This is a genomic window from Streptomyces zingiberis (genome assembly GCF_012034935.1).
GTDB classification, from domain to species: Bacteria; Actinomycetota; Actinomycetes; order Streptomycetales; family Streptomycetaceae; genus Streptomyces; species Streptomyces zingiberis.
In genome coordinates this window covers 286875-343960 of sequence record NZ_JAATEN010000003.1, presented here as the reverse complement: position 1 = coordinate 343960, position 57086 = coordinate 286875, and the positions used below count along the sequence as shown (strand labels likewise).

Here is a 57086-nt window from a genome sequence, read left to right as displayed (position 1 = left end):
AGCAGGTCGACGGCGCGCGTTCCCATGGCGTGTACGGGAGACCGGATGGTCGACAGGCCCACGGGCAGTGAGCCCGCCAGCGGGACGTCGTTGAAACCCATCACGGCGAGGTCCGTTCCGACCTGGAGCCCCGCGTCCCGGGCCGCTCCCATGGCGCCGATCGCGGCGAAGTCGTTGACGGCGAACACCGCGGTGGGCGCCGCTCCTTCGGACAGGATGTGCCGCATCGCCTCCCGCCCGCCGTCGGTGTCGAATCCCGAGTGCACGACGCGGGAGTCCGGGACCTCGACCCCGGCCGCCGCGCAGGCCTCCCGGAAGCCGGCGGTCCGGTCGATGCCGGTACTGGCGTACGGCTCGCCGGCGATGACCGCGAGGCGTGTGTGGCCCAGGCCCAGGAGGTGTTCGGCGGCGAGCCGGCCGCCCTGGTGGTCGTCGCAGGTGACGGAGGGGTGGGCGCCGGCGCGCCGGGAGACCAGTACGAACGGGACGCCGCGCCCCGCCACTTCGTCCAGGAACCGCCCGTCGATGTGGGCGTCGCCGAAGATCATGCCGTCGACGCGGCGGGCGAGGACCATCTCCGTGCGCCGGCGCTGTGTGGCCGGGTCGTCGCCGGTGTTGGCCACGAACGCGGAGAACCCGGAGGCCGCGCAGGCCTCCTCGACCCCTTCGTAGATGGTGGCGAGCACGATGTCGACCAGGCGCGGGACGAGCACCCCGACGAGGTTGCTGCGCTGGGTCCGCAGCCCGGTCGCGTGCGGATTGGGCGTGTAGCCGACCTGCTCCGCCAGGCGGCGGATGCGGTCGGCCGTCTCCCGGCCGGCGGTGCGGACCCCGGGGCCGCTCGGCCGGTTCAGCACGCGCGACACGGTGGAGACGTGGACTCCGGCCAGCTCGGCGACGGTGCGCAGGGTGGCTCGGCCGCCCGCGTCCGTGTGCGGAAGTGGTCCTGCCGGGCTGTCCTCGGCCATGGCCCGCCTTTCATCTCGGTCAGCCGACATTGTGCCTCCGACCCCTTGACGTGTGCCCTCGGTTCAGCATTTCCTATGCGCAATCGTTCGGCGCAAACGTTAGTGCAGGCATAGTGCGCATCACGGGCATAACCTGATCTTCAGGAGGAATCTGTGCGGACCGTTACGGTGCTCGCCACGGGCGGCACGATCGCCAGCCGGACGGCGGCCTCCGGCGAAGCCGTCGCGCGCGCCAGCGGCAGCGAGCTCGTGGCCCGGTCGGCCCCGCGCGGTGACGTCCGGGTCCTCGTGGACGACGTGTTCCGCATCGGCAGCTACCTCATGAGCCTGGAGCGGATGCGGGAGCTCACCCTGCGCGCGCACCACCACCTGCGCGAGGAGAGCATCACGGGCCTTGTGGTCACGCATGGGACCGATACCGCCGAGGAGACGGCGCTCTTCCTGGACCTCTTCCTGGACGACGAGCGCCCGGTGGTGCTGACGGGCGCGCAGCGACCCGCCGACGCCCCGGACAGCGACGGCCCGCGGAACCTCGCCGAGGCCATCGCGGTGGCCGCCGATCCGGCGAGCCGGGGACTGGGCACGCTGATCGTCTTCGACGGCTCGGTGTTCGCCGCAGGTGGCACCCGCAAGAGCCACACGCTCGCCACCAGTGCCTTCGCCTCGCCCGACGGCGGGGTGCTCGGCTGGGTCCGCGACCGCGTGCACATCACCGGCGGGCCCCGGCCCCGGCCGCGTCCACGGCTGGACCTGCCGTCCCTGGACCTCTCCCGCGCCCGGGTCGACATCGTCTCCTGCTACCCCGGCGCGGACGCGACGGCGCTGCGCGCCTTCGCCGCCGCGGGGGCGCGCGGCCTCGTGCTGGAGGCCACCGGCGCGGGCAACGCCAACGCCGCGATCTGTGAGGCAGTGGCCGAGCTGACCGCGTCCGGGGTGGTCGTCGCCACCTCTACGCGGGTGGCGTCCGGCCCCGTCGCCGCGATCTACGGCAACGGGGGCGGGGCGGATCTGCTCGCCGCCGGCGCCGTGCCCACCGGGCTGCTGCGCCCCTCCCAGACCCGGGTGCTCCTGGCTGCGCTGCTGGGAGTGCACGGCGACCCGCGCCTGGTGCGGGAGGAGCTGGCCGCCCACACCGGCGGTTGAGCCGGTCTCAGCCGCCGACGAAAAGGATTCCCGGCCGTGGTGGCCGGGTCGAGGGAAGGAGTTGGCCTTGCCGAAGGAAATTCTCTGCGCGTTCGGAGTCGACGTCGACGCGGTCGCCGGCTGGCTGGGGTCGTACGGAGGGGAGGACTCCCCCGACGACATCTCCCGCGGCATGTTCGCAGGCGAGGTCGGGGTGCCGCGTCTGCTGAACCTCTTCCGCAAGTACGGCCTGCGGACCACGTGGTTCGTCCCGGGGCACTCGATCGAGACCTTCCCGGAGCAGTTCCGCCAGGTGGTCGACGCCGGCCACGAGGTGGGGGTGCACGGCTACAGCCACGAGAACCCGATCGCGATGACCCGCACCCAGGAGGCCGCGGTCCTCGACCGCTGCATCGAGCTGATCGAGGAGGTCACCGGCCGCCGCCCCACCGGCTATGTCGCGCCGTGGTGGGAGTTCTCGACGGTCACCAACGAGCTTCTGCTGGAGCGGGGCATCAAGTACGACCACTCGCTGATGCACAACGACTTCACGCCCTACCGGGTGCGCGTCGGCGACACGTGGACGAAGATCGACTATTCGGGCCGGGCCGAGGACTGGATGAAGCCGCTCGTACGGGGCGAGGAGACGGAACTCATCGAGATCCCGGCGAACTGGTACCTCGACGACCTGCCGCCGATGATGTTCGTCAAGACCAGTCCGAACAGCCACGGCTTCGTCAACCCGCGGGACATCGAGCAGATGTGGCGGGACCAGTTCGACTGGGTCCACCGGGAGATGGATCACGCGGCCGTCACCTTCACCATCCATCCCGACGTCTCCGGGCGCCCGCAGGTGCTGCTCATGCTGGAGCGGCTCATCGAGTACATCAACGGCCACGAGGGTGTCCGGTGGGCCACCTTCGACGAAATCGCCGACGACTACGCCGCCCGCCACCCGTGGAAGGGGCAGGCGACATGAGCAGCGAGACGATGCCGCAGTCGGGGGACAGATCCACGCCGGCCAGGACCCCCGGTCCGGCCCGCCGGTTCCCGCCCTTCACCCGGCGGCAGACCAACACCGCCATCGTCCTGGCGCTGCTCGCCTGGACCGTCGCGGTCTTCGACTACGGGCTCTTCGGCACCCTGCTGCCGGCCATGCAGCAGGACTTCGGCTGGAGCGACGCGACCGCGTACCTGGTCAACACGCTCATCGCGGTGGGCACCGCGGTCGTCGCCTTCGGCGTGGCCCCGCTCATCGACCGGCTCGGACGCCGCCGCGGCATGATGGTGACCATCGGCGGCACCGCCGTCGCCTCCGCCCTGACCGCCCTCATCCCCACGAAGATGGGCGGGGCGAGCGTCGCCGGCATGGTCGGCATCCGGTCGCTCGGCGGCCTCGGCTTCTCCGAGCAGTCGGTGAACGCGACCTACCTCAACGAGGTCTTCGCGATCACCGAGGACGAGAAGAAGCGGGAACGCCGCGGCTTCTGGTACGGCGTCGTGCAGGGCGGGTGGCCGCTCGGCTTCCTGCTCTCCAGCGCCCTGGCGCTCCTGCTGCTGGACTCGGTGGGCTGGCGCGTGATCTATCTGCTCGCGAGCGCGCCCGCGCTGCTGCTGATCATCGTGATCGGCAAGAAGCTCCGCGAGACCCCCCAGTTCGAACTGCACCGGCGTCTTCGCACGCTCAAGGCGGAGGGGAAGACGCGCGAGGCCGGGGAACTGGCCGCCGCCTACGGTGTGGAACACTCCGACGCCACCCCGATGGCCCGGATCCTCCAGCCGGGGCTGCGGCGGAACACGATCGTCCTCTCCCTCGCCTGGGTCGTGAACTTCTTCGGCATCAACATCTTCAGCGTGCTGGGCACCTCCATCCTGGCCAACGCCAAGGGCGTGGAACTCTCCACGGCGTTCTGGATGCTCATCGTCATCAACCTGGGCGCGTACTTCGGTTACGTGTTCCACGGCTGGCTCGGTGACCGCATCGGGCGGAAGCGGACCATCGTCATCGGCTGGGTCACCTCCGGTCTCGCCTTCGCCGTCATGCTCTCCCCGGGGGTCACCAGTACGGCGCTCATCGTGCTCACCTACGCGGTCGGGCTGTTCTTCCTGGTGGGCCCGTACGCGGCGATCATGTTCTACATGGGGGAGTGCTACCCGACCGACTGCCGCGGCACCGGCACGGTGATCATCGGGGCGATGAGCCAGCCCGGCACGATCATCGGCGGCTTCCTCTTCACCGGAGCGGCGGCGGCCTGGGGCACCGGCACCGCGGCGCTCTGGGTCGGCGCGGCCGGAACGCTCCTCTCCGGTCTGCTGATGACGCTGGCCAAGCCGGTGGCCCGGCTCGAGAACTGACCGCTCGCACCTCGCGTATCGCGGCGCGTGGAGCCCTGCCCGTGCCGCTGGGGCGGGTGGACCGCCGAAGAAGGCGGCCCGCCCCCGGCCGGCGCGGACCTCGGACACCGGCCGGAGCCCCGGCGGCCGGGGATCCCGTCGCCGAGGACCCGGTCACCGAAACAGGAAGGTTCATCTCATGACGGAACAGGCACGCAACGGCGGCCCGGAGTCCGCCGTCGCGGTCGTCACCGGAGCGGCCAGCGGAATCGGCCGCGCGACCGCGGTCGGGTACGCCCGCGAGGGCACCCGGGTGGTGATCGGCACCTACCCCGGCGACCCGCACGACCCGGGCGAGACCCTCCGCCTGGTGGAGGCCGCCGGGGGCAGCGGCGTGGTCGCCGAGGTCGACGTACGCGACAGCCGGCAGGTCGACGACCTGGCCCAGGCCGCGCTCGCCGCCTTCGGGCGGATGGACCGCGTGGTGGCGAACGCGGGCGTCCTGCGACGGGCCCCGCTGGCCGAACTGACCGACGAGGCGTGGGACGACATGCTCTCCGTCGACCTGACGGGGGTTCTGCGGACCTTCCGCTCCTGCGCCCCGCATCTGGGTGAGGGCGGCGCGATGGTCGCCGTCTCGTCCATCGCAGGCGGCGTCTACGGCTGGGAGGACCACGCGCACTACGCTGCGGCGAAGGCCGGGGTCCTCGGGCTGTGCCGCAGCCTGGCGGTGGAGCTGGCTCCGCGCGCCATCCGGGTCAACGCCGTGATCCCGGGTCTCGTCGAGACGCCCCAGTCCAGCGACCCGGTGAACTCGCTCGGGCCGGAAGGACTGGCCCGCGCGGGCGGTGACATCCCCCTGGGCCGGGTGGGGCGGGCCGAGGAGGTCGCTGACGTCATCCGGTTCCTCACCTCACCCCAGGCCGGATACGTCACCGGCCAGCAACTCGTCGTGGACGGCGGACTGACCGTGAGGATGCGCGCATGAGCCCGGTGGCGGACCTGAGCGGCCGGACGGCCCTGGTGACGGGTGGGGCCGGGGGCATCGGCCGGGCCATCGCCGAGGCGTACACCGCGGCCGGGGCACGGGTGGTGGTGCTCGACCGGGATCTCGCCGCGGCGGAACGCGCCGCGCGGGAGATCGGTGCCACCGGCGGCGTGGCGGCCGACGTCAGGGACGAGGACCTCGTCCGGGCGGCCGTCGCCGAGACCGAACGGCTGCTGGGCCGGATCGACATCCTGGTCAACTCCGCGGGCATCCTCAGCGAGAAACCGCTGGTGGAGATGGAGCTGCGGGAGTGGCAGCGGACCATCGACGTGGATCTGACCGGGGTGTTCCTCTTGTGCCGGCACGTGGTGCCCGGGATGGTGGCCCGCCGCTGGGGCCGCGTCGTCAACATCGCCTCGCAACTGGCGCTCAAGGGCGGCGCCTCGCTGACCCACTACAGCGCGGCCAAGGCCGGGGTCCTCGGCCTCACCAAGGCGCTGGCGCTGGAGGTGGCCCGGGACGGCGTGCTGGTCAACGCCATCGCCCCGGGGCCCATCGAGACGCCCATGGTCGACGGGATCTCCGAGGAGTGGAAGCGCGCCAAACGCGCGGAACTGCCGCTGGGGCGGTTCGGCAGGCCCGAGGAGGTCGCCCCGGCCGCGGTGCTGCTGGCCGGATCACCCGGGGGTGATCTCTTCGTCGGCCAGACCCTGGGGCCCAACTCCGGGGATGTGATGCCGTGAGGGGTGCTCTGAGCGTGCACGCCGGGGAAATCAGGGGAACCAGGCCGGCCGGGGAGGCCGGGAGGGAGGCGCCATGTGCGGCGCGTGCGGCAGGACGATCGCGACGGACGCCTGGTCGGACGTTCTCTCGACTGGCCGGGCCCGCTGGGAGGCGGCCCGGCTCGTCAACCTGATCCTCGAAGGCAGCGGTCATCCCGCCCGCGTGAACTGTGCCGCACGGTCATGGACGGTCCGTTCCGGGACGGGACGGACGGTGCTCGTGGACACGGTCGAGCGGATGTGGCAGGTCCTCCTGGAGCAGCGGGGGCCGCGGCTCGACGTTGCGGGTGTACTCGGCGGCAGGCCGGTGACCCCGGTGCTCGCCGCCGTCACGGCCGCGGCCCGGGCCGCGGGAGGCCCGGGGCCGTCGTCCGGGTAGCGCGCGTGGAGCGGCATCGCCGGCGTGCGGGGGCGTGGGGGCGTCGACGGGTGGGCCGGCGTGGCCCACCGTCGGTCCACCTGCCGTCTCACTCCCCGCCGGTGGGGCGCCGGTCCGCCCGGTGATGCCTGGGGGACGGGCCGGGCGGGGCCACGGGCGCGGTGTCGCTCGGGTGACAGGAGGGCAGGACGAGTGGGCTGGGACCGCCGTCGCCCGCCCGTCGCCGTCGTCGCCGCAACGGCCCGTCCGTAACGATCGTTCGCAGTGGCTCGTCCGCCGGAGCCCTTGATGGTCCCGGCTGTCGGCTGCGGTGCGTCAGCTCTCGTCCGTCCATGCGGTGATCAGGTCGCAGGCCCGTCTGCGGGCTTCCTCGAAGGGGGCGGGGAACACGTTCAGGCCGTGGGCCACCAGTGCGCCTTCGTGCAGGAGCATGAGGGCGCGGGCCAGGCGCTCGACTGACTCCGCGGGCCGGCCGGGGGCGAGCTCGCGGGCCAGGCCGGTGAAGAGGTCGAGCATCCACCGCTTCTGGCCGGTGATGACCGCGTGGGCGGGGTGGGCCGGATCGCTGATCTCGGCGTGGGCGTTGACCATGCTGCACCCCTTGGCGCCGTGCTCCGCCGACCAGTCGCGTGAGGCGTCGAAGACGGCCGGTACGCGGGCCGCCGGATCCGGCCCCGCCGTGCGGAGGTGGCGGCCGAGGAGGACGCGCCAGCCCTCGTCGCGGTCGGTGAGGTAGTCCACGACGATCCGCTCCTTGGAGCCGAAGCGGTCGTAGAGCGTCTTCTTGGTGACCCCGGCCTCCGCGGCGATGAGGTCCACGCCGACCGCGTGGATGCCGCGCTCGTAGAACAAGCGGCCGGCCGCGTCCAGGACCCGTAGCGCGGCGGGGGTCAGCCCCCTGCGGAGCGGGGTCGGCTCCGCGCCGTCCGCCCCGGGGGCGGTCCCGGCGGCCGTCCCGGTGTCCGGGGCCGCGGACGTGGTCACCGCCGCCCGCCTGCCCGCCCTGCCCGCCGCGCGCCTGTTCCTGCCCGTGTCCGCATTCCCGTGCCTGCTCACGCCTCCCAGTGTAGACCGATCTGTATAGTGCGATGAGTATACCGATCTGTCTACTGGGGAGGGTGGCGTGAAGTTCCTGCTCTCGGGTGCGTTCGTGCTCTGCTGGAGTTCCGGTTTCATCGGGGCGAAGCTCGGCGCGGGCAGCGCGCCGGCGGTCACCGTCCTGATGTGGCGTTTCCTGCCGCTGGCGGTGGTTCTGCTGGCGGTCGCCCTGGCCACCCGGGCCTCGTGGCGCGGTGTCCCGCCGTCCGCGCTGGGGCGGCAGTCCCTGATCGGGCTGCTGTCGCAGAGCGGTTATCTGCTGTCGGTCTACGTCGCGATCCAGCTCGGCGTCTCCAGCGGCACCACGGCGCTGATCGACGGCACCCAGCCCCTGGTCGTCGGCGCCCTGGCCGGGCCGCTGCTGCGCCAGTACGTGTCGGGACGGCAGTGGGTGGGGCTGCTGCTGGGCGTCACCGGGGTCGGCGTGGTCACGGCCGCCGACGCCGCGGCCCGCGCCGGAACGCACTGGTGGGCCTACCTCGTGCCGTTCCTGGGCATGTTGTCGCTGGTCGCGGCCACCTTCCTGGACCGGCGCTCCCGGACGCCGCTCGCTCCGCTGACGACCCTGAGCGTCCACTGCGCCACGAGCGCCCTCGTCTTCACCCTGCTCGCGCTGGGCACCGGGGCCGCGACGCCACCCGCCGACCCCGCGTTCTGGACCGCGGTGGCCTGGCTCGTCGTCCTCTCCACTTTCGGCGGCTACGGCCTGTACTGGCTGATCCTGCGGCGTTCCGGAGTCACGAAGGTCAACACCCTCATGTTCCTGATGGCGCCGGTCACCGCGGTGTGGGGCGCCCTCATGTTCGACGAGCCTTTCGGCCCGCAGACCGCTCTGGGGCTGGCGATCGCCCTCCTGGCCGTCGCCGTCGTCCACCGCGCACCCGGCCGGGACGGCGGGCCGTCGGCTCCACCGCGCCCAGGGGAATCGCGCCGACGGCGGGACGCCGTACCGGACGGCGCGTGAACGACCGGACGGAGGGGCGGGCGCACGGGGGACGGGCGAATGGGCGGGACACGGGAAGAGGCCCGGGGCGGAGGGGAGGTGCGGAAGGCGGACGAACTGGAGCTTCTCGGCGTGGCGGGGTCCGCCGCCCCACCGGGTCCGCCACCCACCGTCCGCCACCCGCCGTCCGCGCCCTGCCGTCCGCGCCCTGCCGACTCGTGGATTCACCGGTCGGGGACCCACCGGGTCCGGGACGTCGCCGGGGGTACCGGCCGGGGTCAGCCGCAGCTGCCGCCGCACTGGCAGGAGCCGCCGCTCTGGCAGCCGCAGGAGCAGCCGGAGCCGCAGCCGCAGGCCCCCGGCACGGAGAGGGGCGTCCGGACGGTGCCCCGCGTGCCGGTGGCCGGTGTCGCGGTGGTCGGAGAAACGGTCATGAGTACCCTCCCTCGACGGCGCCGGGACTTCCCCCGGCGTCCTGTGGACCACTGGACACCTGTCCGAGCGGGCGCATCAACGGCGTGCGAGAGCACATCCGCCGGAGCCCGCGACCCGCGGCGCCGCCCCCGTTGACCCCGCGCGCTCCCGGGCAGCGCCCCGCCCGCCGCGCACGCCCCCGCCCCCGCCCGCCGCCCCCGGACCCCCGGCCACGTGACCGGGCACCACGAACAGCCGGCCCGGGAGCGTCAGCCGTCAGCCGTCAGCCGTCACCGGAACGGATCCGGCCCCGGTCCGGCCCCGGCGCCCTCGTCCGGGGCGGGCGTGCCGCGCCCGGGCACCCGCCCCGCACGCCCAGCGACCCCGTTCGGCCGCGTGACGCGACCGGTCCCGCGCCCCGCTCAGACCCCTTCCGCGGCCCCCGCACCGGTCGCCGTCCCCGTCGCCGTGCCCGAGGCGAGCGCGTCCGCATGCTCGCCCGTGACCAGGTAGACCACCCGCTTCGCCACCGACACCGCGTGGTCGGCGAAGCGCTCGTAGTAGCGGCCGAGCAGCGTCACGTCGACGGCCGTCTCGATGCCGTGCCGCCAGCGGTCGTCCATCAGGTGCTGGAAGAGGCTGCGGTGGTACAGGTCCATCGCGTCGTCGTCCTGCTCCAGCTGGAGCGCCAGGTCCACGTCCTTGGTGATGATCACCTCGGCGGCCTTGGCCATCAGCCGCTGCGCGAGCTGGCCCATCTCCAGCACCGTCGAGTGCAGGTCGCGCGGTACGGCGGTGGCCGGGAAGCGGAGCCTGGCCAGCTTGGCCACGTGCTCCGCCAGATCGCCCGCGCGTTCGAGGTCGGCGCTCATCCGCAGGCTGGTGACGACGATCCGCAGGTCGGTGGCGACGGGCTGCTGACGGGCGAGCAGGGTGATCGCCCGCGCCTCCAGCTCGTGCTGCACGGTGTCCACCTTCTCGTCCGCGGCGATCACGCTCTCCGCGAGCTTGAGGTCGGCGTCGAGGATGGCCGTCGTCGCCCGGCCGATCGCGGAGCCGGCGAGCCGGGCCATCTCCACCAGGTCGTCACCTATCGAGTCCAGCTCCTCGTGGTATGCGTCCCGCATCGCACTGTCCTTTCTGGAGATCCCGCGCCCGGTCCGGCGCCGGCGGGGGCTGTGCCCCCACGGTGCCACGCTGCGGTGCCCGTGCGTCGCCTTCCGGCATCCGGGGTGAACCCGCGCGGACGCCGGGGTGAACTCTCGGCAACGGGACGCGACGGCACGCCCCCGGACAAGGCCGGCCGCACCACCGCCACCCGGGTGGCGCAAGGGAGAAGTGAGGCCACGGTGACGGCGCGCGACGACGTCCGGGCGCCGCCCGGCAGTGCCGTGGCGCCCTTGGCCTGCCCGCGGGAATGAACCACCGCCGACCTGCTGGTGAACTCTCGGCGACGAGTGACGGAGGCCGCCCCCGGACGGCTGTGGAGGTGGCTTTCGACCCGCTTAATCTGGACTCATGGACGTGAACGCGGCAGTCGCCGCCACGGCGGCGATCGCCGGGGTGTGCACCGGTGTGATCGCCATGCTCGCGTTCCGCTGGAGCGAGCGGGAGCAGGCCAGGCCGACCCGGAGTTCCCTGCACACCGAGGCGGTGCTGCCACCGGGCGTGGACACCGTCCTGTCCGTGCTCCGCTCCTCCGCCGTCGTCCTGGACGAGGGGGACAGCGTGGTGAAGGCCAGCTCGGCCGCCTACGCCCTCGGGCTGGTGCGGGGCGGCAAGCTCGCCGTGGAGCCCATGCTCCAGATGGCCCGGGACACCCGCCGGGACGGTGAGATACGCCAGGTGGAGCTGGACCTCCCGCGCCGCGGCACAGGGCGCGGCGAGACGCTCGCCGTCTCCGCCCGGGTGGCGCCGCTCGGCTCCCGCCTGGTGCTGCTGCTGGTGGAGGATCTCACCGAGGCCCGCCGGATCGAGGCCGTCCGCCGGGACTTCGTGGCCAACGTCAGCCATGAGCTCAAGACCCCCGCCGGCGCGCTCTCCCTCCTCTCCGAGGCGGTCATGGACGCCGCGGAGGACCCCGAGGCCGTCACCCGCTTCGCCGGCCGGATGCAGAACGAGGCCACCCGCCTCACCAACCTCGTCCAGGAGCTGATCGACCTCTCCCGGGTGCAGAACGACGACCCGCTGGAGGACGCCGAGCCCGTCCGCGTGGACGAACTGGTCGCCGAGGCCGTCGACCGCTGCCGCCACCAGGCCGGAACCAAGCAGATCACCATCGCCTCCGGCGGCACGGCGCACCTCGCCATCTGGGGCAACCGGGGCCAGCTCGCCGCGGCGCTGGGCAACCTCGTGGAGAACGCCGTCAACTACAGCCCGGCGCACACGCGGGTCGGCATCGCCGCCCGGCGGGTCGCCGCGTCCGGCGGGGACCTGATCGAGATCGCCGTCACCGACCAGGGCATCGGCATCTCCGAGAAGGACCGGGAACGCATCTTCGAACGGTTCTACCGGGTGGACCCGGCGCGTTCCCGCGCCACCGGCGGCACCGGCCTCGGTCTCGCCATCGTCAAGCATGTGGCCGCCTCGCACAGCGGGGAGGTCACCGTCTGGAGCGCCGAGGGGGCGGGGTCCACCTTCACCCTGCGGCTCCCCGAGGCCGGCCGCGGCAGGAGCCGTTCGTCCACCGGCGCTTCCCGTACCTCGCGCGGCCCGCAGTCCCCGCAGTCCCCGCAGTCCCCGCAGCCCCCGCAGTCCACACAGTCCACACAGTCCTCGAAGTCTCCGCAGTCCCCACAGCCCACGCCGGCCACGGGGCCGCCGGAGGACGAGCCCTCGCCCGACGGCAGGGACGGCGGCGCCGGTCGGGGCAGCCAGGGCAGCCAGGACGGTGCGGAGAGGCCGGACCCCGGTGGCACCGGCCCGGTCTCCGGCCCCGGCCCGAACCGCGACCCGGCCGGCACCGGCGCCGACCCGGACCCCGACCCGGACGCCTCGTTCCGCCCCTTCGACCGCACCCCGCTCCCCGCCCCGGGGCGGAGCACATGACCGGCCGGGCCACGGCCGGAACCGGCGGATCGCCGTCGGCCGCCCGCGCAGCCCGCACCACCGCGCTCCCCGGGAGCGCGGCCCACCCACGGACCTCCGCGACCGGCGGAGGTGCCTCCCAGCAGGACCCCGCACGACCCCGCAGGACCCAGCAGCGGAGAGGCGCCGCCGCGCGCCACTCGCAGAACAGACCGGAGGTCCCTTCGTGACCCGAGTGCTCGTCGTCGAGGACGAGGAATCGTTCAGCGACGCACTGTCCTACATGCTCCGCAAGGAGGGCTTCGAGGTCGCCGTGGCGGCCACCGGGCCGGACGGGCTGGACGAGTTCGAACGCAACGGCGCCGATCTGGTGCTGCTCGACCTCATGCTGCCCGGGTTGCCCGGAACCGAGGTCTGCCGCCAGCTCCGCGGCCGCTCCAACGTCCCGGTGATCATGGTGACCGCCAAGGACAGCGAGATCGACAAGGTGGTCGGGCTGGAGATAGGAGCCGACGACTACGTCACCAAGCCCTTCTCCTCCCGGGAGCTCGTCGCCCGCATCCGCGCGGTGCTGCGCCGCCGCGGGGAGCCGGAAGAGGTGGTTCCGGCGGCCCTGGAGGCAGGTCCGGTGCGGATGGACGTCGACCGCCACGTGGTCACCGTCTCCGGCGCCAAGGTCGACCTGCCGCTCAAGGAGTTCGACCTGCTGGAGATGTTGCTGCGGAACGCGGGCCGGGTGCTCACCCGGATGCAGCTCATCGACCGCGTCTGGGGCGCGGACTACGTGGGGGACACCAAGACCCTCGACGTGCACGTCAAGCGCCTGCGCGCCAAGATCGAGCCGGACCCGGGCGCTCCGCGCTACCTGGTGACCGTCCGGGGGCTCGGCTACAAGTTCGAGCCGTGATGCGCGGGCCCCGGGCGGGCGGAGGCCGCCCGGCGCGCCCCGCGCGGCCCGGCTCGCCCGGAGAGCGCTGACAACGCCGTGGGGCCCGTCCCCGATCCGATGCGATCGGGGACGGGCCCCACGGCGTTTCCGTTCACCGTCCGGCGACTCGCGGCCTGTCGGCCGCCCGGCCGTGCCTCGCCCCTTGACGCCGCCCCGGCGGCCCCGGAGCCCGGGAAACGGCAGGCAGCCGGACCGCCCGCCCGCCGGACCGCCGGAAGCGGCAGGACGACGGAAGCGGCGGGCGCGGCCCGGGAGCCCGCTCGGCGGGACCGCTGCGCGCCGCGGTCCCGCGGGGCGGGAGGCCCCCGGCGGCGGCGGTCAGTGGCCCTCGTGCTCGCTGTCCGCGGAGTCCGCGGAGTCCGCAGTGCCCCCGGTGTCCCCGGCGTCACCGTTCGCGGCGCCTTCACCGGCGCCGGCGGACTCGCTCCCACCCGCCGACGCGGAGGGGCTCGCCGACCCGGAGGGCGTGCCGCTCGGCGAGCCGCCCGGAGAGCCCGAGGGGGTCGGCAGCGAGCTGGGCCCGAAGCGCTCGAAGTAGTGCTGCGCCGGCATGACCAGTGCGTCGACCCGTACCTCGCCGACGCTGCTGAGGGTGAAGACGACCGGGGCGACGCCGCCCTCCCCGGCCTTGGGGCTCTCCAGCACCGCGGAGGCGTTGCCCTCGCCGCCGAAGATCACGTAGCCCCCGGCGGGGATCTTCACCGGGCCCGAGCCCTTGGCGGGCGACAGTTCGGCCGTGCCGCCCTCGGCGAGCTCGACCGACTCCAGCGTCTGGGCCTTGCCGCCGTTGTTGAAGATCTTGGCCGAGACGACGGCCGGCCCCTCGGTGCCCTTGGGCTGGGTGATCACATTGACGTTCTGGATCTTGATGTCGCCGACGGACGCGCTCGCGTTGTCGGGCCGCACCATCATCGTGGCGGCGTTGTTCCCCGCCCCGCAGGCGGCGACGGTGAGGAGCGAGAAGGTGACGGCGGTGGCGGCGAGGATGCCGCGTCGAAGGCTGCGGCTCACGGCGGCGGCTTCTCCTAGGACGAGCTCGTGCGGCCGGACGGCGATGCCCGGACGCGAACGGACTTGGGAGGCGGCCGGCGACCGCCCACGAGTGTGTCAGCGCGGCCAGGTTACCGATCCGCTTCTCCGCGCCCGCACCCGACCCGCCTCCCGCCCGGCACGGTGGCGGTGACGGGCCGGCCCTGGTCGTTCGCGCAATGACCGCGCGGTGACGGTCCCGGCGGATTTCGGCGGGGAATCCGCGTGTGACGTGGAATTCTCCGCGGGGCCACCGGGCAGCGGACTTCGCCGCTCTTCCGTTGATCAATTCCGAATCCGCCGGAGGCAAGTGCCGGGAGCTGAACGGAGTAGCGGAATCCTCCTCAGGGATTCCGGCATACCGGGACGTTCCGTCACTCACGCCGGTGCCGGGAAGGGTGCGACGGGAGTCTCCGGCCCCGGCCGGAGAGCCCTCCCGACCTGCGAATACCCGCTTCAGCGGGGTGCGCACAGCACGTCCCGGCCGCTGTTGTCAAGCCCCGAGATATGCCCTGACCTGCGGAAACGCCATTCAGAACGCTCCGTTCCCGTGTTACTCTGGATAGCCACGGAAGGGGTACCTGTCACATGACGTTCAAGGTTGGCGACACCGTGGTCTATCCCCATCACGGGGCCGCGCTGATCGAGGCCATCGAAACTCGCCAGATCAAAGGCGTGGACAAGACCTACTTGGTGCTGAAGGTCGCCCAGGGCGATCTGACGGTCCGCGTTCCGGCGGACAACGCGGAGTTCGTCGGCGTCCGCGACGTGGTCGGCCAGGACGGGCTGGACCGGGTCTTCGAGGTGCTGCGCGCACCCTACGCGGAGGAACCGACCAACTGGTCCCGGCGTTACAAGGCGAATCTGGAGAAGCTTGCTTCCGGCGATGTGATCAAGGTGGCCGAGGTCGTCCGCGACCTGTGGCGCCGTGAGCGCGAGCGCGGACTCTCCGCCGGTGAGAAGCGGATGCTGGCCAAGGCCCGGCAGATCCTGGTCAGCGAGCTGGCCCTGGCGGAGAACACCAACGAGGACAAGGCCGAGGCCCTGCTCGACGAGGTCCTCGCGTCCTGAGCCGGCCCGAGAGCTGATCCGGCCCGCCGGCCGCGGTGTGTCCGCGGCGCCGGGTGCGGGGGAACAGTGCGGAGCGGTAATGCCGTGGTGCCCGGGTGACGTACGTCCGTCGCCGGGCGCCGCGGCATGTTCGTGACGCCGTGGCCGTGCGCGGAAGTTCGCCGGAAGGGGACTCCTGGGCACGGCGGCGGCGCGTTCGGTCACCGTGGTGTGCCGGGCCCGGGCGCCACCTCGTCGACGGTTGTCACGGAAGGGACCGTCCGAGGCGTCGAGCCTGGCACGCTGTGGCCATACCCATGTCGGCCGAGGAAGCAAACCTGAACGCTTATCCGATGTCCTCTTCGTCAAGTTCGTCAAGTTCGTCAAGGCTGCCAAGCCCGTCACACCCGTCAAGTCCCTCAACTCCGTCGGGCCCCGCTCCCACCGGCCCCGCCGCCGGTGGGCCGGCGCCGCAGGCGCGGCGGACGGCCGCCGTCATCCCGGCGGCGGGCCGCGGTGTCCGGCTCGGCCCGGGCGCCCCCAAGGCGCTGCGGACCCTGGGCGGCATCCCGATGCTCGTGCACGCCGTACGGGCGATGGCCCGGGCCCGCGCCGTCTCCCTGGTCGTCGTGGTCGCGCCGCCCGACGGCGCCGCCGAGGTGCGCACGCTCCTCGACGACCACGCGCTGCCCGGCACCACCGAGGTGATCGTGGTGCCCGGCGGCGCCACCCGCCAGGAGTCCGTACGCCTGGGCCTGGCCGCGCTCCCCGTCGACGTCACCGACGTCCTGGTGCACGACGCGGCGCGCCCGCTGGTTCCCGCCGAGACGGTGGACGCCGTGGCGGCGGCCGTGCGGCAGGGCGCCCCGGCCGTCGTTCCCGCGCTGCCGCTCGCCGACACCGTCAAGGAGGTCGAGCCCCGCTCCGACGGCGGCCCGGAGGCCGTCCTCGGTACGCCGGAGCGGGCCCGGCTCCGCGCGGTGCAGACCCCGCAGGGGTTCGACCGCGAGACCCTGACCCGCGCGCACGAGAAGGTCGCGCTGGAAGGGGAGGGGGCCACGGACGACGCCGGCATGGTCGAGCGGCTCGGACTGCCCGTCGTGGCCGTGGCGGGCCACGAACAGGCGTTCAAGGTGACCCGTCCGCTGGACCTCGTCCTCGCCGAGGCCGTACTCGCCCGCAGGAGGGCCACCGATGGCTTCTGACGACACCGCGCCCGGCCCCGCCCCCGCGGCGGAACGCGCCGAACCCGCCGAACCCCCGGCAGCCGTCCCCCCGCCGTCCCCGCTGCCGCTGGTCGGGGTGGGCACCGATGTGCACGCCTTCGAGGAGGGCCGCGAACTGTGGTGCGCCGGCCTGCTCTGGACGGACGCGGGGGCCGGCCTGGCCGGTCACTCCGACGGTGACGTGGCCGCCCACGCCGCCTGCGACGCGCTCTTCTCCGCGGCCGGGATCGGCGACCTCGGCGCGCACTTCGGCACCGGCCGCCCCGAGTGGTCCGGCGCCTCCGGGGTGACGCTGCTGGCCGAGGCCGCCCGGCTGGTCCGCGCCGAGGGGTTCGCCATCGGCAATGTGGCCATCCAGGTCATCGGGGTCCGGCCGAAGATCGGCAAGCGGCGTGAGGAGGCACAGAAGGTGCTCTCCGCCGCCGTCGGCGCCCCCGTCTCGGTCTCCGGGACGACCACGGACGGACTCGGGCTGACCGGCCGCGCCGAAGGGCTGGCGGCGCTCGCGACGGCGCTGGTGGTCCCCACCGGCGCCGGGCGGCCGCCGGCGTGAGCGGCCGGCCGGCGCCGGAGGGCGGCCGGCCGTCGCCGTGAGGTCCGGCGCGCCGCCGGTTCGGGCCGCGCGTCCGCCGGGGTACGCGTCCGTCGGCGGGCCCGCCGTGTCCGCGGTCCCGCTCCCGGGACACCGCCGGACGGACGGCCCGCCGGGCCGACGACGTGTCCCCGGGCCGGGGCCGGGACAGGATCAACGGCGTGGGCGGCCCCGGGGGCGCGTCCGCGACTGCCGTCGCACCGCCCCCGCGCCGCCCGGACGCACGGTCCCCCGAGCTCCCGACGGAAGGAAACCCGGTGCCGGCCACACTCTCCGACGAACTCAAGAAGGTCTTCGACGCCCCGGTCTTCGCGACCGTGGGCACGGTCCAGCCCGACGGCGGCCCCCAGCTCTCCGTGGTCTGGGTGATGCGGGACGGCGACGACATCCTGCTCTCCACCACCGTCGGCCGCCGCAAGGAGAAGAACCTCACCCGCGACCCGCGGATCTCCGTGGTCGTCGTCCACCCCGAGGACCCGTACCTCTACGCCGAGGTGCGGGGGGAGGCCTCCCTCACCCGGGAGGGCGGCCAGGAACTGCTCGACGAGCTCTCGCTCAAGTACACCGGCAAGCGGTACGCCGAGTTCAACCCGAGGTCGGTCGAGGACGCGCCCCGCGTGGTCGTCCGCATCACCCCGCGCAAGGTCGTCGGCCGGATCTGAGCCGGCGCCCGCCACCCGCGCGCGCCGCCACCGGCCACCGCGCGCCGGCCGCCCGGTCCCTCCCGGGCGGCCGGAGGCGCCGCGGTGGGCCGCGGGGGCTCCGGGGCCCCGAGGGGTCCGCACGGCGGCCGGCGCCGGTGCGGGCGGGCTCTCGCGGCCCGCCGGATCCGGCCGGGGCGCCGGAAAAAGTCAGTACCCTTGGCGGGTGACTATTCGGCTGTACGACACCGGCGCCCGGCAGATCCGTGACTTCCTCCCGCTCCAGCCGGGGCGGGTCTCGATCTACCTGTGCGGCGCGACCGTACAGGCGCCCCCGCACATCGGGCACATCCGGTCGGGGCTCAACTTCGACATCATGCGCCGCTGGCTGGAGTACCGCGGCTTCCAGGTGACGTTCGTCCGCAACGTCACCGACATCGACGACAAGATCATCGCCAAGGCGGCGGACACCGGCGAGCCGTGGTGGGCCATCGGCTACCGCAACGAGTGCGCCTTCAACGCCGCGTACGACGCCCTGGGCTGCCTCCGTCCCACCTACGAGCCGCGGGCCACCGGCCACATCCCCGAGATGATCGAGATGATGCGCGGCCTGATCGAGCGGGGCCACGCCTACGCGGCGGACGGCAACGTCTATTTCGACGTCCGCAGCTTCGAGGGCTATCTCGCGCTCTCCAACCAGCGGCTGGACAACCTCCTCCAGCCCGCCGGCGAGGGGGAGACCGGCAAGCGCGACCCGCGGGACTTCGCCATGTGGAAGGCGGCCAAGCCGGGCGAGCCGAGCTGGGAGACGCCGTGGGGCCGCGGCCGGCCCGGCTGGCACCTGGAGTGCTCGGCCATGGCCCACAAGTACCTGGGTTCCGCCTTCGACATCCACGGCGGTGGCGTGGACCTCGTCTTCCCGCACCACGAGAACGAGATCGCGCAGGCCCGCGCCTACGGTGACGACTTCGCCGCGTTCTGGGCGCACAACGCCTGGGTGACGATGAGCGGCGAGAAGATGTCCAAGTCGCTGGGGAACTCGGTGCTCGTCTCCGAGATGGTCAAGCGGTGGCGGCCCGTCGTCCTCCGCTACTACCTCGCCACCCCGCACTACCGCTCGACCATCGAGTACGCCGAGGAGTCGCTGCGGGAGGCGGAGGCCGCCTTCGGCCGGATCGAGGGGTTCGTGCAGCGCGCCGTGGAGCTGGCCGGGCCGGTCGGGCCGGCCCCGGAGGTCCCCGCCGCGTTCGCCGAGGCGATGGACGACGACCTGGGCGTGCCGCAGGCCCTGGCGATCGTCCACACCACCGTCCGGCACGGCAACACCGCGCTGACGGACGGGGACAAGGACACGGTGGCCGCCCGGCTCGCCGAACTCCGGGCGATGCTGGGCGTCCTCGGCCTGGACCCGCTGGACGAGCAGTGGTCCCAGGCGGGCACCGGGGGCGCGGCCGAGTCGGCCGCCGATCTGCACGGCGTGGTGGACTCCCTGGTCCACCTGGTGCTGGAGCAGCGGCAGGCGGCCCGGGCGCGCAAGGACTACGCCACGGCGGACGCCATCCGGGACCGGCTCCAGGAGTCGGGCCTCACCATCGAGGACACCCCGTCCGGCCCGCGCTGGAACCTCGGCACCCGCTGACCCGGCCCGGGGCGCGCGCCGGGCACGGCTCCGGCGCGCGCCCCGGGGGTGCCGGCCCGCCGGTCCCGTTCCGGGACGGGCGGCCCGCCCGGCGGCGGGCACCGCGCGGGCTCTTGGCATCCTTGTCAGGGGGTCCCGCGTCCGTACACCCGTGCGGAACGGGCCGCCGTAGGCCGGCGGGCCGGTCCGCGGCCCCGCGCCCATCCGGCACGGACCAGGTCCGTGCCCGCAGACAGATCCGTATCCGAGCAGGCAGTTCGCCAGGACGGCCGAGGAAAGAAGCAGGGGAACCATGGCCGGCAACAGCCAGCGCAGGAACCGTCGTACCAGCAACAAGAAGGGCATGCAGGTCGGCAGCGGCGGCCAGCGGCGCAAGGGGCTGGAGGGCAAGGGCCCCACCCCGCCCGCGTCCGCCCGCAAGGGACACGCGAAGAACCGCCTCGCCAACGCCAAGGCCAAGCAGGCGGCACGCCGTCCCGCGCCCCGGCGCGGCGGGCCGAAGGGCCCCGCCGAGCTGGTCGTCGGCCGTAACTCGGTCACCGAGGCGCTGCGCGAGGGCGTGCCCGCCACCACCCTCTACGTCCAGCAGTACATCGACAGCGACGAGCGGGTCCGCGAGGCGATCCAGCTCGCCACCGAAAGCGGGATGCACCTCATGGAGGCCCCGCGCCCGGAGCTGGACAAGATGACCAACGGGCTCAACCACCAGGGGGTCGTCCTCCGGGTGCCGCCCTACGACTACGCGCACCCGGACGACCTGCTCGCCGCCGCCCAGGACGCGGGCGAGGACCCGCTCGTCGTCGTGCTCGACGGCATCACCGACCCGCGCAACCTCGGGGCCATCGTCCGTTCCGTGAACGCCTTCGGCGGGCACGGCGTCGTCGTCCCCGAGCGCCGCGCCGCCGGGATGAGCGCCGGGGCGTGGAAGACCTCGGCGGGTACCGCTGCGCGCACGCCGGTGGCGCGCGCCGCCAACATCACGCGGGTACTGGAGTCCTACCAGAAGGCCGGCCTGATGGTCGTCGGCCTGGCGGGGGACGGTGACACCGACCTCTCCGGCACCGACGTGCTCGACGGCCCGGTGGCCATCGTGATCGGCAGCGAGGGCAAGGGCCTCTCCCGGCTGGTCGGCGAGACCTGTGACCTGCGGGTCCGCATCCCGATGCCGGGCGGCGCCGAGTCCCTCAACGCGGGGGTCGCGGCCGGGGTCGTGCTCTACGAGGCGGCCCGCCTGCGCGCTGACCGTGGCTGACCACGGCTGACCACGGGCCCGGGCGGCCGGGGGACGCCGCCGGGCCAGCCCGGGCGTTCCGGCGCCCGGCGCCGCGGCAGTGTCTTTACCGGCCGTCACTCGGTTAGAGGAGTGTGGAGACCAGAACACACCGTCCTCCCGGGGGACAGCGCTCGCAGGGCTTCGACGACGAGCCCCCGTGGAGCACGGTGAAGGTGCCGTCCGACCCTGCCCAGATCTCCCTCAACCAGGCCAGTTTCCGGGTGCAGCTCGCCGCCGTGCCGGCCCGGCTGCGGATGCCGGCGCCGGCGCGCTTCACGCGCGTCGGCGCCGTCCCCGTCGCGGGCCGACGGGCGCCGGCGGGGTGGGCCGGCCGGCCGGCCGCCCCGGCCGCGGCCGCTCCGGGCCTGGCCCGAACCGCCGCGCTCCCTGTCCTCCCCGACGCCGGGCTCCCCGACCCGCCTCCCGCCGGCCTTCGCCTCCCGGGCCCGGGCGGGCCATTCCCCACCGGGCCGGGGGTACCTCCCAGCGCCCCGGGGGCACCCGCCGCCCGGCGCGCCCCGGGCGAACCCGCGCTCCCCGGCGCGGGCACGGGCCCGGCCGCCGCCGAAGGGAGCGGTGCGGGGAGCGGTGGCACCGCCCCGGACGACCTCACGTCGACCCAGCTCCTGCCCCGCGTCGGCCCCGACGGGGACGCCCGCCACCGATCCGCCGCCCCCGGCGCCGGGGGCCAGGGCCCCGGTGGTCCGGCGAGCCCGCTGCTGGGCGGTATCCGCCCGGTGCGCGGCGCCTACGACGATCACGACCCCGGCGACGACAGCTCCGCTTCCGCCTCCACCTCCGCCGGCAGCTACCCCTCCGACGGCACCTACAGCTCCCACAGCTCCCACTACGACGCGGACGGCACCCACGGCGGCGAGGCCCAGCCGCCGGGGCCGTACGGCCGTGGCCCCGCGGACGCCACCGCCCTGCTCCCGGCGGCCGTCGCCCACCCCGGCCGGGCCGGATACGCGCCGGACCCGCCGCACGGAGCCGGCGACCCGTACCGGGCGGACGACCCGTACGGCTCCCCGTTCCCGTACGCGGAGCCGGCCGGGACGACCGGGCCAGACGGTCCCGACGAGGACGAGGGTGAGGACGACGGCGCCGACGCGCGCCGGAGCGGGAAGCCGCGTGGGGCGCGCGCCGGTGCGGAGGGCGTCCGCCACGCCTACTACCCCGACCGCCGGATGAACCTGGGCGTCGTGCTGCTCCCGCTCCGCATCCTGCTGGGCTTCGCCGCCGTCTACGCGGGGATGGGCAAGCTCTGCGACCCGGTGTACTTCGACGGCACGGAGCGCGGCTCCCTGGTGCACTGGCTGCGTTCCCTCGAGCCCTCGGGCCTCGCGGCACCACTGCACGACTTCGCGCTGGCGCACCCGGTCGGCTCCGGGCTGACGGTGGCGTTCCTCCAGATCGTGGTGGGGGTGCTCACGGTCTGCGGCCTCTGGCAGCGGCTCGCCGCCGCCCTCGGGGTCCTGCTGTCGGCCGCGCTGCTGCTGACCGTGAGCTGGCGTGGCGCCGCCGGTTACGCCGTGCCGGACCTGCTGTACCTCGCCGCCTGGAGCCCGCTGGTCATCGCGGGCGCCCCGGTCTACTCGCTGGACGCGAGGCTGGTCGGCGAGGCGTGGCGGCGGCTGGGGCCGCGGGTGGAGGTCCGTGAGCTGCGGCGCCGGGTGCTGCGGCGCGGTTCGGTGATGGCCGCCGTGGTGGTGGGCGGCTCGCTGGTCACGGGCGCCGTGCTCGGCGGAGCCGTCCGCTCCACCGATCTGACGACCGTGCCCAGCCGCCCCGGGGAGACCCCGCGCAACCACCTGCCCGGCTCCCCGCTGCCCCGCGAGTCCACGGCGGACGACCCCTCCGTGGCGGACGGGGAGACGGATCCGGGACCGCGCGACGAGGAGGGCCCCGTCGATCCGTCGGCCGCGCCGTCCACCGGGGAGGCTCCGGACGCGGCACGGCGGAACGAGCCGGGCGGCACGGAGCCCTCGCGGGGGACGGCCCCGGGAAGCGGAACGGGCGGGCCCCGCCCGACGGCCGCCCCGGTGCCCCCGCCCAGCGGGTCGGGGCCCGCGGACGACGGCGACGGCGGAAGCGGCTGGGACGACGGCGCGGACGACGGCGGCTCCCCGGGCGGCGGCTCCGGCGGATCCGACGGCGGCTCGGGGGGCTCGGACGGTTCGTCGGGCGGCCGCGGGGCACTGGGCGGCCTGCTGGGCTGAGGCCGCCGGCCGCCGTGGCCGGCCCGCCGGGTGCGCGGGGCCGGCCACGGCGGCCGGGCGGCGCGGGAGGAGTGACCGGGGGTGCGAAGCCCGCGGCCGGATCCCCGGCGGGGCGGGCACCGGGGCCGGGACCGCGGCCGGAGCCCCGGTGGGGCGGTGCCCCGGATCCCCGGTGGGCCGGTGTCGCGGCGGCGTGGTCACATCACCGGAGACGTCACGGCGGGGACATGGCGCGCGGTGCGTGTCCGCGCGTCGTGCCGGGCACCCACGGGCGGACGGCGCCCGCCGGTGGGTGCCCGGCCGCGTCAGCCCTCCGGCGTGCTCGGGTCGGAACCGCGCAGACCGGCCAGCTCCTCGGCCGCCTTCGCCAGATCCTTCGCCGTGTCGATGGCACGCCAGTACGCCCCGAGCGGCAGCGGGTAACCGGCCAGCCGCCGGTCCCGCGCCAGCCGCGGAAAGGTGGTGCGTTCGTGATCGCCGCGGTCCGGCAGCAGCCCGGCGAACGAGGGGGAGAAGACGTACACCCCGGCGTTGACCGGGTAGGGCGACGGCGGGGCCTCGATGAAGTCCAGGACGTGGCCGAAGGCGTTGGTCTCCACCACGCCCCAGGGGATCCGGGGGCGGGCCAGCGCCAGGGTGGCCACGGCGTCCCGCTCCTGGTGGAAGGCGGCCATCTCGCGGAGGGAGAAGCGGGTCCAGACGTCCGAGTTGGTGGCGTACCACGGCCGGCCGGGGTGGGGGAGCGAGGCTGCCGCGAGTTTGAGCCCGCCGCCACGGCCGAGGGGCTCGTCCTCGACGACGGTCGTGATCCGCAGCGGCAGCCACTCACCGGCCTCCGCCAGCCAGCTCTGCAGGACCTCGGCGAGATGGCCGCAGGAGACGACCACGTCGGTGACGCCCTCGTCGGCGAGCCAGGCCAGTTGGTGGCCGATGATGGGTGTCCCGGTCCCCGGGATCTCCACCATCGGCTTGGGCCGGTCATCCGTGTACGGACGGAGCCGTGATCCCTGGCCACCGGCCAGGATCACGGCTTGGGTCGGGAAGGTCATGCGCCGCACCCTAACGGCGGGTTCAGGCGCGGGGACGGAAACCGGGGGAGTGCGGAGGGGCCGGACGGGCCGGAGGGTCAGCGCGCCTGTTCGGACACACCGGCCGCGAACGACGTGTCACAGACCGGCCGCGCGAACTTCTGCGCCTCCCGGGGGCCGTACTTGGCGACGGCGGCCCGGCCCAGGCTCCGGGCGAGGGACACGCAGTGCGCGGCCAGCGAGGGGCGGCGGTTGACCTCCTGCTGGAGGTGGGTGAGGGCCACCCCCGGATCCTCCTCGCGGAGTTCGGCGACGAGCCGCTCCCGCAGCACCTCGTGAGCGGCGCGTGGCACGGCCGCGGCGGAGGAATGGGCCGAGGAGGCGGCGAGCACGGGGTCCGTGTCGGGGTTCGACCAGGCGACGCGGCTGACCGCGAGGGTCCCGGAGAGGACCAGCACGACGGGGATGACGAGGGCGAGACTACGGCCGATACGGCGGGCTGCGGTGTTCACGCGGCGATGGTAGCGCTGGGTGAGGCGAATTGAGCAATCTGTCACCCTGCTGAGTGACGGCCCGCGCGCCGCGGGTTCGGTGGTTGACCGGCGCCCCGTGGCACGCGATCCGCCGTCCGGCGCCACGGGGACGGATGCGGGCGGGCGGCGGCGGCCGGGTGACGCGCGCCGGAGGCCGGCCGGCGCACCGGCGAACAGGCGCGAGCCGCCGTGAGACGGCGGCGCCGCGCCCCGGTTCGGGACGCGGCGCCGCGTCGGGTCGTGCGATGCCCGGTGTCCGAGGTCCCTGCCGGGCCTCCCGGGCCCGGCAGGCCGGTCGGGCCCGGCGGGTCAGTCGGAGAGACGCTCGCCGGTGGAGGTCGAGAACACGTGGGTCTCGCCCGGGCGCGGGACGACGTGCAGCTCGGTGCCCTTCTCCGGCACCTCGCGGCTGTTGACCCGGACGACCAGGTCCCGGGTCTCGCCGCCGACCTCGACGGTGCCGTAGACGTAGCCGTCGGCGCCCGTCTCCTCGACGACGTTGACCTGGACGGCCAGGCCGGCCGGGGCGTCCGCGGACTCCTTGGCGAGGGTGCGGGCGGCGGCGCCGTTCTGCTCGACGACGTCGAAGTGCTCCGGGCGGACGCCGACGGTGACCGTGCGGTCGCCGCGCTCGGAGGCGGCGCTCAGCGCCTCACGGGAGACGGGCACGACGCTGTTGCCGAACTTGACGCCACCGTCGGTGATCGGCACCTCGACGAGGTTCATGGCCGGGGAGCCGATGAAGCCGGCGACGAAGAGGTTCGCCGGGCGGTCGTACATGTTCCGCGGCGAGTCGACCTGCTGCAGCAGGCCGTCCTTGAGCACCGCGACCCGGTCACCCATGGTCATGGCCTCGACCTGGTCGTGGGTGACGTAGACCGTGGTGATGCCGAGGCGGCGCTGGAGCCCCGCGATCTGGGTGCGGGTGGAGACGCGGAGCTTGGCGTCGAGGTTCGACAGCGGCTCGTCCATGAGGAACACCTGCGGCTCACGCACGATCGCGCGGCCCATCGCCACCCGCTGCCGCTGGCCGCCGGAGAGCGCCTTCGGCTTGCGGCTCAGGTACTCGGTGAGGTCGAGGATCTTCGCCGCGTCCTCGACCTTCTTCCGGATCTCCGTCTTGGGCACACCGGCGATCTTGAGCGCGAAGCCCATGTTGTCGGCGACGGTCATGTGCGGGTAGAGCGCGTAGTTCTGGAACACCATGGCGATGTCCCGGTCCTTCGGCGGGAGGTGCGTGACGTCGCGCTCACCGATGCGTATCGCGCCGCCGTTGACGTCCTCCAGGCCGGCCAGCATCCGCAGGGAGGTGGACTTCCCACAGCCGGAGGGGCCGACGAGCACCAGGAACTCGCCGTCCTGGATCTCGATGTTGAGCTTGTCGACCGCGGGCTTCTCCGAGCCGGGGTAGACGCGCGTGGCGTTGTCGAACGTGACCGTAGCCATGGTGATGTGTCCCCTCACCGGCAGGAACGTGCCGGACGATCCGAGTAAAGGTGGTTGTCCGGCCCGCGGGACGCGGACCGATGGCCTGACGCTAGCCGCACGGAACCGCTTTGTCAGTACCGATCCGGTTGCGATCTCGCCCTCCGGGCGGCGCGGCCCGCGGGCCGGGGACGCCCCTGGGGTCGGGCTGGGCGGAGGTGGGGGAATTGCCCCGCTCCGGAGGGGGCGGGCCCCGCTCTGGGCGAGGGCCGTGCGCCCGCCCTGGACGAGGGCCGTGCGCCCGCCCCGGACGGGGACCGTGTACCCCCGTCGGGCGGCCCACCGGTACCCCGAACCCTGCCCCGGCGCGCCCCCGTCCGGCCGTGGCCGGTGACCCCGCGCCCTGTGTACAGTGGAGCCGCTTCCACGCGCAGCGCGCGTCGCCGACTTAGCTCAGCTGGTAGAGCACCGCTCTTGTAAAGCGAAGGTCGTCGGTTCGAACCCGACAGTCGGCTCTCCCTCTCACCAGCCACAACGCCCCGGGCTCATGATCGCCCGGGGCGTTTGACATCCATTTTTGACGGCAACCCGGGCGGCGAGGCCCTGGTCGGCCCTCCGCCGAGGGGCGGGGGCCATCGCCCCCATCGCCCCCATCGCCCCGTCGATCCGGCCGACCAGCTCGCCCCGGTTCTCGTCGAGTGGCCCGGGGCCGTGGCCTCGCGCGCCGGTGGATGGCGGGAACCGGTGGCAGGAAAGGTGGGGATCTCGGCATTGCTGCCGTCCTCGCCGGTGGCCAGCATGGACGCCATGGAACGGCGCACCGTGCTCATCGTCCTTTTCGACGGCGTACTGAGCCTGGACTTCACCGGACCGCTGGAGGTCTTCGCCGGTGCGGCCGGTGTGGTCCCCGGCGCGTACGACATCCGGACCGGCAGCCTGGACGGCTCACCGGTGCGCACCTCCAGCGGGTTGTCGGTCACGCCGGATCTCGCGCTGACGGGCGCGCCCGTCCCGCACACCCTGATCGTGCCGGGCGGTGAGGGGACCCGGGCGGTGGATCCGGGGCTGGTGGCGTGGCTGCGGGGGCACGCCCCGGCGGCGCGGCGTCTGGTGTCGGTGTGCACCGGGGCCTATGCGCTGGCCGCGGCAGGGCTGCTGGACGGGCGCCGGGTGACGACCCACTGGGCACTGTGGGAAGGGCTGGCCGAGCGGTACCCCGGCGTGGAGGTGGATCCGGACCCCATCTACATCCGCGACGGACCGGTGTCCACGTCCGCCGGCGTGACCAGCGGCATCGACCTCGCGCTCGCCCTCGTGGAGGAGGACCTCGGCCGCGACGTGGCGCTCACGGTCGCCCGCTACCTGGTCGTCTTCCTCCGCCGCCCCGGCGGCCAGCGGCAGTTCAGCGTCCAGCTCGCCGCGCAGAGCGCACAGCGCCGTCCGCTCCGTGACGTCCAGCAGTACATCGCCGAGCACCCGGACGCGGACCTGTCCGTCGGCGCCCTGGCCGCGCGGGCGAACCTCTCGCCCCGCCATTTCGCCCGGGCGTTCCGGGAGGAGATCGGCACCCCGCCCGGGCGGTACGTGGACCAGGTGCGGCTCGAGGCGGCGCGGCGGCTGCTGGAGGACACGGGGGACGGGATCGAGGAGATCTCCCGCGCCTGCGGTTACGGCACACCGGAGGCCATGCGCCGGGCCTTCGTCCGGGACCTGGGGACGGCGCCCGCCGAGTATCGGCGCCGGTTCCGTCCCTGATCACACGTCAGGTACGTCAACGAGAAGGAAACTCATGCAGATCGCGATCCTGCTCTACGAACAGTTCACCGCCCTCGACGCCGTCGGCCCGTACGACACCCTCGCCGGACTGCCGGGTGCCGAGCCGGTGTTCGTGGCCGAGCGGCGCGGCCCGGTGCGCAACGACAGCGGCCGCCTCCGCCTGGTGGCCGAGGCCACGCTGGAGGAGGTGACGCGGCCGGACATCGTGCTGGTGCCCGGCGGCCCCTTCCCGCACGAGCAGCAGAAGAAGCCGGAGGTGCTCGACTGGCTGCGGGCCGTGGACGCCACCACCACCTGGACGGCCTCGGTGTGCACAGGTTCGCTGATCCTCGGCTCGGCCGGACTGCTCACCGGCCGCCGTGCGACCACCCACTGGACCGCCATGGACGGCCTCCGGGCCCTGGGGGTGGAGGTCGTGGACGAGCGGTACGTGTTCGACGGCAAGTACGTCACCGCGGCGGGCGTGTCGGCCGGGATCGACATGGGCCTGGCCCTGGCCGGGCGGATCGCCGGGGACGCCACCGCACAGACCGTGCAGCTGATGCTCCAGTACGACCCCCGGCCGCCCTACGACGCCGGCTCACCGCACAAGGCCCCCGCCGAGCTGACCGCCCGGATGCTCCGGCAGAGTGCCTGAACCGGTCGCGGAAGGCCGTGTCCCACCGCGTCGGGACGGGTTGCCGCCCGTCCCGGCGGTGGCGCGTTCCGGGTGCCGACGGGCCGGGGCTCAGAAGAGGATCAGCAGGATGAAGATCAGGCAGGCGAGGATGTTCACCAGCCAGCTGTGGGTGTTCATCCACGTCCGCAGGGCCGGCGTGGCGGCTTCCGCGTGCCGGTGGAAGAGGAGCCGCCCGAGCAGCGGCAGCGCGGCGATCAGCGTGGTGAGCAGGATGAACGGCACCACGTCGGTGACGTTCCCGTGCCCGTGCCGGATGTGGATGCCGACGGTGAGCATGACCACGAGGTCCGACGGCATCAGCAGGATGACGAGCAGGCCGATCGCGAGCGCTCTGGACGGACCGGCCGACATCAGCGTGCCCAGCCACTTCGGCGGCTCGGCCGTCTTCCGGCCCAGCCAGTTCCGCAGGGCGAGGAGCGCCAGCAGGCCCACGAGGACGTACTCCACGATGTGGCCGGTCGAACCCCGGTCGGACGGTGAACCGAGGTCCACCGCGTTCCCGACGAGCCCGGCGACGCCCAGCATCACCATCACCCCGGCGGTCGTCGCGGCCAGCACACCCGCGAGGAAGGCGAGGGAGACCCGGACCGCCCGGGGCGAGGTCACGAGGATGATCGCCGACATGATCTGTGGCCCCATCATCATCGTGACGGCCAGCGGCAGGATGCGAAGACCGTCCGTGGACATCCGTCATCACCGCGACTTCCCGGCTGCTGGGAGGACTGCGCGGCCCGGCGCGGGCCGGGCGCCCCGCCGCGCACCGGCGGCGCAGACTCCAGCCTGCGCTACGCCCCGGTCGTGGGCACCCTGGTGGGGGCCGGGCGGGTGGCCGCCCCGGCGCGCGGACGGCGGCGCGGGGGTGTCCGCCGGGTGGGCGGTGCCGTGCCGCGGCCCCTGCCGGAGGCGTCCGTCGGCAGGGGCCGCGGGGTCCGCGCGGGCCCGGTGGTCCCGGGCGCCGGCCGGTGGTCCCGGTGGTGTGGTCGGGCCGGGCGTGGGCGTGCCCCGTGGCGGCGGCGCGTGGCGCCCGGTCAGCAGGGGCCCACGCCCCGGATGACGTCCCGGCTGGTGGTGCCGGGCTTGCACCCGCGGGTCAGCGGACCTGGAAGTTCCGCATCATCTCGTGGTCCTCGTGTTCGAGCATGTGGCAGTGCCAGACGTAGGTGCCGCATCTGTCGAAGAAGGCCTTGACCCGGGTGACCCGGCCCGGTGGCGCCTGCACGGTGTCCTTCGGGCCCGTCTCCGTCCCGTCCGGGGGTTCGGGCGGTTCGGTGCGGATGTTCGAGAGCGCGCCACCGGCCGGGTCCTGGTCCGCGGTGAAGGCGGCCCGGCCGAGCACCTGGAAGCTCACCAGGTGGAGGTGGATGGGGTGGGTGTCGGACGTGGTGTTGAAGAACTCCCAGATCTCGGCCGTGTGCGGGCGCGGGGTCTCGGTGACCGGCGCGTCCCACGCCGACGTGCCCCGCTCGACCGTCCCGAGCAGCGGCTTGGGCCGGCCGTACGCGTCCTGGCCCTCGAAGAGCAGGAGCCGGCGGGTCCGGGTCACCGGCCGCGGGACGCGGAACGGCCCGGGGCGCAGGGCGGCCGGCAGCCGCGGTTCGGGCACCCGTGCGTCGTAGGGCCGGGTGACCTGGAACCGGAGCACCTTGTCGGCCGGCGGCAGCACGGGCGTCCCGTCCGGGAATGGGGTCGGGGCGTCGTTGCCGAGGTCGAACGTGGCTCCGGCGCACCCCCGGAAGTCGGCGACGAGGTCGGCCCGTTCACCCGGCGCGAGCACCAGGGGCTCCGTGAGCGGGAGAGGCCGGTGGAGGAACCCGTCGTCCGTGCCGATGAGTGTGACCGGGACCGGCCGGCCGCCGTCCAGGGAGAGACGGTAGAAGCGCGAGTTGGAGCCGTTGAGCAGGCGCAGCCGGTACTGGCGGGGCTCCACCGCGGCGCAGGGCCACGCCCGGCCGTTGACGAGGAGGACCTGGCCGAAGAACTCGGGCCGGATCGACGGCCCGCCCGGCCAGGCAGGGGAGGCCGCGGGCGCGTCCGGGTAGGCGAGCCGGCCGTCGGGGTGGAACATGCGGTCCTGGATGACGAGTTCCCGCTCGTAGCGGGGATCGGGCAGCCGGTGGCAGGTGATGAGCTCGCGTTCCCGCCGGTCGCGGAGGAGGTAGAAGCCCGCCAGGCCCGCGTAGACATTGAGGCGGGTGAGGCCGAGGGTGTGGTCGTGGTACCAGAGGGTGGCGGCCTCCTGGCTGTTGGCGTAGGAGTACCGCGAACCGGAGAAGCGGGGTCCGGTCACGCCGCGTGCCGTGTACCAGGCGTCCGGGTGACCGTCGCTGTCCGCGTCGGTGTGGCCGCCGTGCAGATGCACCACGGCGGGAACGCCGTCCCGCGCGATGGTGTGGGTGGAGTGGGAGAAGGCCTGGTGGAGCGTCGGGTCCACGGGCAGCAGGTGGTGGCGGGGCAGGTGGTTGAGCCAGTTCACCGTGGTGGGCCGGCCGCTGCGGGCGATCAGGGTGGGCCCGGGGAAGGCCACCGCCCCGCCGGGTGGGCCGAAGCCCCAGACGGGTGTCCGCAGGCCCAGTCCGCCCCCGAGGAGATCCCGCACGGCCGGGGCCAGGCGGAGGGCGTGTCTCCCGCCGCGCCGCAGGTCCAGACGGGAGGGGCGGGGCAGCGGGTTGACGAAGCGGGGGACGGCGGCCGGGTCGCCGACCGGCGAGAGGTACTGCGGGTCGTCGACCGGCGGCAGTCCCGTGGGAGGACCGGCCGCCGGCTCCGCGCGGGCGGTGCCGGCGGGTGGCCGGGAAAGGAACAGCGCGCCGCCCGCGAGCGTGCCCGACTGGAGGAATCGCCGTCGGTCCATGGCCGTGCCGCCTCCCTTGGTCCTGGTTCCGCCGCGGGGTTCCCGCGCTACGGAGACGGTCCCGGGGCCCGCCGGACGGACGGAAGACCCGGACGGGTGAGCGAGGGGTACGCCCCCGGCGCGCGGGGCAGATGGGCCGGGCCGGCGGCGTCATCGGACCGACGTGCACCTTGCCCCGGAGCGGACGTGCACCACGAGCCGGGCGCCCGGCAGTTCCTCCACGCGGCAGACACGGAAGTGCGACTTCAGCGTCTCCCGTTTGACGGCCTCCCCGGCGTCCGGGTCGCGGGGCTGCCCCACCGGGTCGGTCAGGGCGATGATCCGGTCGGTGGCGAGCATCCGGCGGCGGATCTCCGCCGGTGGGAGCTCCGTGCCCTGGAGCGTGGCGGAGGCGGCGGGTTCCCGTTCCAGGGCCAGGTCGTCGAGGCGGGCGCGGAGCCGGGGGAAGGACAGCAGCCATTCCCGGCGCCGGGACGGCAGGAACAGCACCGCGTCCCCGGGCGCAGCCGAGGCCCGTACGGCCTCCGCCACGGCCACGGCGTCGTCCTTGCGGCTCTCCGGGGAGCGCAGGGCCAGTGACCACGGGAGCAGGACGGAGATCAGCGCGGCCACGCCGGCGCACACCAGCGCGATCCGGGCGGGACGACGGCCGCTGCCCGGGAGCGGCCGCCCCGGCCCCGCCGGGCCGAGGGCGCGGTCGAGGGAGGCGCCGCACAGCAGGGCGAGACCGGCCGTGGAGTACAGGACGTAGCGGTCGACGTACCAGGGCCGGAGCAGGGAGACCGTCATCAGCAGCACGGGCGGGAGGAGCAGCAGGGGGAGCGCGAGGGCGGCGACCGTCACCGGCCGGCCGGCGCCGGTACGGGGGGCGGTACGGGACGCGGCCGGCGGCCCGGGCTCCGGTGGGGACGAGGTCGAGGGGGCGCGGGGTTCGGGCGGGGCGGCCGGGGCGCCCGGGGCGGAGGGGAGCGCCGGTCCGGGCCGCCCGGCGGGTCCGGGCGGAGCGTCTCCCGGCGCGGGGAGGGGCCGTGCGGGTGCGGTGGTGTCCGGCGCGGGGAGGGGCCGTGCGGGTGCGGTGGCGTTCGGCGAGCGGAGGGCTCGCGCGCAGGCCCAGCCCACGGCGGCCAGCGCGGCGAGGAGCAGCCAGTCGCCGGCCCCCGGCGGCCCCAGCCAGCCGAGTTGCCGTTCCGCCTGCGCGGCGCCCAGCACCACCAGCGGAAGCGTTCCCGCGACGACGGCCGCCGCGGCCGCCGTCCAGCCGCGCCGGGCGGCGGCCGGGGGACGGACGCGCAGCAGCGTCACGCCGTGGGCGAGCAGGGCCAGCGCCGCGAACTGGTGCAGCCAGCAGGCGACGAGCAGGGTGGCCGCGTAACCGGCCCAGGGGGCGGCCCCTCCGCGGTCCAGCGCGTGGAGCAGCAGCCGGGAGCCCCACACCACGGCGGCGCAGACCAGCGCGTAGGAGCGGCCCTCCTGCGCGTAGTGCTGCACCATCGGCAGGACGGCGAACGCCACGCCGGAGAGCGCGGCGGCCCGCGGGCCCGCGAGCCGGAGGGCGATCGACGCGACCCCGGCCGCGGCGAGGGCGGTGGCCAGGACGGACGGCAGCCGCAGGGCGAGCAGGCCGCCCTCCCACGCGCCGAAGACGGCGTGCAGGAGCAGGTAGTACAGGCCGTGGACGGCGTCGATCCCGCCCAGCAGGCGCCACAGGTCCGCGAGTTCGCGGTGGGCCACCTGGTAGGTCACCGACTCGTCCCGCCACATGCTGGTTCCCCGGCGGACGCCCCAGAGGCCGAGGGACAGGGACACGGTGGCGGGGGCGAGGACGGCCGCGGCCCGCAGGCGCCCGGCGGCGGAGCGCACGCCCCCCGGGCCTCGCGCGCCCCCGGGCGCGCGGACCGGGGCCGGGGGCGGCCTCCGCGCCTGCCGGGGCGCCGGGGGCTTCCCCGCGGGAGGCGCCGCGCCGGGGGTGCCGGGGGCCGTGTCGCCGGGGGCGGGGCCCGCGGTGCCGGCCGTTCCGCTGGGAACGGCGGCGGGAACGGCGGCGGGAACGGAGGGCTCCGTGGTGTCCGGTCCGTGGCTGATGGCGGGCTCCCGCGGGGAGGACGTGGGGCTGGACATGAGGCGGTACATGGGACGAGAGGCAGGGCGAGACGTGGGGCGAAGGGCTGCCGACGGGGTAGGACGCCCCGGAGGGCCGCGGGGGTTTCGCGCGGCGCCCCGGCGGTGGTCCGTGACATGGTGCCCGGCCCTGGGCGCGGGGTGTCCGACCCCCGGCGTAGCTTGTCCCCCATGATTCGTACCGCCACGCCGGACGACGTCCCGGCCGTCGTCGCCATGATCCGTGAGCTGGCCGTCTACGAGAAGGCCGGGCACGAGGTCCTCGCCACCGAGGACGACCTCCACCGTGCCCTCTTCGGGGAGCGCCCGGCGGTGTTCGCGCACATCGCGGAGTCAGGTGGCGCGGTGGAGGGGTTCGCGCTGTGGTTCCTCAACTTCTCCACCTGGCAGGGGGTGCACGGCATATACCTGGAGGATCTCTACGTACGCCCCGAGGCGCGCGGCCGGGGGCACGGCCGGGCCCTGCTGGCCGAGCTCGCGCGGATCTGCGTCGAGCGCGGCTACGGCCGCCTGGAGTGGTCCGTGCTCAACTGGAACGCGCCCGCCATCGGCTTCTACGAGTCGCTGGGCGCGCGTCCGCAGGACGAGTGGACGGGCTACCGGCTCACGGGCGCGCCCCTGACCGGGCTGGGGACCGAGCGGTAGGCGAGCCGCGGGCCGGGTGCCGGGGAGCCGCCGTGGTCCACAACCGGGGGAGCGGTGTGCGCGCCTTCGGAGGCGTGTTCTAGATTGCGTGGGCATGGCAGACAACCCCCAACCCCCGTTCCCCCGGCGGGCGGACGCGGGCCGGCACCGGCGTTCCCCGTCGATCAGCCGGCGCCGCATCCTCCTCGGCGGCTCCGCGGCGGCGGCCGCCGCCGGGCTCGGCCTGGCCGGCCTGGCCTCGGCCCGTGGCACCTCCTCCACCGGAAGCGGCAGCGCGACCGGTGAAGGTCTCGGTGTCTGCGCGCTGACCAAGGAGTTCGACCCGGCCCCGTACGCCCTGCCCGGCGCCCCGGTCCGGGGGCGGATCAGCGAGGACCGGCCCGGGTTCCCGGTGCACTACCTGCTCACCGTCGTCGACCAGGCCGTCGGCTGCGCCCCGCTCACCGGCGCGATGGTGGAGCTGTGGCACGCGGACCACCTGGGCGAGTACTCCGGTTTCGTCGGCCGCAACGGCCACCCGGGTGAGGACAACGGCACCTTCTGCCGCGGCGCCGCGACGACCGACGAGAACGGCCAGGTGGAGCTGGTCTCCGTCTGGCCCGGCCACCACCGCTCCCGCGCCGTCCACGCCGGGCTGCGGGTGCACACGGACGTCCGGCGTACCGGCGGCTCGTACACCGGGGGCAGGGTCGCCCACGCGGGGCAGCTCTTCTTCGACCCCGACACCAACGCGCGGGTGCAGGCGGAGGCCCCGTACCGGGAGAACACCACTCCGGAGACGCATCTGTACGACGACCGCGTCTACGACGGCGGCGGCAGCACCTCGGGTCTGCTCACCCTCACCTCGCTGGGCGGCTCCGTCACCGACGGCTTCGCCGCCACGCTCACGCTCGGCGTCAACGGCTGAGCGGGGCCCCGGGCGGGGACGCGTGCGGCCGCGCGCCGGCCCCGGGAGGGCACGATGGCGCCCCGGGTGCCGGCGCGCCGCCGTGCGCCGCTCAGACGCGCGGGTAGCGGGCGAGAAGAGTCCAGATCACCGGGTTCTCGCCGAGGGAGTGGTGCAGGTCCGTGAGGTCGGCGACGAGGTCCTGGAGGAAGTCCCGGGCCTCGCGGCGCAGTTCGCGGTGGCCGAAGGTGAGCGGGGGGTCGCCGGCGTCCTGCCAGTCGGCGCGGACGTCCACCCAGCCGAAGCGCCGCTCGAAGCGCAGCCGCTCCGTGGACTCGGTGAAGTCCAGCTCCGCGTGGTGGCGGTGGTGCGAGCGGCTGCCGCGCGGGTCGCGGTCGAGCTGCTCGACGATGTCGCACAGGGCCCAGGCGAAGTCGAGCACCGGCACCCATCCCCAGGCTGTGGACAACTCCCGGTCCCGCGCCGGGTCGGCGAGGTAGACGTCACCGCAGAACAGATCGTGCCGCAGCTCCCGCGTTCCTGCGGAGCGGTAGTCCGTCTGCGGTGGGTCGGGGAAGCGACGGGAGAGGGAGTAGCCGAGGTCGATCACATGACCGATGCTCCCACGGCGGGCGGGGCCCTCACGGCGAGTGGTCCCCGTGGCGGGCGGTCCCCCGTGGACCGTCCCGCCGGGGGCCGGGGGCCGGGGGCCGGGGGCCGGGGGCCGGGGGCCGGGGGCCGGGGGCCGGGGGCCGGGGGCCGGGAGCCGGGAGCCGGGCGGTCGAGGGCTTCGTGCCCCGGCCCTTGTCCGTCCGGCCCCCGGCCGTCCCGGCCGTCCCGACTATCTCGTCGGTCTCGTCGGTTTCGTCCGTTTCACCCGTCCCGGCGGCTCAGTGGCCACGGGCGATCCACTCCTCCAGGTGCGGCGCCTCCGCGCCGATCGTCGTCATGTCGCCGTGCCCGGTACGGACCACCGTCTCCGGCGGCAGGGTCAGCAGCCGGTCCCGGATCGAGTCGATGATCAGGGGAAACGAGGAGTAGGAGCGTCCGGTGGCGCCCGGCCCGCCCTGGAAGAGGGTGTCGCCGGAGAACACGGTGGCCAGCGAGGGCGCGTACAGGCAGATCGCGCCGGGACTGTGCCCGGGGGTGTGCAGCACGCCCAGGTCCGTGGAGCCCACGGTCAGGGTGTCACCGTCGGCGAGCGGGCCGTCGGGGGCCCGCTCCGGGTGGCGCATGTCCCACAGCACCCGGTCCTCGGGGTGGAGCAGCACCGGCGCTCCGGCGCGCTCCGCCACCTCGGGCGCCGCGTCGATGTGGTCGTCGTGCCCGTGGGTGCTGATCACGCCGAGCAGGCGGCGGTCGCCGACCGCGGCGAGGATCGCCTCGGCGTCGTGCGCCGCGTCGATGACGTACACCTCGCGGTCGTCGCCGACCAGCCAGACGTTGTTGTCCACCTCGAAGGTGGAGCCGTCGAGGGAGAAGGTGCCGGAGGTGACGAGGTGCTCGATCCGGACCTCGCCCGACGGCGCCGCGGCGTCGCCGGACTCCGGTTCCCGCGGGGTGGTGCGGTGATCCGTCACGGGAACACCACCACCGAGCGGAGCACGTCACCGCGGTGCATCTTCTCGAACGCCTCCTCGACGCCGTCCACGCCGATCGTCTCGCTGACGAAGGCGTCGAGATCGAGCCGCCCCTGGAGATAGAGGTCGATCAGCACGGGGAAGTCCCGCTCCGGCAGGCAGTCGCCGTACCAGGAGGACTTGAGGGAGCCGCCGCGCCCGAAGACGTCGAGCAGCGGCAGCTCCAGCCGCATCTCCGGGGTGGGGACCCCGACCAGGACGACCGTGCCGGCCAGGTCCCGGGCGTAGAACGCCTGCCGGTAGGTCTCCGGGCGCCCGACCGCGTCGATGACGACGTCGGCGCCGAAGCCCCCGGTGAGTTCCTGGACGGACTGGACCACGTCGGCGCTGCCGGCCTGGACGGTGTGGGTGGCGCCGAGGCCCCGGGCCTGCTCCAGCTTCCGTTCGTCCAGATCCACGGCGATGATCGTGGTGGCGCCCGCCAGCCGGGCACCGGCGACGGCGGCGTTGCCCACCCCGCCGCAGCCGATGACGGCGACCGAGTCACCGCGCTGCACCTTGCCGGTGTTGAGGGCGGCGCCGAGACCGGCCATCACCCCACAGCCCAGCAGCCCGGCCGCGGCGGCGGAGGCGGCAGGATCCACCTTGGTGCACTGCCCGGCCGCGACCAGCGTCTTCTCGGCGAAGGAGCCGATGCCGAGAGCCGGGGTCAGCGGGGTGCCGTCGGCCAGCGTCATCGGTTGGCTCGCGTTGTGCGTGGCGAAGCAGTACCAGGGGCGGCCCCGTTTGCAGGAGCGGCAGGTGCCGCACACCGCGCGCCAGTTGAGCACCACGAAATCGCCCGGTGCCACATCCGTCACGTCCGGCCCGACGGACTCGACCGTTCCGGCCGCCTCGTGGCCGAGGAGGAACGGGAACTCGTCGTTGATGCCGCCGTCGCGGTAGTGCAGATCGGTGTGGCAGACGCCGCACGCCTGGATCCGCACCACGGCCTCGCCGGGGCCCGGGTCCGGCACGATGATCGTCTCGACCTGTACCGGTTCGCCTTTCGCGCGCGCCACCACGCCGCGTACTTCCTGAGCCATGTGCCCGCCTCTTTCCGGCCTGTCCCGGCCTGTTCCGGCCGTCCGGCCGGGTGTGTCCACCACTCGTACCCGGTGGACGGGGAATCCAAAGTCCGCAGGCCGGACGGGCCGCGCCCGGCGCGGCGCGCGGGAGGCGCGCGCCGCGCCGGGCAGGGGCTCCCGGGCCGGAGGGGGCCGGAATCAGACGTTGACGCCGAAGTCCTGCGCGATCCCGGTGAGGCCGGAGGCGTAGCCCTGGCCGACGGCGCGGAACTTCCACTCCGCGCCGTTCCGGTACAGCTCGCCGAAGACCATGGCGGTCTCCGTCGCGGCGTCCTCGCTCAGGTCGTAACGGGCGATCTCGCTGCCCCCGTCCTGGTTGACCACCCGGATGTAGGCGTTGCGCACCTGGCCGAAGTTCTGGCTGCGCGCCTCGGCGTCGTAGACGGAGACCGGGAAGACGATCTTCTCCACCTCGGCGGGCAGGCCCGCGAGGTTGACCTGGATCTGCTCGTCGTCACCCTCGCCCTCACCGGTGCGGTTGTCACCGGTGTGGACGATCGTCTGGTCCGGCGTGGCCTTGTTGTTGAAGAACACGAAGTGGCCCTCCGACACGACCCGGCCGGAGGCGTTGACGGCGATGGCGCTGGCGTCGAGGTCGAAGTCGGTGCCGGTGGTGGTACGGACGTCCCAGCCGAGGCCCACGGTCACGGCGGTCAGGCCCGGTGCCTCCTTGGTGAGCGAGATGTTGCCGCCCTTGGACAGGCTCACAGCCATGGGAAGTCCCTTCGGTTTGCGTCTGATGCGCGTCTGATCTGCATGGATGTGCGGATGTGCGTCGGAGCTCGGTGACGGTCCGGGCCCAGGGTGCGGGCCGGTGTCATCCTCCACAACGCCGGTGGCCGCCCGTGGGGTTCCTGCCATCCCGGGTTCGTTGTCGTTCCGTGCCGTTTCCCGCCGGGGCGCCGGAGGCCGAAACCGGGATGACGCGGCCCCCGCGACGCGGGATCATGGCACATATGTCCGGTCCCCATGTCATCCGCGGCTCGGTCGCCCTCCCGGAGTCCGAGCTGAAGTGGCGTTTCTCCCGTTCTTCCGGGCCCGGCGGCCAGCATGTGAACACCAGCGACAGCCAGGTGGAGGTCCTGTTCGACCTGGCGGCGACGGACGCTCTGCCACCGGTGTGGAAGGAACGGGCCCTGGACCGGCTCGCCGGCCGGCTGACCGACGGCGTGCTCACCGTGCGCGCCTCGGAGCACCGCTCGCAGTGGCGCAACCGGGAGGCCGCCGCCGTCCGGCTGGCGGCGCTGCTCGCCGAGGCCACGGCGCCGCCGCCCCGGCCGCGGCGGAAGACGAAGGTGCCGCGTGGCGTGAACGAACGGCGGCTGCGTGAGAAGAAACGGCGCGGCGACACCAAACGTGGCCGGGGCGGCGGGGGCTGGGACTGAACCGCCGCGCGCCGTGCTTCCGCGTCCGGCCCGCCGGTCCTGATCTCCTCTGCCCGTCTGCCCGTCTGCCCGTCTGCCCGTCTGCCCGTCTGCCCGTCTGCCCGTCTGCCCGTCCGCCGTGCGGCCGGCTTCTGGAATCCCGGAATAACGAGCCCGAATCCCGAATGCGCCGTTCCGCGTTGAGGCCTTGCCGATATGCGTTCCGCTCCGTTCCGCGAGGCGCTTGGACAAGAGCCGTCGGCGCCTTTACCGCCATCCGTATGAAGTCCCCCTTCGATGTGGATTCTCCTGCGTTGGCTGAGCCGGAGAGTTGCTGTGACAGTGATACAACTCGATCGGCCCTTCCACCGGGGAAGGCGGAAAGTGGAGAACAATATGCGTACAACAGCCAAGCTGTCGTTCCTGTCGCTGGCCGCGGCCGCCATGATCGCGGGCTCGGCGACGTCCGCCGCCGCGTCGAACGGCGACTACGGCGACGAGACCACCACCGTGGGTATCGAGGTCTACAACGACTGCGGCAACACCCCCCAGATCGTCGCCGCCGACCCGCTGAGCAGTGTCGAGGGTGTCGCGCAGGACAGCGTGACCAACACCATCTGCCAGATCGGCGAGGACAACGAGGCCATCAACTACGCCCCGCACTACGAGTTCCTCGGGGACGTCAACGTCTCCATCCTGGAGGAGCTGCTGGACGGGCTCACCCCCTGACGGTCCCCGGGACTCACAACGCCGTTCCGGCGCGGAGACCATCCCCCCGGTCTCCGCGCCGGAATGCTGTACGGAAACCGCCGGACCGGTGGGCGAGGCCCTCCGTGAATTCCCGGAGGCCGTTCCGCGGGACGCCGGCGGGGTGAATTCATGCGGTCGGCCGCGGGCCGGCCGGGGGGAATAGGGGAGAATTCCCGCAGATGGCGGAGAGTTCTTTCGCCGATTTCCGCGTCCCGCCGGATGTGCTCAGGGGTCGAGCCGGCGGTAGCGCCCCTTGAAATACATCAGCGGTCCGCCGTCGGAGCCCAGGTGCGTGGTGAGCACTCGCCCGATGACCAGGGTGTGGTCCCCGGCCGTGACGCGCTGTTCGGTGCGGCACTCCACGGCCGCCAGCGCGCCCCGGAGGATCGGAGCGCCCGTGTGGTCGCCGTGCTCGTGCGGGGTCTCCCGGAAGAGGAGTTTGTCGCTGATGCGGCCTTTCATCGCGAATCGCCCAGCTGTCTGGCGCTGATCCTCGGAGAGCAGTGACACGGCCCACAGCGGTTGCCGCCCCAGCAGCTCCTCCATGCGTGAGTCGTTGCGAACGCTCACCATCAGGAGATGGGGGTCGAGGGAGACCGACATGACCGCGGTGGCTGTCATGCCCACGTCCTCGCCGGCCGGGCCCTCGTCCGGGTCGCGGGCCGTCACCAGCACCACGCCGGCCGCCAGCCGCGCCATGGCGGCGCGGAACTCGTCGTCACTCACCCCACCAGCATGGGGGAAGATCTCTTCACGGAGCGAAGGGGTTCGGTGCACGTCCAGCACGCTATCCGGACGCCCGTGCGGTTCGTATCGGGCGGGGGGACCGGCCGGGACCTAGGTCTGCGGGCGGAGTCCGGCGGATCCGATTTGCGTTCAGGAAGGAATGCGCGGGGCAGGCGGCAGGCGTTCGCGCAACCGTCAACACGCGCAACTCTGGTGTGACTTGAGACACAGTGGCTGGTAATCGCTGACCCTGTGTACCGGGTGGGAAGCTCGCTGTGATTCAGTGACCGTGGATACCGGGGGTACCGGAGAAGCGGTGGATGCGGGCGATCAAGAATCCTGGAGTTGCTGTCGAGGTCTCGGGGGGTGCGAGCGTTGGAGGGCGAGCCGGAACCGTACGTCCGTCTGTCGACGCTGCGGCAGCTCCACCGCGTGATCGCCGATCTGAACACCGCGCGCAGCCTGGCCGACACCTTGCAGACCGTCGCCGACGGCGTCACCGGCGGCCTCGGCTACGAGCTGGCCGCCGTCAACCTGGTCCGCCCCGACGGTGACCTGGTCGTCGCCGCCGTCGCCGGCAGCGCCGGCGCCGAGGCCCTGATGGCCGGCCGGGTCGGCTCGCGCGACGCCTGGGAGCGCCGCCTGGACATGGGCACCCGCTGGGGTGAGCTGCGGTTCATACCGCACACCGAGGGCTGGGTCCTGGACGGCGACGACGTACCGAAGTGGCCCGGCGGCGGCCCCCAGCCGCGCTTCGCCGACGAGTGGCATCCGAACGACCGGCTGCTGGCCCCGATGTACACCTCGGGTGAGGACCTGCTCGGCGTCATCGCCGTGGACCGCCCCCGCAGCGGGCGCCGGCCCGGCCCCTGGGGCCGGGAGGCGTTGCAGATGTACGCCTTCCAGGCGGCCATCGCCATCAGCAACGCCCGGCTCCGCGCCAACATGCAGCGGGCGCTGGTCCGGCTGGAGCGCGAGCAGCAGGCGCTGCGCTCCAGCGAGGAGAGCTTCCGTCAGGCGTTCGAGTACGCGCCCAGCGGCATGGCCATCGCGGAGATGGGCGGGGACCGGCACGGCCGGCTGATCCGCGCCAACGACGCCCTCTGCCGTCTGCTGGGCCGGCCCGCCGCGGCCATGCGCCGGTACTCGTTCACCGACCTCGTCCATCCCGAGGACACCGGCCTGCTGCTGCGTACCTCCGCCGAGGGCGGCCGGGCCGAGCTGCGGCTGGCCCGGCGCGACGGCAGCCATGTCTGGGTTTCCCTGCGCAACTCCGTGGTGGCCGACGCGGCGGCCGGGCCGCGCTATCTGCTCAGCCACGTCGAGGACATCGAGGAGCGGAAGCGGCACGAGCTCCAGCTCGCCCACCGCGCCAGCCACGACTCCCTCACCGGCCTCCCCAACAGCGCCGAGCTGCGGGCCCGGCTCGCGTCCCGGCTCTGCGACCGGCTGCCCGCCGGGCAGGGTGAGGCCGGCGTGGTGGACGCGGTCACCGGCAGCGCGTACGGCCCGGCGGCCGGGTTCGAGACGGACGAGAACGGCTTCCGCACCGACGGCTTCGACGCGCTCTTCGGGCCGCCCGGGCCCAGCCCCTTCGACGGCCACGTCCACATCGCCGCGCCGTCCGAGGCCACCCCGGACGACGGCACCAAGGGCCTGGCCGTGCTCTTCTGCGACCTCGACGGCTTCAAGTCGATCAACGACCGCTTCGGGCACCACACCGGGGACGCCGTCCTCGTCGAGGTCGCGCGCCGGCTGACCAACGGGGTGCGGGACGGCGACACGGTCGCCCGGCTCGGCGGTGACGAGTTCGTCGTCCTCGCCGACGGCCTCGGCCTCGCCGACGCCCAGGACCTGGCCGCCCGGCTGCGTAACGCGATCATCCCGCCGATCCGGGTCGACGGCCGCGCCGTCCGGGTGGGCGCGAGCTTCGGCGTCGGCTGGGCGGCCTGCGGGATGTCCGCCGAGGAGGTGCTCCACTCCGCGGACCAGCGGATGTACCGGGAGAAGCGCTCCCGCGCGGCCGGTCGAGCGCACCGCCGGGCGGGCTGAGCCGGGGGCACGCCCCGGCCCGGGAACCGGCCGGGCTCCCGGAGCGATGCCACGGCACGGCGGCGGACCGGAGGAGCGGCGCGCGGGGTGGTCCGCGACACATCGCGCCCGCGCGCACGCCTCCCGAGCGGGGATTTTGCGATTCCGGCCGGCCGAGGTCCCCCGGAGCCCCCACGCGCGGGGACCAGGGGCCGCGGTGAGCGGGTAGGCTCGATCGACCGGCCGTGTGCCGAGGCGCAGTGATCCGAACAATGTGAACGACCCGCACGATCCGAGCGATCCGCGGGATCTGCACGATCTGAACAACGAGAGACCATCCATCCATCCGGACGGCGCGGGCCGTGCCGGGGCCGCCCCGCCGGTGACGGAACCGTCCGGGGAACCCGGGCGGGCGCCGCCGGTGGTCCGGAGACCAGTTGGGGAGTGACAGGGGATGACGGCCGGCAACAACGGCCCGGGCACGCCCGAGAACGACGACCCGTTCGCCTACCTCTACCGCTCGGACGGCGGGGAGGGCGGCGCGGACGGCGCGGCGGGCGCGGGCAGAACCGCGCAGTACGGCCGGTCCGGCACGCAGCCCGGGGTGCCCCGCACCTCGTACAACCAGGTGCGGCGGGTCGGGGAGCGCCGCTACGGCGACGCCCAGCGGCCCGGGCAGGCGCCCGGCGCCGCCCAGGCGGACGCGCCGACCGCCGCCTACGGCGCCGCCCAGCCCGGCTACGGCTCGGCGCCGGCCGGTCAGGGCGCCGGCCGCTCCACCGGTTACGGCCCCGACGCGTCCTCCTACGGCGGCCCGAACCCCTCCTACGCGGCCCCCGAGACCCTGCCCGGTGGGGCACCGCGCCGCGCCGCCCACTCCACGGGCGGTTCCGGCCGGGGCGGTCACGGCGGTGGCCGGGGCCCCAACAACCAGGCCCTGCTGATCGGCGCGCTCGCCGTGGTGGGCGTGGTCGTGCTGGGCATCGTCATCGCCATGGCGACCAACAGCGGCGGCGAGGAGGACGACCCCGGGTCCGGCGCGTCCGTGTCCCAGCCCGCGGACCAGGGCGGCGACCAGCAGGACGGGGGCGCCGACCAGGACGAGGACGGCGGGAAGGACGACGCCAAGCCGTTCACCTCCGAGCGGTTCGACGCCGTCGGCCTGCGCACCGCGGGCGGGGCGACCGTCGCCAAGGAGGTGCCGGGCGCCCGCTCCGAGAGCGGCGCCTACGTCGCCGGCATGAACCAGCCCGGCGCCACGGCGACCTGGCGGGTCGACGTGCCCGAGGCCGGCAAGTACACGCTCTACATCGGTTACGGCGTGCCGGGCAAGGACACCGAGGCCACGCTGCTCGTCAACGGCAAGGACCGCGAGCAGAAGCTCAAGAACTGGTCCGGCGCCAAGGAGGGCGAGTGGGACAAGGGGTGGACCACCACCTACGCCTACATCGACCTCTCCAAGGGCACCAACACCGTGGATCTCACCTGCGGCGAGGGCCAGGGGTGCGAGTTCAACCTGGACTGGGTGCAGCTCAAGGAGGGGCACGTCAAGCAGTGAGGTGAGCCCGGCCGGCGCGCGGTACGCGCCGGCCGCCGCCCGGCGGTGTGGGACGGGGCGCGACCGGATCCGGTCGCGCCCCGTCGGCGTCGGTACGCCGGCGCCCCGGGGGCGGCGAGGCCCCGGGGGCGGCAGCACGGGCTCCGGGCACCGGCCGGGGCGGGCCGGGGGCCGGACCGGGCTCGTCCACGCGGGGTCCCATCGGGTCTGCGTAACGTCCTGGCGCCGCGTCCCGCCGGTTCCGCCGCGTCCCGCCTCGCTCCCGTCTGCTCCCGCCGCGTCCCGCCGGGTTCCTGACGGGTCCCGCCGGGAGCCGTCCCCAACGGCGGGCGGCCGGGAGCCGCCGTCCCGCCGGATCGCCCGCGGCCGCCGTGGTGGTCAGCCCGTCGGCGGCTCGATCACCCAGCGCCCGGCGCGCATGACCCCCGCCACGGTGAACTCCTCGTCCAGCACGACCAGATCGGCCCGCTTGCCGGATTCCAGGGAGCCGACCCGGTCGGCCAGGCCCAGCAGCCGGGCCGGGGTCAGCGTCAGCGCCCGTACGGCCTCCTCCACGGGGAGCCCGCCGACGGTGACGGCCCGGCGGAGCGCGGTGTCCAGGGTGAGCGTGGAGCCGGCGATGGCGCCGCCCTCGGCGAGCCGGGCCACGCCGTCGCGCACCTCGACCTCCAGCCCGCCCAGGGGGTAGCGGCCGTCCCCCTTGCCGGCGGCGGCCATGGCGTCGGTGATGAAGGCGACCCGGTCGGCGCCGGCCCGGCGGAAGGCCAGGTCGACGACGGCGGGGTGGAGGTGCACCCCGTCGTTGACCAGTTCGACGGTGACGCGCTCGTCCTCCAGGAGGGCGGCGACCGGCCCGGGGTCCCGGTGGTGCAGGCCGGGCATGGCGTTGAAGAGGTGGGTGGCCACGGTGGCGCCCGCGGCCACCGCCTCCGCCGTCCGCCCGTGGTCGGCGTCGGTGTGGCCGACGGCGGCGATCACGCCCTGGTCGGCGAGGAGCCGTACGGCGTCCAGCCCGCCGGGGAGCTCGGGGGCGAGCGTCATCATCCGGGCGGTGGAGCGGGCGGCGTCGAGCAGCTTGCGGACGTCCCCCGGCTCGGGGTCGCGGAGCAGCGCCGGGTCGTGGGCGCCGCAGCGGCCGGGCGCGATGAACGGCCCCTCGAAGTGGATCCCGGCCAGCTCGCCCTGTTCGACCAGTTCGGAGAGGACGGCGGCCTGCCGGCACAGCTCGTCGAGTTCGCCGGTGACGGTGGAGGCGGCCAGCGTGGTCGTGCCGTGGCGCCGGTGGGCCGCGGCCACGGCCAGCGCCTCCTCGGCGGTGCCGGAGGAGAAGGAGGCCCCGCCGCCGCCGTGGATGTGCAGGTCGACGAAGCCGGGGACGACCCAGTGCCCGGTGAGGTCCCGCGCGCCCGGCCCGGTGGGGGGCGCGGTCCGGTCCGGCGGCCCGGCGCCGGGCTCCGGGGGATCCGCCGGGGTCACGGGGCCCGCGATCACGGAACCCTCCACCACCAGCCGGCCGTTCTCCACGGTGTGGGAGGGCAGCACCACGCGGGCGCCGGTGAGCACGTGCTGAGTCGCCATCAGGCGGATACCTCCGCGGAGAGGGTGGGCCCCGGGCAGGGGGGAGGGGCGGGCCGGGGCAGGGCGGATCCCACGGGGGACAGTCTCGCCCCCGGAAGCCCGACAGGTCTAGTCCACTCACCTGCCCGTGGAGTAGGGTCACCGTCCGGAAGCCGGACCTCCGGTCGGTTCCCGGGCGTCGTGGGCGTGTCCCCGGCCGGTTCCGGGGGGTTCGCCGGGGTTCGCGGGATTCCTCCGTCGCGCCCCGCGCGATCCGGGAGCCGCTGGGGCCGGGGGGCCGCGTCCGGCACCGGATCCTCACCTCGTGGAGGAACCGGGCAGACCTTGCGCAGGGCGGGGCCCGGCGGCGTGGCGCGGCCCCCTCTCCCCGTAGGAAGCAGTTCTGCGCGCGCCGGCGTGCGCCCCGGCGGCGGAACGGCGCACCGCGGCGACGGCGGCGTGCCGGGAGGCCGCTCGGCAGCCGCACGGCCGCCGGCCGGTTACCACCCGGCGGCGCGCCCGGCGCGGTGACAGGGGAGCGCCACCCGGTGTGGTGCGCCGCGGCGAACGGGGAGCCGCGGGGCGGGGGAACGGCAGGAACGGGCAGGGAGGCGGCCGTCACAAGGCAGGCAGCGATGGACAGCGGCGGCGACGGAGAGTGCGCGGTGCGCACGGACCATGCGGGAAACGGGCGCACGGCGCGACCGGCGCGGACGGGCCGCAGGCGCGCGGCACGGCGGGAACGGCGCGCGGTGTACGGAGAACAGGAGCGGGGCGCGGTGCACGGAGAACACGGAGAATCGGCGGACGGGGAACGGCGCGCGATACGCGGGACGGGCCCGGCGGCGCGCCGGAGGTACCGGGGGGCCGTCGCGGCGGCCGTCGCCACGGCCCTGGCGCTCGCCCTCTCCGGATGCGGCGGCTCCCCCCAGGACGTCACCCTCCGCCTGGTGGCGGCCGACTACGGCGGCAGCGACGCCACGTCCTCCCGGCGCTACTGGGACCGGGTGGTGGCCGGCTACGAGTCGGAGCACCCGGGGGTCACCATCGACGTCACCGTCCACCACTGGAAGGTGGTGGACGGTGAGATCGCCGCGATGGTGAAGCGCGGTGAGGCCCCGGACATCGCGCAGACCGCCTCCTACGCCGGCCACGCCGACCGGAAACGGCTCTACCGGGCCGACGAACTCCTCTCCATCCCGACCCAGGCCGACTTCCTGCCCGGGCTCGCCGAGGGCGGGAAGTTCCAGCGGGTGCAGTACGGGCTGCCGTTCGCGGCGGACACCCGGCTGCTCTTCTGGAACAAGACCCTCTTCGCCGAGGCCGGTCTCGACGGCCCGCCCGGGAGCTGGCCCGAACTCCGCGAGGCCGCCGAGGCGTTGCGCGACGCCGGTGTGACGATTCCCTACGCCCTGCCGCTGGGCCCGGAGGAGGCGCAGGCCGAGACCGCGCAGTGGTCCCTGGGAGCGGGCGGCGGCCTGACCGACGGCGTGGGTGCGTACACCCTGGACGCCCCCGAGAACGTCCGGGCCTTCCAGTGGCTCCGGGACGAACTGGTCCGCCCCGGCCTCACCGGGCCGGGCGCCCCCGCCGCCCTCGACCGGCAGGCGGCGTTCGACGCCTTCTCCCGCGGCGAGGTCGGGATGGTCAACGGCCACCCGGCGCTGATCCGCCAGGCGGCCCGGAACGGCGTCCAGTTCGGCACGGCGCCGCCGCCCGGCCGCGAGGGCCCGGCCGAGACGTCGGTGGGGGTCAACGACTGGCTGGTGGCCTTCCGGCAGAACGGTCACCGTGAGGAGATCGGCGACTTCCTCGACCACGTCTACAGCGAGCCGAACATGCTGGAGTTCGCGGACCGCCACGACATGCTGCCGGTGACCCGCTCCGCCTCCGGCACCATGCGGGCGGCGGACCGGTACCAGCCGCTGTGGGACTTCCTGGACCGGCTGCCGGACTCCGTCCACTACCCGGCCAACAAGATCACCTGGAACCGGGTGAGCGGGCAGCTCAAGGAGGGGATCGGCCAGGCGGTGGAGCGCGGCGGCGACCCGGCGGGGATCCTCTCCCGGATCCAGCGGGACGCCGAGGCCACGGAGAACGCGATCCACTGACGGGCGGGCGGCGGCTGCCCCGGCCGCCGGGGCACCGGCGGCCCCGACGGCCGGGTCGCCTCCGGGGTGTCGCCGGCCCACCGCCGTTCTGTTCACGTGCGGCGAGCGACGGCGAGTGACGGCGCGGAACCGGCGCCGTCCCGCACGGTCCGATGCCCTCGGCGGCGTCCCGTGCGGTGGCCGTTTCCCCCGGGGACGGCCGAAGGGTTCCCGAGGACCGGCGGACGGGGCCGGGCACTCGGTGCGTCGGTGCGTCGGTGCGTCGCGGCCCCGGCCGTCGCCTCGACGAGCGCCTCTCCGGCCGTCGCCCCTGCCTTCGCCCCGGCGAGCGCCTCCCCGGCGGGGTCGGCACGTGCGGGTGCGCCCCCGGAGCGGGCTTGCCCGGTTGGCCGGGCTGTCGGAGGCGGTCGTTATGTTGGACGGCGTGAACGAGAGCGTGGACCGGGCGGCCGGGCGGGCCGGGGGGAGCGAGGCGGAGGGCGCGGGCGGAACGCCGGAGCCGGCCGCCGCCCCGCGCCCCGCCGATCGCCGGCCGGCCGACGGCGGTCCGGCCGTCGCCGGCGGGGCCGGCCGGGAGGTGCCCGGCCGGGGCGTCGCCGATCGCGCTGCGCCCCTCACCGTCCCGTCCGCCGCCGCGCCGCAGGACCCTGACCCGGCCGGGGCGGCCCGGGCCGGCGGCGGTCCGGCCGAGGGGGCTGCGTCCTCCGCCGTCCCGTCCGTCGCCGTCCCGGCCGAGGTGGACCGGTCCGGTGTCTCGCCCGCCGTCTCGCCCGCCGACTCGCCCGCTGAATCGTCCGACCGCCGGCTGACCGACCGCGACCGCGCGGTTCTCGCCGTCGAGCGGCGGTCCTGGTCCGGCCCCGGTGCCAAGGAGCGGGCGATACGGGAGCGGCTCGGCCTCTCCCCGACGCGCTACTACCAGCTCCTCAACGCCCTTCTCGACGATCCCCGGGCGCTGGCGCACGACCCCGTCACGGTCAACCGCCTCCGCAGGGTGCGGGAGGCCCGGCGTTCCCGGCGCTGAGCATCACTGCCGTCACCGGCGCCGAGCATCACTGCCGTCACCGGTGGACGGTCACCGCTGCTGCTACCGGCGGACCCTCAGCCGCCAGCGGCGGCCCGCCAGCGGTGGACGGCCACCGTTGCCCCCAACGGACTACGGGCAGCCGTCCATGGTGGCCTGCCACCGGCGGACGGGCAGCCGCCCCGGGAGAGAGACGGGCCGATCGCCCCGGCCGCGTCCGGAAGCGGCGCCCCCGTGACGGCCGGAGACCGGCGGGTCCGGTGCGGGCGGCGCGGGTAGGCTCGGCGGCATGGGCAGCCAATCGAACCCCTTGCCGGAGCCGTCCACCGAGGCCGGGCGCGAGGGCCTCGCCGCGCTCCTCCGGCAGCCGGGACGCGCCGTCGTGGCCCTCGACTTCGACGGCACCCTCGCGCCGATCGTGGCCGACCCCGAGCAGGCCCGTGCCCACCCGGGCGCCCTGTCGGCGCTGACCCGGCTGGCGCCGCTCGTCCGCTCGATCGCCGTGATCACCGGGCGCCCGGCCGCGGTGGCGGTCCGCAACGGCGGATTCTCCGGCGCCCCCGGGCTGGAGCATCTGGTCGTCCTCGGCCACTACGGCGCGGAGCGCTGGGACGCGGCCGACGACACGGTGAGCGCCCCGGAGCCGCCCCCGGGGGTGGCCGCCGTCCGCGGGGAACTCCCCGCCCTGCTCACCGGGGAGGGCCCGCTGCGCGGTGCCTCGATCGAGGACAAGGGGCGCGCCGTCGCCGTCCACACCCGCCGGGCCGCCGAGCCGCAGGCCGCCTTCGACCAGCTCCGCGCGCCGCTCACGGCCCTGGCGGAGCGGCACGGGCTCATCGTGGAGCCGGGGCGGATGGTGCTGGAGCTGCGCCCGCCGGGGATCGACAAGGGCGCGGCCCTCGAACGTCACCTGGCGGAGACCGGGGCCGGCGCGGTGCTCTACGCGGGCGACGACCTCGGTGACCTGGCCGCCTACGCGGCCGTGGAGAAGCTGCGGTCGGAGGGCGTGCCGGGGCTGCTGGTGTGCAGCGCGGCCGCGGCCGGCGAGGGCGCCGAGGAACTCGCGGACCGCGCGGACCTGGTCGTGGACGGCCCCGAGGGGGTCGTCGGGCTGCTCGATGCGCTCGCCGCGGCGGTGCGCGGGGCGGGCTGACACGGGCTGACATGGGCGGCGGGGGTGACGGGCGGTGGATCTTCTGGCCCGGCGCCGCCCTTGCCCGGCCCGGGCGTGACGTCGCGCGGTTCCGCCCGCTCGCCTGCCTCGCGGATCGGCCGTGTCCTGCCTGCGGTGTTCCGCCCGCGGTGTCCCACGTGCCGTGTCCTGCGGTGTCCCGCCCGCCGTGTCCGGGCCGGGCCCGGCCGTCGCGGGCCCCTGAGGCAGCCGGGACCCCCCGGGCAGGGCTCCGGGGCCTTCGGGAGGACGGTTCGCGGGGCCCGCATCCCGAAGGCGCGGCCCATACGGCCGGACGGGTGACCTGGATCGTGGCCGGGGACCCCCGGGGTGGAACTCCCCGTGCCCGCCGGGAGCCGTCCGCGCCCGCCGGCGTCCGGCCGTCACCCCCGTATCGGCGCCGCATCGGAGCAGGGCCGGCACCGTCGGCGCCGACTGTGCCCACCGGCGCCGCCGGGCGGCACCGACAGCGCCCGCCGGCCCCGACAGCGCCCGTCAGAGCCCGTCGAGCTGGTCCAGGAACCACTGCTGCGGCGGCAGCGCGGCGGCCGACGCGGCCAGCCGCTTGCAGCGCTCGGCGCGCTCCTCGGTGCCCATCGACAGCGCGGTGTGCAGCGCTTCGGCGGTGCCCGTCACGTCGTACGGGTTGACCGTGACGGCGTCCTCGCCCAGCTCCTCGTGCGCCCCCGCCTCCCGGGAGAGGACCAGCGCGCAGCCGTCGTCGGAGACGAGCGGGATCTCCTTGGCGACCAGGTTCATGCCGTCCCGGATCGGGTTGACCAGGGCCACGTCCGCGAGCCGGTAGGCGGCGAGGGAGCGCGCGAAGTCGTCCTCGACGTGGAGGATCACCGGGCGCCAGCCGTCCGTGCCGAAGGTCTCGTTGATCTCCTCCGCGACGCGGCTCACCTCGGCCGTGTAGTCGCGGTAGACGGACAGGTCCTGCCGGGAGGGGTAGGCGAAGGCGACGTGCACCACGCGCTCGCGCCACTCGGGGCGTTCCGTCAGCAGTTCCCGGTAGGCGAGCAGGCCGCGGACGATGTTCTTGGACAGTTCGGTCCGGTCGACGCGGACGATCACCTTCCGGTCGGGGCCGATCTGGTCCCGCAGCGTGGCCAGCCGCTCGTCCACGTCCGGGCGCCGGGAGCGCTCGCGCAGGAAGTCGGCGTCCGCGCCCAGGCCGTGCACGCCGATCCGGGTGGCGGGCACCTCCCCGAGCAGGTCCGTGCAGCAGGCGCGGAAGGCGTCCGCCCAGCGGTGGGTGAGGAACGCGGCCCGGTCGGCGCCGAGGAGGCCGTGGAGCAACTGCCGGGCGATGTCGTCGGGCAGCAGCCGGAAGTACTCCGGCGGCGCCCAGGGGGTGTGCGAGAAGTGGCCGATCCGCAGGTCGGGACGGCGTTCCCGGAGCATGCCGGGCACCAGGCAGAGGTGGTAGTCCTGCACCAGCACGGCGGCGCCCTCGGCCGCGTCCTCGGCGAGCGCGTCGGCGAAGGCCGCGTTGTACGCCTCGTAGGCGGCCCACTCGCGGCGGAAACCGGCGTCGAAGACCGGATCCAGAGGCGTCTGGTAGAGCATGTGGTGGACGAACCACAGCACGGAGTTGGCGACGCCGTTGTACGCGGTGGCGAAGGTCTCCGGGTCGATGTCGAGCATCCGGACGGTCTGGCCGCCGGTGTCCGCCGGGTCCAGCCGGCCGCCCGTGCGGCGCGCGGCCTCCCGGTCGCCCTCACCGAGGGCGGCGCAGACCCAGACGGCCTCGCCGCCGACCGCCGACAGGCCCGAGACCAGGCCACCACCGCCACGTTTGGCGACCAGCCCGGCGGCGGAGCCGGCGCTGCCGCTCTCACCGCCGGCGCCCTCCGCGCCGGGCGCGGCGAAGGCGTACGAGACGGGGCCGCGGTTGGACGCGACGAGTATCCGGGCTGACTGCTCAGCGACCATGACGCGAGCCTAGCCCGCTCGTGATCCGCTCAAACGTGCGTTTCCGCACGGTGGCCGACTCCGGCCGGATGACGCCCCTCCCCGGGCGGGGCCCGTGCCTTCCACCCGGTCCTTCACCGCGCCCTTCACCGCGCCCCTCGCCGGGTCCTCCCTCGCGCCTCTCCCCGGTGGCCGCCGAGGTGGTTCCCCGGGCGGCCCCACCGCCCGGGTGCCCGGTGGCCGGGGGCACCGGACCGCTCCCTGCGCTCCCGGGGGCCCGTCACATCCGTCGAACCGGTCCCACCCGTCCCACCCGTCCCACCCGTTCTCCCGGGCGGGGCGGTGTGCGGGGCGTACCGGGGCGGGCGGCGCCGGGGGCACCGGCGGCACCGGGACCGGCCGCACCGGGGGTGGCGGGGGCACGGGCACCGGGACGGGCACGGGTACGGGCACCGGCGCCCGGCGGCGTCCCAGCGGCGGGGCGCCCGGCCGCCCGGTCCCCGCCCCGGTGCCGTGCCGGGGTTCGGGCGCGCCGCCGTGCCCGGGTGTGCCGCGCGGTCCGGCCGCCCCCCGCCGCACGGTGCCGCGCCCCGCCGGGTCCCTCCGCCCGGCCGCGGCTCCTGGCGCCGCCACGGCGGTCAGGCCGCCTTCCGGCGCCGGGCCAGATACTCGGGCACGGTGATCATCGGAGGTCGCTCCTCCGTGGTGACGGTGTGCGCGGTGGGGGCGAAGAGCCGGTCCGCCCCGCGGTCGAACTGGGTCAGCACCGGGCGGACCAGGTGCCCCCGCTCCAGCCGCCGCTGGGCGGTCGCGTAGATGGTGGCGGCCATCCGGCCGAGCGCCTGGCCGTCCTGGTTGCGGTGGCGCCGGACGCCCACGTCGACCTGGCCCAGCGCGTTCAGCCCGGCCAGGTCCAGGGAGTCCACGAGCATCCCCAGTTCGACGCCGTAGCCGACGGGGAAGGGCAGCCGCTCCAGCAGGGACCGGCGGGCCGCGTACTCGCCGCCCAGCGGCTGGACGAAGCCGGCGAGCTGGGGCCAGTGCAGGTTGAGCAGGGGGCGCGCCACGAGTTCCGTGACCCGGCCGCCGCGCTCGCCGCCGCCGCTCATCGGACGGTCGTACATGGCCTTGACGAGTTGCAGCTCGGGATCGGTGAGCAGCGGGCCGATGATGCCGGAGACGAACTGGGAGTCGAAGTCCCGCAGATCCGCGTCGATGAAGCAGACGATCTCGCCCTCGGTCGCGAGCAGTGACCGCCACATCACCTCGCCCTTGCCCGCCGCGATCGGCATCCGGGGCAGCACGGAGTCCCGGTGCACCACCTGGGCCCCGGCCGCCGAGGAGACCCGCGAGGTCCCGTCCGAGGAGCCGGAGTCCATCACCACCACTTCGTCGACGAGGGGTATCTCCCCGGTCATCAGATCCTCACGGATCGCCTCCACGATGTCGCCCACCGTGTCCTGCTCGTTGAGAGCCGGGAGAACGACGCTGACCGTGCCCTGGACCCCCGCCGCCGCCTTCGCGGCGCGGAGCAGGTCGAGCGGGCGATCGGTGGCGGACCAGGAGTGCCGGTCCAGCCAGAGTTGCACCTCTTCCAGCACGTCATCGTCTCCCTGTGTGATCGGGGATGCGGGGTCGCCGGGGGCCGCATCTCGCGGTTCGGACGGTCTCTGCCGACGTCCGACCCTTCGGTTACAGTCTTGAACAACACGCGTGACCACCGCATCTCGGGGCGGTCGCGCCGACAAACGCCCGGGTCACGCGCCCGGTGCCATACCGCTCATCCAGAGGGGCAGAGGGAACGGCCCGTTGAAGCCCCGGCAACCCTCCCGCCGGTCTCGGACCCACGGCGCGCACAGCGCCCGGGGCGAGGCTCCCGGTGGGGAAGGTGCCAATTCCGGCTCACGGCGAGAGACGCCGTGGGGAAGATGAGGAGAAAGGGCCTCGCCTCCATGGCTGCGCACACCGCCACGACCGAACCCACGGACGCCACCGGCGCCACCGGCGCCACTGAGTCCGGCGACAACCCCGTGAACCCCGCGAACCCCGCGCCCGCGGTGAACGCCGGAGCCGCCACCACCGGACCCGGCGCTTCCGGGCCGGCCGCCGCGATCGACCTCGGCCCCGCCGCCGCCCTCTCCTGCCGCGAGTGCGGCCACCGCGTCCCGCTGGGCCCCGTCTTCGCCTGCGAGGAGTGTTTCGGGCCGCTGGAGGTCGCGTACGACCTGCCCACCGGTGACCCGGAGGCGCTCCGCGCCCGCATCGAGGCCGGCCCGGAGAACATCTGGCGTTACGCTCCGCTGCTCCCCGTGCCCGCGGACGTCGCGGGGAAGCCGAGCCTCAACCCCGGCCGCACCAAGCTGATCAAGGCCGACCGCCTCGCCCGGGAGCTGGGCGTCACGGGCGGGCTGCACGTCAAGGACGACTCCGGCAACCCGACGCACTCCTTCAAGGACCGGGTCGTGGCGATCGCCGTCGAGGCGGCCCGCGCCTTCGGTTTCACCACCCTCTCCTGCTCCTCCACCGGCAACCTCGCCGGCGCGGTGGGCGCCGCGGCGGCCCGCGCGGGCTTCCGCTCCTGCGTCTTCATCCCGCACGACCTGGAGGCGGGCAAGGTCGTGATGGCCGCCGTCTACGGCGGCGAGCTGGTCGGCATCGAGGGCACCTACGACGACGTCAACCGCTTCTGCTCGGAACTGATCGGGGACGAGATCGGGGAGGGCTGGGGCTTCGTCAACGTCAACCTCCGCCCGTACTACGCGGAGGGGTCCAAGACCCTGGCCTACGAGATCTGCGAACAGCTCGGCTGGCGGCTGCCGGACAACCTCGTGGTGCCCATCGCCTCCGGCTCCCAGCTCACCAAGATCGACAAGGGGCTGAAGGAGCTGATCGCGCTCGGGCTGGTCGAGGAGAAGCCCTACAAGATCTTCGGCGCCCAGGCCGAGGGCTGCTCCCCGGTCTCCCGCGCCTTCAAGGACGGCCACGACGTGGTGCGCCCGGTGCGGCCGGACACCATCGCCAAGTCCCTGGCGATCGGCAACCCGGCGGACGGCCCGTACGTCCTGGACATCGCGCGGCGCACCGGCGGCACCGTCGAGGACGTCACCGACGAGCAGATCGTCGACGCCATCAAGCTGCTGGCCCGTACCGAGGGCGTGTTCGCGGAGACCGCCGGCGGGGTCACCGTCGGGGTGCTGCGCAAGCTGATCGAGACGGGGCAGCTCGACCCCGCCGCCGAGACCGTCGTGCTCAACACCGGCGACGGTCTCAAGACCCTGGACGCCGTCGCCCCCAGCACCGGTCCGTCCGCCGTCATCCGTCCCACCCTGGCATCGTTCCGAGAGGCAGGTCTCGCATGAGCGTCACCGTCCGTATCCCGACCATCCTCCGCACCTACACCGGCGGCCGGGCCGAGGTGGAGGCCGAGGGCGCGACGCTGGCGGAGGTCCTCGCCGACCTGGAGAAGAACCACCAGGGCATCGGCCCCCGGGTGCTGGACGACGCGGGCAAGCTGCGCCGCTTCGTCAACGTCTACGTGGGCGACGAGGACGTGCGCTTCGCCGAGGGCCTGGAGACGGCCACGCCGGACGGCGCCGGCGTCTCCATCATCCCGGCGGTCGCCGGCGGCTGAGCCGCCCCGCCCCCGCCCCCGGCCGTCCCGCCGCCCTCTCCCAGGAGGGGGCGGCGGGGCCCCGGACCCCTCCCGGCCTGCCGGAACGTCGACACAGCGTCATCATGGCCGCCCCCTCCGTCATAGAAGCGGAGGGGGCAATTCAATGTCGTTGAGCGCGGTACAGTTGAGCTGATCCGGTCGGATCACCGTTCCGGCATCCGCCGACCGCCTACGAGAACGCGACAACCTGTACCCGAAGGCCAGGGGCGATTTGTCGCGATGGTCCGTCATGCCCGGCCCGAGATGCCCCTGATTGTTGGTGAATCCGCAGGAAACTCCTTTCCGGCCGCGGCTGAATTCTCGTCCGATTGACCTGTTGCAGAGGGCAGTTGGGCAGATACATTCGGCCGCGGTCGACGCGTTCCGGCGCACACTTCCCGGTGGTCCCCCCATGCCGACGGCCAGGGACTGCCGGGTCGTGAGGTCTGACCCGGGTCCGCGGAGTGCGGTCCTGCGCAAGGGCCAGCAATAGGGGAGTTTGGAATGGCTCAGGGCACCGTCAAGTGGTTCAACGCGGAGAAGGGATACGGCTTCATCGCGGTCGACGGTGGTGCGGACGTCTTCGTGCACTACAGCGCGATCCAGATGGACGGCTACCGCACCCTCGAAGAAGGCCAGCGGGTGGAGTTCGAGATCTCGCAGGGTCAGAAGGGGCCGCAGGCGGACATGGTCCGCGTCGCCGGCTGAGCGCCGACCGGCCGAACTCGAGAAGGGCCCGCGTCCCCACCCGGGGGCGCGGGCCCTTCGCATGCCCCCTGCCGCCGCCCGCGCCGTTCGGTGCCTCTTCACCACCCCGCCGTCCCCGGGGCTCACCGCCCGGGGCTTGATTCGCCCCCCGGCCTCCCCCGCGCCCCCGGCGCGGCGTCTCCGTCCCTCCGTGGCCCCCGTCCCGTTCTCTCCGGGCCTCAGGGCTGCCGGGCCCCGGGGGCCGCCGACCGGGAATCTTCGCCGCGCCGTGCTCCGTCCCGCGCCTCCTCGCGCCACTTCTCTCCCTGGCGCCCCACGCGTACCGCCGCGAGCCTGCCGCGCCCGGCCGGAGGGGGCCGTCCGCACCGATGGGCGCTTGCACTCGAAGGGGCAGAGTGCTAATCATTGGCGTTAGCACTCTCCCAGGGAGAGTGACAGACGAGGACCGGGTCGGTGAGGCCCGCGGGCCGGGCGGGGCAAGGAACCGCGCGGTCGGCAGGCCGTCCGTCGCGGGCGCCAGCGCGGTCCGGAGCAATCCTCCCCCAGCCGCAGGCCGGGGGGACCCCGAAGTCCTGGGAGGACCACTTCACATGGCCAAGACCATCGCGTTCGACGAGGAGGCGCGGCGCGGCCTCGAGCGCGGGATGAACCAGCTCGCCGACGCCGTCAAGGTCACCCTCGGCCCCAAGGGCCGGAACGTCGTCCTCGAGAAGAAGTGGGGCGCGCCCACGATCACCAACGACGGCGTGTCCATCGCCAAGGAGATCGAGCTCGAGGACCCGTACGAGAAGATCGGCGCCGAGCTGGTCAAGGAGGTCGCGAAGAAGACGGACGACGTCGCCGGTGACGGCACGACGACCGCGACCGTCCTGGCCCAGGCGCTGGTCCGCGAGGGGCTGCGCAACGTCGCCGCGGGTGCCAACCCGATGGCGCTGAAGCGCGGTATCGAGAAGGCCGTCGAGGCCGTCTCCGCCGCCCTGCTGGAGCAGGCGAAGGACGTCGAGACCAAGGAGCAGATCGCCTCCACGGCCTCCATCTCCGCCGGCGACCCCCAGATCGGCGAGCTGATCGCCGAGGCCATGGACAAGGTCGGCAAGGAAGGCGTCATCACCGTCGAGGAGTCGCAGACCTTCGGGCTGGAGCTGGAGCTCACCGAGGGCATGCGCTTCGACAAGGGCTACATCTCGGCCTACTTC

50 protein-coding genes, 1 tRNA gene and 1 riboswitch (2 of these 52 cut by a window edge) are annotated in these 57086 nt (G+C 74.5%); of the genes, 32 read left to right on the top strand and 19 right to left on the bottom strand.

What is annotated here, in order from left to right:
* Positions 1–968: the 5' portion of a LacI family DNA-binding transcriptional regulator gene (locus HCK00_RS05670; protein ID WP_168100618.1), read on the bottom strand. Its footprint begins 82 nt before the window's first position; 968 of the gene's 1050 nt are visible here — the first part of the coding sequence; its start codon is at positions 966–968; the stop codon falls past the left edge of the window.
* Positions 969–1121: 153 nt separating this feature from the next.
* Here HCK00_RS05670 and HCK00_RS28380 point away from each other — a divergent pair, with 153 nt between their 5' ends.
* From HCK00_RS28380 to HCK00_RS05640, 6 genes are all read left to right on the top strand, one after another.
* Entirely contained in the window at positions 1122–2111 is a 990-nt protein-coding gene (locus HCK00_RS28380) for an asparaginase (RefSeq protein ID WP_168100617.1), read from the top strand.
* Positions 2112–2178: 67 nt separating this feature from the next.
* Positions 2179–3069 (top strand): polysaccharide deacetylase family protein, encoded by an 891-nt coding sequence (locus HCK00_RS05660; RefSeq protein WP_168100616.1) that lies wholly within the window; start codon positions 2179–2181, stop codon positions 3067–3069.
* Positions 3066–4445 (top strand): MFS transporter, encoded by a 1380-nt coding sequence (locus HCK00_RS05655; protein ID WP_206319955.1) that lies wholly within the window; start codon positions 3066–3068, stop codon positions 4443–4445. The genes HCK00_RS05660 and HCK00_RS05655 overlap by 4 nt, the downstream gene beginning before the upstream one ends.
* A gap of 178 nt (positions 4446–4623) precedes the next feature.
* Positions 4624–5412, top strand: a complete 789-nt coding sequence (locus tag HCK00_RS05650; RefSeq protein WP_168100615.1) for an SDR family NAD(P)-dependent oxidoreductase — start codon at positions 4624–4626, stop codon at positions 5410–5412.
* Positions 5409–6155: an SDR family NAD(P)-dependent oxidoreductase gene (locus HCK00_RS05645; protein WP_168100614.1), complete on the top strand. Its 747-nt coding sequence runs from the start codon at positions 5409–5411 to the stop codon at positions 6153–6155. Before HCK00_RS05650 ends, HCK00_RS05645 begins: the two co-directional genes overlap by 4 nt.
* 73 nt (positions 6156–6228) lie before the next feature.
* Positions 6229–6573, top strand: coding sequence for a hypothetical protein (locus HCK00_RS05640; RefSeq protein ID WP_168100613.1), 345 nt, complete (start codon positions 6229–6231; stop codon positions 6571–6573).
* Between the two features lie 315 nt (positions 6574–6888).
* Here HCK00_RS05640 and HCK00_RS05635 read toward each other — a convergent pair whose 3' ends face one another.
* Complete coding sequence (locus HCK00_RS05635) at positions 6889–7467, bottom strand: TetR/AcrR family transcriptional regulator (RefSeq protein WP_240965301.1); 579 nt, start codon at positions 7465–7467, stop codon at positions 6889–6891.
* Positions 7468–7696: 229 nt separating this feature from the next.
* Between HCK00_RS05635 and HCK00_RS05630 the strand changes: the two genes are divergently transcribed.
* Complete coding sequence (locus HCK00_RS05630; RefSeq protein ID WP_168100611.1) at positions 7697–8635, top strand: DMT family transporter; 939 nt, start codon at positions 7697–7699, stop codon at positions 8633–8635.
* 257 nt (positions 8636–8892) lie between these two features.
* Here HCK00_RS05630 and HCK00_RS05625 read toward each other — a convergent pair whose 3' ends face one another.
* Positions 8893–9048, bottom strand: coding sequence for a hypothetical protein (locus HCK00_RS05625; RefSeq protein WP_168100610.1), 156 nt, complete (start codon positions 9046–9048; stop codon positions 8893–8895).
* Positions 9049–9450: 402 nt separating this feature from the next.
* Positions 9451–10155 carry a phosphate signaling complex protein PhoU gene (gene phoU / locus HCK00_RS05620; RefSeq protein WP_168100609.1) on the bottom strand — a complete coding sequence of 235 codons (705 nt, stop codon included), beginning with the start codon at positions 10153–10155 and terminating at the stop codon, positions 9451–9453.
* Between the two features lie 391 nt (positions 10156–10546).
* Here phoU and HCK00_RS05615 point away from each other — a divergent pair, with 391 nt between their 5' ends.
* Positions 10547–12076, top strand: a complete 1530-nt coding sequence (locus HCK00_RS05615; protein ID WP_168100608.1) for a sensor histidine kinase — start codon at positions 10547–10549, stop codon at positions 12074–12076.
* Between the two features lie 214 nt (positions 12077–12290).
* Positions 12291–12962, top strand: coding sequence for a two-component system response regulator PhoP (gene phoP / locus HCK00_RS05610; RefSeq protein ID WP_019711282.1), 672 nt, complete (start codon positions 12291–12293; stop codon positions 12960–12962).
* Positions 12963–13322: 360 nt separating this feature from the next.
* On the opposite strand, the gene HCK00_RS05605 is transcribed toward phoP, so the two are convergent.
* The gene (locus HCK00_RS05605) at positions 13323–14015 is read right to left on the bottom strand and encodes a DUF461 domain-containing protein (protein ID WP_168100607.1); all 693 of its coding nucleotides are present in this window, start codon (positions 14013–14015) and stop codon (positions 13323–13325) included.
* Between the two features lie 606 nt (positions 14016–14621).
* On the opposite strand from HCK00_RS05605, the gene HCK00_RS05600 reads away from it, so the two are divergent.
* The 7 genes from HCK00_RS05600 (at position 14622) to HCK00_RS05570 (ending at position 22673) form a co-directional block, all read left to right on the top strand.
* On the top strand, positions 14622–15104 hold the full coding sequence (locus HCK00_RS05600) for a CarD family transcriptional regulator (protein ID WP_003953493.1): 483 nt from the start codon (positions 14622–14624) through the stop codon (positions 15102–15104).
* 332 nt (positions 15105–15436) lie between these two features.
* Positions 15437–16288, top strand: coding sequence for a 2-C-methyl-D-erythritol 4-phosphate cytidylyltransferase (gene ispD / locus HCK00_RS05595; RefSeq protein WP_168100606.1), 852 nt, complete (start codon positions 15437–15439; stop codon positions 16286–16288).
* Entirely contained in the window at positions 16278–16862 is a 585-nt protein-coding gene (gene ispF / locus HCK00_RS05590; RefSeq protein WP_168100605.1) for a 2-C-methyl-D-erythritol 2,4-cyclodiphosphate synthase, read from the top strand. Before ispD ends, ispF begins: the two co-directional genes overlap by 11 nt.
* A 296-nt stretch (positions 16863–17158) precedes the next feature.
* Complete coding sequence (locus tag HCK00_RS05585) at positions 17159–17563, top strand: PPOX class F420-dependent oxidoreductase (protein WP_168100604.1); 405 nt, start codon at positions 17159–17161, stop codon at positions 17561–17563.
* 205 nt (positions 17564–17768) lie between these two features.
* Positions 17769–19181, top strand: a complete 1413-nt coding sequence (gene cysS, locus HCK00_RS05580) for a cysteine--tRNA ligase (RefSeq protein ID WP_168100603.1) — start codon at positions 17769–17771, stop codon at positions 19179–19181.
* Between the two features lie 292 nt (positions 19182–19473).
* Positions 19474–20433 (top strand): 23S rRNA (guanosine(2251)-2'-O)-methyltransferase RlmB, encoded by a 960-nt coding sequence (rlmB, locus tag HCK00_RS05575; RefSeq protein ID WP_168100602.1) that lies wholly within the window; start codon positions 19474–19476, stop codon positions 20431–20433.
* 113 nt (positions 20434–20546) lie between these two features.
* Positions 20547–22673, top strand: a complete 2127-nt coding sequence (locus HCK00_RS05570; protein ID WP_311765160.1) for a DoxX family protein — start codon at positions 20547–20549, stop codon at positions 22671–22673.
* Between the two features lie 305 nt (positions 22674–22978).
* On the opposite strand, the gene HCK00_RS05565 is transcribed toward HCK00_RS05570, so the two are convergent.
* From HCK00_RS05565 to HCK00_RS05555, 3 genes are all read right to left on the bottom strand, one after another.
* Positions 22979–23722: a nucleotidyltransferase family protein gene (locus HCK00_RS05565; RefSeq protein WP_168100601.1), complete on the bottom strand. Its 744-nt coding sequence runs from the start codon at positions 23720–23722 to the stop codon at positions 22979–22981.
* Between the two features lie 77 nt (positions 23723–23799).
* Complete coding sequence (locus tag HCK00_RS05560; protein WP_168100600.1) at positions 23800–24213, bottom strand: hypothetical protein; 414 nt, start codon at positions 24211–24213, stop codon at positions 23800–23802.
* 330 nt (positions 24214–24543) lie between these two features.
* The gene (locus tag HCK00_RS05555) at positions 24544–25680 is read right to left on the bottom strand and encodes an ABC transporter ATP-binding protein (protein ID WP_168100599.1); all 1137 of its coding nucleotides are present in this window, start codon (positions 25678–25680) and stop codon (positions 24544–24546) included.
* Between the two features lie 421 nt (positions 25681–26101).
* Here HCK00_RS05555 and HCK00_RS05550 point away from each other — a divergent pair.
* The 3 genes from HCK00_RS05550 (at position 26102) to HCK00_RS05540 (ending at position 28072) form a co-directional block, all read left to right on the top strand.
* Positions 26102–26174 (top strand) — tRNA-Thr (locus HCK00_RS05550).
* A gap of 292 nt (positions 26175–26466) precedes the next feature.
* The gene (locus HCK00_RS05545) at positions 26467–27414 is read left to right on the top strand and encodes a GlxA family transcriptional regulator (protein ID WP_168100720.1); all 948 of its coding nucleotides are present in this window, start codon (positions 26467–26469) and stop codon (positions 27412–27414) included.
* A gap of 34 nt (positions 27415–27448) precedes the next feature.
* A complete protein-coding gene (locus tag HCK00_RS05540) occupies positions 27449–28072 on the top strand; it encodes a DJ-1/PfpI family protein (RefSeq protein ID WP_168100598.1) in 624 nt (207 codons plus the stop codon).
* A 90-nt stretch (positions 28073–28162) separates the two neighbouring features.
* Here the strand turns inward: HCK00_RS05540 and HCK00_RS05535 are convergent, their stop codons facing one another.
* The 3 genes from HCK00_RS05535 to HCK00_RS05525 all read right to left on the bottom strand — a co-directional run bounded on the left by HCK00_RS05535 (position 28163) and on the right by HCK00_RS05525 (position 32825).
* A complete protein-coding gene (locus HCK00_RS05535; RefSeq protein WP_168100597.1) occupies positions 28163–28801 on the bottom strand; it encodes a GAP family protein in 639 nt (212 codons plus the stop codon).
* 403 nt (positions 28802–29204) lie between these two features.
* Positions 29205–30965, bottom strand: a complete 1761-nt coding sequence (locus HCK00_RS05530; protein ID WP_168100596.1) for a multicopper oxidase family protein — start codon at positions 30963–30965, stop codon at positions 29205–29207.
* Between the two features lie 150 nt (positions 30966–31115).
* Positions 31116–32825 (bottom strand): glycosyltransferase family 39 protein, encoded by a 1710-nt coding sequence (locus HCK00_RS05525; protein WP_168100595.1) that lies wholly within the window; start codon positions 32823–32825, stop codon positions 31116–31118.
* A 429-nt stretch (positions 32826–33254) separates the two neighbouring features.
* Between HCK00_RS05525 and HCK00_RS05520 the strand changes: the two genes are divergently transcribed.
* Positions 33255–33728 carry a GNAT family N-acetyltransferase gene (locus HCK00_RS05520; RefSeq protein ID WP_168100594.1) on the top strand — a complete coding sequence of 158 codons (474 nt, stop codon included), beginning with the start codon at positions 33255–33257 and terminating at the stop codon, positions 33726–33728.
* Between the two features lie 94 nt (positions 33729–33822).
* Complete coding sequence (locus HCK00_RS05515) at positions 33823–34635, top strand: dioxygenase family protein (RefSeq protein WP_168100593.1); 813 nt, start codon at positions 33823–33825, stop codon at positions 34633–34635.
* Between the two features lie 91 nt (positions 34636–34726).
* On the opposite strand, the gene HCK00_RS05510 is transcribed toward HCK00_RS05515, so the two are convergent.
* From HCK00_RS05510 to HCK00_RS05490, 4 genes are all read right to left on the bottom strand, one after another.
* Positions 34727–35224 (bottom strand): hypothetical protein, encoded by a 498-nt coding sequence (locus HCK00_RS05510; protein WP_168100592.1) that lies wholly within the window; start codon positions 35222–35224, stop codon positions 34727–34729.
* A 280-nt stretch (positions 35225–35504) separates the two neighbouring features.
* Complete coding sequence (locus HCK00_RS05500) at positions 35505–36122, bottom strand: MBL fold metallo-hydrolase (RefSeq protein WP_311765175.1); 618 nt, start codon at positions 36120–36122, stop codon at positions 35505–35507.
* A 68-nt stretch (positions 36123–36190) separates the two neighbouring features.
* Positions 36191–37279: an S-(hydroxymethyl)mycothiol dehydrogenase gene (locus HCK00_RS05495; RefSeq protein ID WP_168100590.1), complete on the bottom strand. Its 1089-nt coding sequence runs from the start codon at positions 37277–37279 to the stop codon at positions 36191–36193.
* Positions 37280–37459: 180 nt separating this feature from the next.
* The gene (locus HCK00_RS05490; protein ID WP_168100589.1) at positions 37460–38035 is read right to left on the bottom strand and encodes a TerD family protein; all 576 of its coding nucleotides are present in this window, start codon (positions 38033–38035) and stop codon (positions 37460–37462) included.
* Positions 38036–38277: 242 nt separating this feature from the next.
* Between HCK00_RS05490 and arfB the strand changes: the two genes are divergently transcribed.
* Entirely contained in the window at positions 38278–38706 is a 429-nt protein-coding gene (gene arfB, locus HCK00_RS05485) for an alternative ribosome rescue aminoacyl-tRNA hydrolase ArfB (RefSeq protein ID WP_168100588.1), read from the top strand.
* A 375-nt stretch (positions 38707–39081) separates the two neighbouring features.
* Positions 39082–39414, top strand: a complete 333-nt coding sequence (locus HCK00_RS05480) for a hypothetical protein (RefSeq protein WP_168100587.1) — start codon at positions 39082–39084, stop codon at positions 39412–39414.
* A 246-nt stretch (positions 39415–39660) separates the two neighbouring features.
* On the opposite strand, the gene HCK00_RS05475 is transcribed toward HCK00_RS05480, so the two are convergent.
* Positions 39661–40161 (bottom strand): flavin reductase family protein, encoded by a 501-nt coding sequence (locus HCK00_RS05475; protein WP_311765159.1) that lies wholly within the window; start codon positions 40159–40161, stop codon positions 39661–39663.
* A 375-nt stretch (positions 40162–40536) separates the two neighbouring features.
* On the opposite strand from HCK00_RS05475, the gene cdgB reads away from it, so the two are divergent.
* Together cdgB and HCK00_RS05465 are read left to right on the top strand one after the other, a co-directional pair.
* Positions 40537–42213 carry a diguanylate cyclase CdgB gene (gene cdgB / locus HCK00_RS05470; protein ID WP_168100718.1) on the top strand — a complete coding sequence of 559 codons (1677 nt, stop codon included), beginning with the start codon at positions 40537–40539 and terminating at the stop codon, positions 42211–42213.
* 433 nt (positions 42214–42646) lie between these two features.
* Positions 42647–43750, top strand: coding sequence for a CBM35 domain-containing protein (locus tag HCK00_RS05465; protein ID WP_168100586.1), 1104 nt, complete (start codon positions 42647–42649; stop codon positions 43748–43750).
* Positions 43751–44128: 378 nt separating this feature from the next.
* On the opposite strand, the gene nagA is transcribed toward HCK00_RS05465, so the two are convergent.
* Positions 44129–45328: an N-acetylglucosamine-6-phosphate deacetylase gene (gene nagA, locus HCK00_RS05460; protein WP_168100585.1), complete on the bottom strand. Its 1200-nt coding sequence runs from the start codon at positions 45326–45328 to the stop codon at positions 44129–44131.
* A gap of 758 nt (positions 45329–46086) precedes the next feature.
* Here nagA and HCK00_RS05455 point away from each other — a divergent pair.
* The 3 genes from HCK00_RS05455 (at position 46087) to otsB (ending at position 49595) form a co-directional block, all read left to right on the top strand.
* On the top strand, positions 46087–47418 hold the full coding sequence (locus HCK00_RS05455; RefSeq protein ID WP_311765158.1) for an extracellular solute-binding protein: 1332 nt from the start codon (positions 46087–46089) through the stop codon (positions 47416–47418).
* Between the two features lie 805 nt (positions 47419–48223).
* Positions 48224–48442 (top strand): DUF3263 domain-containing protein, encoded by a 219-nt coding sequence (locus tag HCK00_RS05450; protein ID WP_206320000.1) that lies wholly within the window; start codon positions 48224–48226, stop codon positions 48440–48442.
* Between the two features lie 289 nt (positions 48443–48731).
* A complete protein-coding gene (gene otsB / locus HCK00_RS05445) occupies positions 48732–49595 on the top strand; it encodes a trehalose-phosphatase (protein ID WP_168100583.1) in 864 nt (287 codons plus the stop codon).
* 513 nt (positions 49596–50108) lie between these two features.
* Here the strand turns inward: otsB and HCK00_RS05440 are convergent.
* Both HCK00_RS05440 and HCK00_RS05435 read right to left on the bottom strand, forming a co-directional pair.
* Complete coding sequence (locus tag HCK00_RS05440) at positions 50109–51551, bottom strand: alpha,alpha-trehalose-phosphate synthase (UDP-forming) (protein ID WP_168100582.1); 1443 nt, start codon at positions 51549–51551, stop codon at positions 50109–50111.
* Between the two features lie 617 nt (positions 51552–52168).
* Complete coding sequence (locus HCK00_RS05435; protein ID WP_168100581.1) at positions 52169–53131, bottom strand: glucosyl-3-phosphoglycerate synthase; 963 nt, start codon at positions 53129–53131, stop codon at positions 52169–52171.
* 176 nt (positions 53132–53307) lie between these two features.
* A riboswitch (SAM riboswitch) is annotated at positions 53308–53465 on the top strand.
* Here HCK00_RS05435 and thrC point away from each other — a divergent pair.
* From thrC to groL, 4 genes are all read left to right on the top strand, one after another.
* Positions 53459–54889 carry a threonine synthase gene (thrC, locus tag HCK00_RS05430; protein WP_375781917.1) on the top strand — a complete coding sequence of 477 codons (1431 nt, stop codon included), beginning with the start codon at positions 53459–53461 and terminating at the stop codon, positions 54887–54889. (Overlaps the previous riboswitch by 7 nt.)
* Positions 54886–55161, top strand: a complete 276-nt coding sequence (locus tag HCK00_RS05425; RefSeq protein ID WP_168100579.1) for a MoaD/ThiS family protein — start codon at positions 54886–54888, stop codon at positions 55159–55161. The genes thrC and HCK00_RS05425 overlap by 4 nt, the downstream gene beginning before the upstream one ends.
* A gap of 525 nt (positions 55162–55686) precedes the next feature.
* On the top strand, positions 55687–55890 hold the full coding sequence (locus HCK00_RS05420) for a cold-shock protein (protein ID WP_003986833.1): 204 nt from the start codon (positions 55687–55689) through the stop codon (positions 55888–55890).
* Between the two features lie 590 nt (positions 55891–56480).
* Positions 56481–57086, top strand: partial view of a chaperonin GroEL gene (groL, locus tag HCK00_RS05415; protein WP_168100578.1) — the 5' end (the start) only. It continues 1017 nt past the right edge of the window; the window shows 606 of its 1623 coding nt (coding positions 1–606); its start codon is at positions 56481–56483; the stop codon falls past the right edge of the window.

Coding starts and splice junctions, on each gene's coding strand:
- HCK00_RS05655 (WP_206319955.1), top strand. CDS start 3,066: ATGAGCAGCGAGACGATGCCGCAGTCGGGGGACAGATCCACGCCGGCC.
- HCK00_RS05650 (WP_168100615.1), top strand. CDS start 4,624: ATGACGGAACAGGCACGCAACGGCGGCCCGGAGTCCGCCGTCGCGGTC.
- HCK00_RS05645 (WP_168100614.1), top strand. CDS start 5,409: ATGAGCCCGGTGGCGGACCTGAGCGGCCGGACGGCCCTGGTGACGGGT.
- HCK00_RS05640 (WP_168100613.1), top strand. CDS start 6,229: ATGTGCGGCGCGTGCGGCAGGACGATCGCGACGGACGCCTGGTCGGAC.
- HCK00_RS05625 (WP_168100610.1), bottom strand. CDS start 9,048: ATGACCGTTTCTCCGACCACCGCGACACCGGCCACCGGCACGCGGGGC.
- phoU (WP_168100609.1), bottom strand. CDS start 10,155: ATGCGGGACGCATACCACGAGGAGCTGGACTCGATAGGTGACGACCTG.
- HCK00_RS05615 (WP_168100608.1), top strand. CDS start 10,547: ATGGACGTGAACGCGGCAGTCGCCGCCACGGCGGCGATCGCCGGGGTG.
- HCK00_RS05600 (WP_003953493.1), top strand. CDS start 14,622: ATGACGTTCAAGGTTGGCGACACCGTGGTCTATCCCCATCACGGGGCC.
- ispD (WP_168100606.1), top strand. CDS start 15,437: ATGTCCTCTTCGTCAAGTTCGTCAAGTTCGTCAAGGCTGCCAAGCCCG.
- ispF (WP_168100605.1), top strand. CDS start 16,278: ATGGCTTCTGACGACACCGCGCCCGGCCCCGCCCCCGCGGCGGAACGC.
- rlmB (WP_168100602.1), top strand. CDS start 19,474: ATGGCCGGCAACAGCCAGCGCAGGAACCGTCGTACCAGCAACAAGAAG.
- HCK00_RS05565 (WP_168100601.1), bottom strand. CDS start 23,722: ATGACCTTCCCGACCCAAGCCGTGATCCTGGCCGGTGGCCAGGGATCA.
- HCK00_RS05555 (WP_168100599.1), bottom strand. CDS start 25,680: ATGGCTACGGTCACGTTCGACAACGCCACGCGCGTCTACCCCGGCTCG.
- HCK00_RS05545 (WP_168100720.1), top strand. CDS start 26,467: ATGGAACGGCGCACCGTGCTCATCGTCCTTTTCGACGGCGTACTGAGC.
- HCK00_RS05540 (WP_168100598.1), top strand. CDS start 27,449: ATGCAGATCGCGATCCTGCTCTACGAACAGTTCACCGCCCTCGACGCC.
- HCK00_RS05535 (WP_168100597.1), bottom strand. CDS start 28,801: ATGTCCACGGACGGTCTTCGCATCCTGCCGCTGGCCGTCACGATGATG.
- HCK00_RS05530 (WP_168100596.1), bottom strand. CDS start 30,965: ATGGACCGACGGCGATTCCTCCAGTCGGGCACGCTCGCGGGCGGCGCG.
- HCK00_RS05520 (WP_168100594.1), top strand. CDS start 33,255: ATGATTCGTACCGCCACGCCGGACGACGTCCCGGCCGTCGTCGCCATG.
- HCK00_RS05515 (WP_168100593.1), top strand. CDS start 33,823: ATGGCAGACAACCCCCAACCCCCGTTCCCCCGGCGGGCGGACGCGGGC.
- HCK00_RS05495 (WP_168100590.1), bottom strand. CDS start 37,279: ATGGCTCAGGAAGTACGCGGCGTGGTGGCGCGCGCGAAAGGCGAACCG.
- HCK00_RS05490 (WP_168100589.1), bottom strand. CDS start 38,035: ATGGCTGTGAGCCTGTCCAAGGGCGGCAACATCTCGCTCACCAAGGAG.
- arfB (WP_168100588.1), top strand. CDS start 38,278: ATGTCCGGTCCCCATGTCATCCGCGGCTCGGTCGCCCTCCCGGAGTCC.
- HCK00_RS05480 (WP_168100587.1), top strand. CDS start 39,082: ATGCGTACAACAGCCAAGCTGTCGTTCCTGTCGCTGGCCGCGGCCGCC.
- HCK00_RS05465 (WP_168100586.1), top strand. CDS start 42,647: ATGACGGCCGGCAACAACGGCCCGGGCACGCCCGAGAACGACGACCCG.
- nagA (WP_168100585.1), bottom strand. CDS start 45,328: ATGGCGACTCAGCACGTGCTCACCGGCGCCCGCGTGGTGCTGCCCTCC.
- otsB (WP_168100583.1), top strand. CDS start 48,732: ATGGGCAGCCAATCGAACCCCTTGCCGGAGCCGTCCACCGAGGCCGGG.
- HCK00_RS05440 (WP_168100582.1), bottom strand. CDS start 51,551: ATGGTCGCTGAGCAGTCAGCCCGGATACTCGTCGCGTCCAACCGCGGC.
- thrC (WP_375781917.1), top strand. CDS start 53,459: ATGAGGAGAAAGGGCCTCGCCTCCATGGCTGCGCACACCGCCACGACC.
- HCK00_RS05425 (WP_168100579.1), top strand. CDS start 54,886: ATGAGCGTCACCGTCCGTATCCCGACCATCCTCCGCACCTACACCGGC.
- HCK00_RS05420 (WP_003986833.1), top strand. CDS start 55,687: ATGGCTCAGGGCACCGTCAAGTGGTTCAACGCGGAGAAGGGATACGGC.